We start from the raw sequence: 57,058 nt of genomic DNA on the forward strand, positions 1-57,058 counted from the left end.
GCGGTATGTCAGTCAGCTTATCTGTAGCTGACACATCGCAATCGGGAGCAAGCCCCCTCCCACATTTTTCTACCGCGCTTATCAGGTACGCATCCCGCGCCCGCTCACCAGCAGCTTCGCGCAACCGATATACAACACCACCGTCGCCACCAGCATGAAGGTGATCGCCACGCTGATCTTGATATCCGACACGCCCAGGATGCCGTAGCGGAAGGCGTTGACCATGTGCAGCACCGGGTTGGCCAGCGACACGGTCTGCCAGAACGGCGGCAGCAAGGTGATGGAGTAGAACACCCCGCCCAGGTAGGTCAGCGGCGTCAGTACGAAGGTCGGGATGATCGAAATATCATCGAAGTTGCGTGCGAACACGGCGTTGATAAACCCCAACAGCGAGAAGATCGTCGCCGTCAGCACCACCACCAGAATGGTGACCCCGAGGTGATGCACCTGCAGGTGGGTGAAGAACAGCGACAGCAGCGTCACGATCACGCCCACCATCAAGCCGCGCAATACGCCACCCAAGGTGTAGCCGATCAGGATGGTGTGCGGCGACACCGGCGAGACCATCAGCTCTTCGATGGAGCGCTGGAACTTGCTGCCGAAGAAACTGGAGACCACGTTGCCGTAGGAGTTGGTGATCACTGACATCATGATCAGGCCCGGCACGATGTACTCCATATAGGTGAAACCACCCATATCGCCGATCTGGCGGCCGATCAGGTTACCGAAGATCACGAAGTACAACACCATGGTGATCGCCGGCGGCAGCAGGGTCTGCGGCCAGATCCGGGTAAAGCGCTTCACTTCGCGGTAGACGATGGTCTGCAGCGCGACGAGGTTGGGTTGCAGCTCAGAACTCATACCGCCACCTTCGTCAGATTTTTCTCCACCAGGGACACGAACAACTCCTCAAGGCGATTGGTTTTATTACGCAGGCTCAGCACTTCGATGTTCTGGGTCGCCAACTGGGTGAACAACGCAGTGATGCCCATGGCTTTATCCACCTGGACCTCCAGAGTGTGGCTGTCCACCAGGCGGCTGGGGTAGCCAAGCAGTTGCGGCGCTGCCGACAGGTTGTTCTTCAGGTCAAGCAGGAAGGTCTCCACATGCAACTGGCCCAGCAGGTTACGCATGCTGGTGTTCTCGACGATGGTGCCGTGGTCGATGATGCCGATATTGCGGCACAACTGCTCAGCCTCTTCCAGGTAGTGGGTGGTGAGGATGATGGTGATGCCCTTCTCGTTCAGCTCGGTGAGGAAGGTCCACATCGAGCGACGCAGTTCGATGTCCACGCCAGCGGTGGGTTCATCGAGGATCAACAGGCGCGGCTCATGCACCAGTGCCCGGGCAATCATCAGGCGACGCTTCATGCCGCCGGACAGCGAGCGGGACGGTACGTCGCGCTTGTCCCACAGGCCCAGCTGAGTCAGGTACTGCTCGGCGCGCTCCTTGGCGATTTTCGCCGGGATGCCGTAGTAACCGGCCTGGGTCACGACGATGTCGAAAGTCTTTTCAAACTGGTTGAAGTTGAATTCCTGGGGCACCACACCGATGGAACGCTTGAGCGCCGCCGGGGATTTGTCCAGGTCGTGGCCGAAGATATTCACCGTGCCGCTGGTCTTATTGACCAAGGTGGAGAGGATACCGATGGTGGTGGATTTGCCAGCGCCGTTGGGGCCGAGCAAGGCGAAGAAGTCACCTTCGGCAACGTCCAGATCGATACCGCTCAGGGCCTGGAAACCGTTGCCGTAGGTTTTGGTTAGCTGCCGGATGGACAGAGCAGAACTCATATCGGAATACGCACCAAAGAAGGGAATAGAAAGAGTAGATGAGGGCGCAGCGCACGTAGTTCAACGGCGGCGCATGACGGGCATGGTGCTTGCCCGCGCCGCACAAGTACAGTCACCTGTATTAATAGTCAGTATTAAGTCAACGCGGTCATGACCGCTTTGCGGTAGGCCGGGCGTTGTTGCAGGCGCTGGTACCAGGCCTCCAGATGGGGCATCGAAGGGCGTTCGATAGGCATCTCGAACCAGGCGTAGATAAAGCAGCCCAGGGGAATATCACCGATGCCGAAGGTGTCGCCCGACAGGTAAGGCTGGTGGGCCAATGCGCTGTCCACGGTGCTCAGTGCATCGATACAGGCCTGACGCCCAGCGTTGATGCTGTCCCAGTTCCGCTTTTCCTCCGGGGTGCGCACAACGCCCCAGAACACAGCCTTGAACGGCTCGGCGAGGGTCGAGGTGGTCCAGTCCATCCATTTCTCGGCGCTGGCACGCACTTGCAGGTCGCTCGGGTAAAACGCCGACGCGTGCTTGGCGCAAAGGTAGCGCACGATGGTGTTGGACTCCCACAACACAAAGTCGCCGTCCTCGATCATCGGCACCCGGCCATTCGGGTTCAATGCCCGGTATTGCGGCGTATCGACCACACCAAAAGCCCCGCCCGCATCAATTGCCTCATAGTCCAGGCCGAGTTCCTCGGCGCACCACAGTGCTTTCCTGACGTTTGATGAATTTTTACGACCCCAGATTTTCAGCATGACCGCGCCTTTTTATTGATGAACATGGCTGGATGAACGCAGCAGCATACGCCGGTTCACGCGCGGCTTAAATCGCTCTGCAGGTCGCCCAACAGGGTCGGCATCTGTTCGGCAAACAGGTGGGGGTAACATTTCTCCAGGTGGGCGAAGAAGAAATCCTCGGGCACGTCGGGGAACTGCCCGTGGTCCACCACGTATTCCATCGAGCGCTGCCCCTGACGGTTGAACGCGTGGAATACGCTGTCGTTAATCCCATCGAAGTCCAGCGGCGGTACGTCGAACATTTCGCACAACTGCAGGTTGAACGCCGGAGTGGCTTTGACCCAGCGGCCCCGCAGGTACAACTCCGTGTATCCATGCATGGCGAACACATCACTCTTGAGCAACGCGACCAGGCGCGGCGTCGACAGGTGGTTGCGCACATCCGCCAGGCCGATGCGCGCCGGGATGCCGCAATGGCGGGCGCAGGCGGCGAGCAAGGTGGCCTTGGGCACGCAATAGCTTTCGCCGGCGGCCAGGGCAAAGCTGGCGCTCAGGGTGTCGGGGTCACGGCTGAAGGTGTAGGGGTTGTAGCGAATCGCCTCACGCACGGCGTAATAGAGACTGACCGCCTGGTCACATAAGTCCGCGCTGGGACCACGATGTTTTTCGGCGAACTCCACCACCGCAGGGTGGTCACTATCGATGAAGCGGCTGGGACTCAGGTACGTATCCATGAGCTTGATCTCCGAGGGAAGCCTGGAGTTTAACGACAGGTCTGCCATAGAGATAACGACGAATCGGCCAAATGTCGGCGCCTGATGTCAGGTGTCCCCAGTACAACTTGTAACACCCTGATCACCTCGCTTGTTCGGATGCCGACTAAGCTTCCTGGTGGTTTCGCCCCTGGTTTCACGGAGGATTGAATATGCTGTTGTTGTGGATACTGGTTCTGGTGGTCGGCATTGCCTACCTGGCACATCGCCGCGTCGCCCCCCTGCCCGCCCTGGGCGTGGTCGCCGTTTACCTGCTGGCGATGGGTGCCTGGAGCCACGCACCGGGTTGGCTGCTGCTGATTTTCTGGGTGTTGATCGCTGTCGTGGCCGCGCCCCTGCTGTTGCCGGACCTGCGCCGCCAATACTTCACCAAGCCGCTGTTCAGCTGGTTCCAGAAAGTCTTGCCGCCGATGTCCGAGACCGAGCGCGACGCGATCGACGCCGGCACCGTGTGGTGGGACGGCGAACTCTTCAGCGGTCGCCCCGACTGGGACAAGTTGCTGGCCTATCCCAAGGTCAAACTGACCGAAGAAGAACAGGCATTTATCGACGGCCCCACCGAAGAACTCTGCGCCATGGTCAGCGACTGGGAAATCGGCCAGGCCATGGACTTGCCGCCTGCCGCGTGGGAGCACATCAAGACCCACGGTTTCTTCGCCCTGATCATTCCCAAGGAATATGGCGGCAAAGGCTTCTCCGCTTATGCCCACTCCCAGGTCGCGATGAAACTCGCTACCCGCAGCGGCGACCTGGCCTCCACCGTGATGGTGCCTAACTCCCTCGGTCCGGCCGAGCTGCTGCTGCACTACGGCACCGACGAACAACGCAACCACTACCTGCCGCGCCTGGCGCGTGGCGATGACATTCCCTGCTTCGCCCTCACCGGCCCGCTGGCCGGCTCCGATGCCGGCGCCATGCCTGACACAGGCGTGATCTGCAAAGGCGAATGGGAAGGCAAGGAAACCCTCGGCCTGCGCCTGAACTGGGAAAAACGCTACATCACCCTTGGCCCGGTCGCGACCCTGCTGGGCCTGGCCTTCAAGGCCCACGACCCCGACCACCTGCTGGGTGAAGAAGAAGACCTGGGCATCAGCCTTGCGCTGATCCCTACCGACACCCCCGGCGTGGAAATCGGCCGTCGCCACCTGCCCCTCGGCGCCGCGTTCATGAACGGCCCGAACTCCGGCAAGGACGTGTTCATCCCCCTGGAGTACCTCATCGGCGGCCAGGAAATGCTCGGCAAAGGCTGGATGATGCTGATGAACTGCCTGTCGGTAGGCCGTTCGATCTCCCTGCCCGCCGTGGGCACCGGCGCGGCCAAGTTCACCAGCCTGGTGACCGGCCAATATGCCCAGGTACGCGAACAGTTCAACGTACCGCTGTCGGCTTTCGAAGGTATCCAGGAAGCCCTGGCCCGCATCGGCGGCAACGCCTGGCTGATGGACAGCGCGCGCATGCTCACCGCCAATGCCGTGGACCTCGGTGAAAAACCCTCGGTGCTGTCGGCGATCCTCAAGTACCACCTGACCGAACGCGGCCGCGAGTGCATCAGCCACGCCATGGACGTGCATGGCGGCAAGGGCATCATCATGGGCCCGAACAACTACCTGGGCCGCAGCTGGCAGGGCGCGCCGATCTTCATCACCGTGGAAGGCGCAAATATTCTCTCGCGCAACCTGATGATCTTCGGCCAGGGTGCCATCCGCTGCCATCCGTTCGTGCTCAAGGAAATGGCGCTGGCCGGTCGTGAAGACCACGATCAGGCACTGAAGGAGTTCGACGGGCTGCTGATGCAACACATTGGTTTTGCCGTGAGCAATGCCGCCAGCACCCTGGTGCTGAACCTCGGCGTGGGGCACTTCGAGAAAGCCCCGGGCAACCGTTTGAGCCAGGGTTATTTCCGCGCCTTGAACCGCCAGGCTGCCGCGTTCGCGCTGCTGGCGGACCTGAGCATGATGCTGCTGGGTGGCGAGTTGAAACGCCGCGAACGCCTGTCGGCACGCCTCGGTGACGTGCTGAGCCATATGTACCTGGCATCGGCGGCACTCAAGCGTTACCACGACCTGGATTCGCCGGATCACCTGGAACCGCTGTTCGCCTGGGCCATGGAAGAAAGCCTCGGCGAGTCCGAGCGTGCGCTGGATGAACTGCTGACCAACTTCCCGAATAAAGTGCTGGGCTGCCTGCTGCGGGTGATTGTGTTCCCGTTCGGGCGCCGCCATACCGGCCCGTCCGATGCACTGGATGCCGAAGTGGCCGCGGTGATTGGTCGCGCCAAAGGCGACCCGACCCTGGAAGAACTGCTTGCCGGCTGCTACCGCCCGCAAGCGGCAGAAGATCCGGTGGGCGCACTGCAACATGCCTACGACCTGCTGGGTGCCAGCCACCCGCTGCAGAAAAAACTGCACGCCGCGCTCAAAAGCGGCCAGGTCAAACCGACTGCCGGCGAACATGCCATCGACGCCGCGCTGCATGCCGGTGTGCTGCAACCTGCAGAAGCGCAAACCTTGCGTGACGCTGAAGCGGCACGGCGCAAGGTGATCGACGTGGATGATTTCAGCAAGGAAGAGCTGGTACACGCTGAAGGTAAAGTCCGCTGAGTCCGGAGGTCATATAAAAACGGGCGCGAGAGGCATATACTCTCGCGCCCGTTTTTGCTTTAGAGGACTTATCTCGTGTCCAACGTCGTTGCCGATCATCTCGTCTTGCTCGACCACCTGCGCAGCATCCTGGTTGCCGTCGGCGAAGCCGAACAGGTGCCCGAGGAAAGCCACACCCTGTTCCTGGAGCGCTTCGACGAACTGCGCGCCCTGCTGCCAATCGACCCGATCGAAAGCCAGTACCTGGGCCAGGACCTGATGAGCCAGGTCATCCTGCGCTACCCGCAGATCGCCCACCTCGTCCCGCGCGACCTGCTGTGGTTCTTCGGCGGCGATTGCCTGCACTTCATGCCTGATGAAGAACTGGACCTGTACCAGGCCCTGGAAGAGCGTCGCTTTGAAGCCGAACAGAACGAGGAACCGTTCGACTGGAACCAGGAAAAGCAACTGCTGGCCATGCCGCAAGACCAAAGCAAACACTGATTGCTCAAAACACTGCACAACTGTATGCGGGAGGGAGCAAGCCCTCCTCCCACATTTTCGACGGCGCGCCTATCGACGGCGCAATGTCGGCTCCCTCGCCATGCACTCCACCAGATAATCGATAAACACCCGCAGCTTCGGCGGCAAGTAGCGCGTGGGCGAATGCAACAACCACGCCTCGCCATGGTAGGACGCAATAAAATCCCACGCGGGCAACACCTGTACCAACCGCCCCTCCTCCAACGCATGCCGCGCGGTGAAATACGGCAAGCTGCCAATTCCCACGTGCTGTAACACCGCATCCAGCCGTACGCCGGTGTGATTCGCCGCATAACGTCCACGCACGCCGACCGTCACCGCCTTGCCGCCCTGGCGGAATTTCCAGCGCGAATCCCCCGGGGTTTCACCGAGATAGATGCAACTGTGCGCCAGCAAATCGTGGGGATGCTCCGGCGCACCATGCTCGGCTAGATACTGCGGCGTGGCACAGAGTAAATGCTCAATTGGCAATAACTGCCGCCCCACCAGGCCCGGCGGCGGGCTGTCGGTGATACGGATGCTGAGGTCGACATTGTCGTCGATCATGTCCACATGCCGGTCCTCAAGGATCAATTGCACATCCACCTTGGGATAACGCCGCAGAAACTCCGGCATATGCGGGTGCACCACAAACCGCCCCACCGCCTTCGGCACACTGACCCGCACCAGGCCTTCGGCCTCATGGGTGAACTGGCCGCTGATTTCCATCACTGAGCGCGCCGCGCTGACCATCTCCTGGCAGCGCTTGAAAACCTCCTCACCGGCTTCACTCAGGCGCAATTTGCGTGTGGTGCGTTGCATCAAACGGGTAGCCAGGGCCTTTTCCAGGCGCGAGATGCTACGGCTCACCGCCGACGGCGAAACGCTCAACTGCCGAGCCGCTCCGGAGAAGCTGCCGGTTTCTACTACCTTGACGAAAATCGCCATTTCACCCAGCAGCGACAAAGGAAGATTGATGCTCATGACGCACAGGTCCATTGATATTTGAGCGGATTATCACCTATCGACGCACTATTTATACTGCCCGCAGAACCCTGATGCGGATGTAGAAAATGACCGAGCGCCTGTTTTTCACCCACGACCACCTGACCGCCGAGCTTGAAGTGCTGAGCTGCACCCCCTGCGAGGGCCAGTTTGCAGTCGTTTTGCGGTCGACGATTTTCCATCCCCAAGGCGGTGGCCAGCCATTCGATACCGGCTGGCTGGGCGACAGCCAGGTGCTGCGAGTCACCCAGGAAACCGATCGCGTGGTGCACTATGTCAACCAACCTGTGGAACCGGGCCCCATCACCGCACGGGTCGACGAACCACGCCGCGCCCTGCACACCCGCCTGCATTCCGCCGGACATTTGATCGGCAACGCCGGCGAGACCCTGGGCTGGATGCCGATCAAGGCCCATCACTGGCCAGGCGAAGGCAAGATCACTTTTATCCGTGGCGAAACCGCACAAGCCATGGACGCCGAGATCATTCAACAGCGGATCAACCAATGGATCGCCGCCGACTACCCGCGCCGCATGGCCTTGGAGGACGGCACCCGCGAAGTGGGCTTCGGTGATTTGCCGCCCTACGCTTGCGGCGGTACCCATGTGCAAACGCTGGGCGAGCTGGGCCACGTGACGATCTTGGCGCTTTCGGAGAAAAAGGGCGCGTTGTCGGTGCGGTACAGCCTGGACTAGAGCGCGGAGTCGAGGGTGCTATCGAGTTTTTAGATAAGCCTCCCAGTGGCCTCCCAGGCACACCTTGGCAGTGGTAGTGTGTCGAAATATTTCTGACATATCGATCAGGAATCCCCTATTTCCCTTTGCAAAGGAATGCCTCTGACCATGCACTTTCGACTCAAGCAATTAGCGGCTGCCACCCTGTTCGCGGCCGGTCTTTCGGTGATGACCACGCCCGCCTTTGCCAACATCACCCCAGAGCAAAGCACGGCGATTCTGCAGAGTTTCAGCGAAACGTCGGTTACGGATTTCCGTGGTTTCCTCGGCAGCCTGGCCAAGGGCGACTTGGGCAAGGCTGACGACGTGGGTCCGGCGATCAGTGCCTTCCTCGATAACAAAACCCTGACCGCCGACCAGCAGAACGAGATCCATCGCCTGCTGGGGATTTACACCCGAGTGAAGTACGGCAAGGCCGCCCTCGATACCTTGCGCGAACTGGTGGAAATCCCGACCTTCAACGTGGACGGCATACCGCAGTACAAAAACCCGGAATTCATCCGGATTGCTGACAAGATCCAGGCCCTGGCCAAGACCTTCAACCTCAACTTCCGTAACGTCGACAACCGCGTGTACGAGATTTCCCTGGAAGGCAGCGGCGACGAAGTGGTGGGCATCCACGCCCACGCCGACGTGGTGCCGGTGACGCCGGAGAACTGGGTGTTGAAAGACGGCACCAGGCTCGACCCGTTCAAGGTCACGCTGATCGGCGACCGCATGTATGGCCGGGGCACCGAGGATGACAAAAACGGCATCGTGGTGGCGATGTACGCCATGAAGGTGATCAAGGAAGAGAAGCTGCCGCTGGCGCGCAATTTCAAGCTGCTGGTGGACACCACCGAAGAAACTTCCGGCGACGCGATACCCTATTACTTCGAACGCAACCCGACGCCGCAGTACAACTTGGCGCTGGATGGCGGCTACCCGGTGGTGATTGCCGAAAAAGGTTATGGCACTGTCATGGCCACCTTCCCGCGTCGCAAAGGCGAAGGCAAAGGTGCCGAAATCATCTCGATGACCGGCGGCATGGCCACCAACCAGATTCCCTCGGCCTCGGTTGCCACGTTTATCAGCGACAAGCCTGCCGAACTGGCCGCCAGCCTGCAAAAAGCCGGCGCGGAGTATGCCAAGCGCAACGGCGGTGACTTCGAGGTGGCAGCCAAGGTGGTCGGCAAAGAGGTCAAGCTGACGGTGACCGGGGTTTCCGCGCACTCCTCCGAACCGCAATCCGGTATCAACCCGGTGTCGCGCATGCTGGAGCTGATCCACACTGTCGACGGCAAGATCGCCCTCAAGCATAACCACATCACCGACGCCGCCCGTTATGCCTCGGATAACTGGGGCCTGGATTATCTGGGCGGCAAATTGGGCGTGGGTTTCTCCGATGATTTCATGGGGCCGCTGACCACCTCGCTGACCTTTGTCGGCCTGGATGACAAAGCCTTCAAGCTGGCGGTGAACCTGCGTGTACCAAAGGGCAAATCGCCGGAGAAACTGAAAGCCGAGATTTCCAACAAGTTGAGCGCCTGGGACAAGCAAACCAAGGTCAATGTGGACTTCACTTACTCGATCGCCGAACCGATGTACCGCAACCCGGAAGGTGAGTGGGTGAAGGCCTTGTTGGCAGTGGCCAGCGAAAACCTGGGCATGGAGCATAAGTTCGGCACTTCGGCCGGCGCGACCTCTGTGCATGAACTGCCCAATGGCGTGCAATTCGGCCTGGCGCGGCCGGAAGTGAAATACACCGGGCACACCGACAATGAGTTCAAGACGGCCGATCAGTTCTTGCTGGATCTGCAGATCGTCACCGAAATGATGGGGCGTATCGGGCAGTTGCCGAAACTCTGACAGCGATTGAAGTGTGCGCAAAAAAACGCCGATCAGTGATGATCGGCTTTTTTATTCAGGTTCTTCATGCGCCCAGGTATCGCTTGCGCTCCTGTTCCCGCTGCAACATGTCCAGAGGTGGGTAGTAGATATACAGGGAAGACTCGATGGCAAACCATGCCGACGCCAACATTACCCCGCCAGCTACCACGACCATACTGGCCAAAAACAGCCCCGTATCACCCAGTACATGCATTGCCGAGAAAATCAGCGAACCAGTGCCGAATCCAAAATATGGCACCGCCCAATCCACGACGGACAGCACCAAACAACCAAACACCAAGTGCGCGACTTTGTTCATCATCAACCGGTGCTGTTCTCGCAACTGCACATGCCGCTGATACCAGCTAAGCAGGAAATCACTGTTTTCCTTCAGTGCCAGATCCAGAAGGTCGTTGGCCCACACATAACCGATCCCCCTTGAAGGAGGTGTGTAGGCATCACCCAAGAGCTTTGGAAAGGCCATTCGCAACCTTGTGCCGATCCCACGAACGATTTCCGTCAACAGCGGCAGAACGAAAGACACCACCAGCGCAAAAGAGGCCGCGGCGACCGTCAGGAACCCCAAGTCAGCGAGCAATGCATCGCTGCTGGTCGTCCACTCCACCAAGGGCGTACCGGTACGGATTAGCAAAGCGATATCGAGAAACAGCACAACGCTGACAAAGCGCATTGCCCAATGGAAATCCCATGCTTTTTCCAAGGCGCTGATCCCCAATGGGGCGACCTTGGTTTCACCGGACGATTGAGAGGTTTCTGCCATCACGGGCGCTCCTTGAACTGAAACGCCCGACTATATCTCGAAGACGCCAGGATCTGAGCCAGGAAGATGGCAGTTTCAGACAGATAAACAAATAACGCACAAACAAAAACGCCGATCATCACTGATCGGCGTTTTTGTTGAATATGGAGCGGGAAACGAGACTCGAACTCGCGACCCCGACCTTGGCAAGGTCGTGCTCTACCAACTGAGCTATTCCCGCAAATGGCGTCCCCTAGGGGACTCGAACCCCTGTTACCGCCGTGAAAGGGCGGTGTCCTAGGCCACTAGACGAAGGGGACACGCTACTGAAACACATGGTGTGTATTTCAGTGCCCAGAGGCCTCATCCGAAGACTTGGTCCTGGTTTCACTCAGTGCCGCCCGAGAGCCACACTGCTTGTAAATTGGAGCGGGAAACGAGACTCGAACTCGCGACCCCGACCTTGGCAAGGTCGTGCTCTACCAACTGAGCTATTCCCGCATATGGCGTCCCCTAGGGGACTCGAACCCCTGTTACCGCCGTGAAAGGGCGGTGTCCTAGGCCACTAGACGAAGGGGACACACGTACAACATTCACTCCCTACCGCGTTTCGCTGTGTGCTTTACGCTGTAAGTGGCGCGCATTCTATGGATGGATTGAAAGGTCGTCAACCCCCAAGGATAAATTTATTTAAATCAATGACTTCGCCCGCGTTTACCGGCCTGCACGGGCATTCTGACCGCCCGGGCCTTGGCGCCTATATTCTGGCGCCCGACAAGGCGCTATAGTTTGCTCCAGCAAATGATGGCAATGTGCATCTATGCAGGAAGCGGCTACCTATATAGCTATATAGGAGAAACTACCTGGGTAACTGGTCGATCAGTCCTATCCGCCGACAAGCCCAGTCACTACACTCTACTGTAAACCCTATCAAAGAGGTCACACCGGTGACACCACTCATGATCACCCTGCTGGTAATAGCCGGGATCGTAATACTGATCGCCATTGGCTACATGAACCACGTGGTGGAAAACAACAAGCTGGAAAAGAAGCGCACCGAGATCGAGCTTAACGATCGCCTGCGCCGTTGCGGTGAGATCACCGAGACATTCCCTGGCCAACTGATGACCCCGGCGCTCAAGCTGTTACTGACCCGCCTGGAGCTCAACGTCAACCAGCGCCTGTTGAACCTCAACAAGACCAGTGCACCGATCAAGGCACGTATCGCTGAGCTGAACACGCTGGTGGCCCAGGGCGAATCCCTTCCGGTGAACAACCCGCCGGCGCCGATCCAGACCGAAGCCAAGGCCAAGGACGTGCGCTTCCTGCTGGAAGCCCTGCACGGCCAAGTCACCCGCGCCGCCCAGGACGGTTTCCTGCCGACCAACGAAGCCAAGCACTGGATCAAGGAAATCCGTCATATCCTGGTGCTGTTGCACATCGAATTCTTCAACAACCTCGGCCAGCACGCCTTGCAGCAGGGTCAGCCTGGCCAGGCGCGCCTGGCCTTCGAGCGTGGCGTGCAGTACCTGCGCAAGCAGCCTGAACCGGTGCTCTACAGTGCACAGCTGCAATTGCTGGAAGGCCAACTGGCCCGCGCCAACTCTACCGTGCTGGCTAACAGCAAACAGGCGGCAGAGGAAGTCAACGAATTGACCCAAGGCATGAAAGAAGTCGACGCCGACGCCGAGTGGAAAAAGAAAGTCATCTACGACTGATCTGCCCACTCCCCTGTGGTGAGCGGGCTGCCCGCTCACCACAACATGCCATCACTTTGCATCTATCGCCACGCCCCCGACTAGCGTAAAAAAGTGCCCCTCACTCCGTGAAGTCAGAGGCCCGTTATGCCTATCGCCGTCATTGATGGACAACCGCTGCATTACGTCGACCAGGGCATCGGTCCTGTCGTCCTGCTCGGCTCAAGCTACCTGTGGGACCGCAACATGTGGGCTCCGCAGATCGAAGCCCTGTCACAACAGTACCGGGTGATCGTGCCCGAACTATGGGGCCACGGCGAATCGGGCCAACTCCCCGCACCCACCCACTCCCTCGACGACCTCGCGCGCCAGGCCCTGGCCCTGCTTGACCACCTGGAGATCGCACAGATCAACCTGGTAGGCCTGTCGGTGGGTGGCATGTGGGGCGCACGCCTGGCGTTGCAGGCCCCCGAGCGGATCAACAGCCTGGTGCTGATGGACACCTACCTCGGTGCCGAGCCAGAGGCCACGCGCCAGTATTACTTCTCGTTGTTCAAGATGATTGAAGACGCCGGCGCCATTCCTGAGCCGTTGCTCGATGTGATCGCGCCGATCTTCTTTCGCCCGGACATCGACCGCGAATCAGCGCTCTATCAGGATTTTCGCAAGTCACTGCTGGACTTTCCCCGGGAACGCCTGCTGAACAGCATCGTGCCCCTGGGTCGATTGATCTTCAGCCGCGAAGATGTGCTGGAACAACTACCGCACCTGGACGCCGACACCACCTTGGTGATGTGTGGCGAACAGGACCAACCTCGCCCACCCGCCGAATCCGAGGAAATGGCCGAACTGATTGGCTGTGCCCTGATCCTGATTCCAGACGCCGGGCATATCTCCAGCCGGGAGAACCCGGATTTCGTCAACGAAGCGCTGCTGACCTTCCTCGCCAACCACGCCTGATCGCCCTCCCTTTTGATCGCCGCCTCCGGGCGGCGATCAAAGACGGAAGTGCCCTACCATCCCTTTGAGTTCCGCCCCCAACTGCGCCAGTTGGATGCTCGACGCCGCATTGCCCTGCATGCTCAACGCCGATTGATCGGCACTCGCACGAATACTGGTGACGCTACGGTTGATCTCTTCGGCCACCGAGCTCTGCTCCTCAGCCGCAGCGGCAATCTGCTGGTTCATCTGCTGGATCAACGACACCGCTACCGCAATGCTGCCCAGGGCACTCTCGGTTTCCAGCGCATCGCTGACCGCCAGCTTGACCAGCTCGCCACTTTGCTGGATCTGCTGCACCGATGATTGCGCAGCGCTGCGCAGGGTACTGACCAGCCGCTCGATTTCTTCGGTCGATTGCTGGGTGCGCTTGGCCAGTGCCCGTACTTCATCGGCCACCACCGCAAAACCCCGGCCCTGTTCGCCTGCGCGCGCGGCCTCGATGGCCGCATTCAGGGCCAGCAGGTTGGTCTGTTCGGCAACGCTTTTGATCACACTCAGCACGGCGCCGATATTCTGGATTTCGGCACTGAGGCTCTCGATGCTGGTGCTCGCACGGGTACTGGACGTGGCCAGCAACTCAATGCGCTGCAAACTCTGGCGCACCACCAACTGGCCGCTATCGACCTTCTCATCCGCCGTCTGCGCGGCTTGCGCGGCCTGTTCGGCGTTGCGCGCCACATCGTGCACGGTGGCGGTCATCTGATTCATCGCGGTAGCAACCTGCTCGGTTTCTTCCTTCTGGCTGCTGACCTCGACGTTGGTCTGCTCGGTCACGCTGGACAACGAATGCGCCGAGCTGGCCAATTGTTCGATACCGGCCTGCAGGCCGCTGACCATCTGGCTGAGGCCGCTGCCCATCTGTTGCATCGCCTGCATCAACTGGCCGATTTCATCACGACGGCTGACCTCCATGCGTCCGCTCAAATCACCGGCGGCAATCTGTTGGGCCACCGCGATCACACTGCGCAGCGGTGCAACGATCAAGCGGGTAATCACCCAGGCTGCAATCAGGCCCACCAGCAAGGCCAGGGCCGACGAGCCGACGATCAGCATCGCGCTTTTCTTCAGTTGCGCCTGCATCGACAGGTCTTCAGCGTCATAGGCCTGGTTGACCCGGCTGACGACCTGGTCAGCACGATCATGCAGTTGTTTGTAGACGACTTTTTCCTGGGCCAGCAGGCCGGTGTATTCCCCCAGTTTCTCGCTGAACGCGGCGATATGCCCGGAAACTTCGTTGAGCACCGTCTGATAACCAGGGTCCTTGACTGAAGTTTTCAGTTGCTCGACCTGGGCCAGGGCCTGGTCGGCCTGCTCGATCTTGCCTTGCTCGGCGTCGTCTGCATCCACCCTGCGGCTCTGGTCCAGGCGCACATGAGCTTCGTTCATGGCCTGCAACATCAAACGTGAAACCTGACTGATCTGGCCTGCCTGCTCGATAAACTCGGCCCCCTCCTTACCTTGGCTTTCCTTGAGACCATAGGCCCCGTCGTCCGACAGCCCGGACTGCAATACATCCAGGTTATTCGCCACGCTGGACACCGACCAACTGGCCATCTCCAGCGCCAGATCCTTGGTCTGTGTCAGCTCGACAAATTCATCGAACGCCTTACGGTAAGCGGCAAGGGCCTGCTCGACCTCGGCCATCACCGAAACATTCGCCGCAGACCGGGCCTTGAGACTGGCCACCTGGACCGCCAGGGCATCGAGATTTTCATGCAGGGCGTCGACAGCCTTGGGGTCGGCGTGCAGCGCGTAGTCCTGTTCGATCAGGCGCACCTTGAGCAAGCCGCTGTTGAGCGACGACATGGCCTTGAGGCCTTCAAAACGATGGCCAACGGTTTGCAGGGACCACACGCCGATAGCTGCGACCAACGCCGTCAGCAGCAGCACCAGGGTAAAGCCCAAACCCAGTTTTTTCGCCATACCGAGGTTGGCGAAACGTTGTTGCACGCCTGAAATCATTGCACTTGAATCCTCTTGCAATGGCGAACGCCATCAAGTCCGATGGACAAGCGACGAGATTCGCAACCAAAAGGCACCGAGCACAAGGCACTGGCGCCACAATAATGGCAAAAAGCTACACGCTCGTCGTTTTCAGAATGGTCGAGGTCGATCTGGCGGGCCCCATCGCACGGAACAACGCCAAGGCACGTTGATCAGTAGCATAGGCGACATTGAGGCGTAGCCACTCACTGTGACTGCCGGTTGGACTGAACAACGCCCCAGGCGACAACAACACCCCCAACTTCCGGGCGCACGCCTGCAACCGCGAAGGCTGCGCCGTCCCCGGGCGTGCCCACAGGAACATACCGCCGGTGGGTACGGCGAACACCTCCCACTCTTCGTCCTCCAGCACTTGCAGGGTCACGGCCATTTCACTACTCAACCGCTTGCGCAGGCGCTGCACCCACTTACGATACGTACCATTGGCCAGCAACGTGGCGACCACCGCTTCAGCAAACCGGGAGGTGCCGAAACCGGTCAAGGTCTTGAGGCTGGCCAGTTGCGTGATGATTGCGCTACTGGCGCAGAGGTAGCCCACACGCAAGGCGCTGCTCAGGGTCTTGGAAAAACTCGCGACGTAGATCACCCGATCATCATGGGGCAATGCCGAAAGCCGCGTGCAACCGGCATGTTGCAGGTCGCCGTAGACGTCTTCCTCAATGATCAGGAAGTTTTCGCGGTGCGCCAGTTCCAGCAAACGCTCGGCCACCACCCGGCACAGGCTGGTGCCGGTGGGATTGTGATAAAGGCTGTGGATGAACAGGCACTTGGGATGATGGCGCTGTAGCAGCGCTTCAAGCGCCGGGAGGTCGGGGCCGCCTCGGGTACGCGGTACTTCCAGCAGTTGCACGCCCTGGAACGCCAGTTGCCGATAGAGGTTGGCATACCCGGGGGTTTCGACCACCACGCTGTCGCCGGCCTTGAGTAGTGTACGTATCAGCAGGTCCAGGGCATGGCTGGCACCTGCGGTGGTAAGAATACGGTCCAGGCTGGTGGCGATGTGAATCTGAGTCAGGCGCTTGAGCAGTTGCTCGCGCAGCGCGGGCAACCCCAGAGAGGTGCTGTAGTTGAACAGGCCGGCGATGTCGGTGCGGGTGACTTCACGAATCGCGTAACTGATGTCATCGCTTTCGCGCCAGGCATCGGGCAACCAGCCGCAGCCCAGTTTCAACTCTCCCAACGGATTGTCGGCAAAGGCGCCCCACTCGCGCTCCGCCCCCTCATACCAATTACCTTCGTGGCAGACCGCCGGCTGGGCCACCACAAATCCCGAGCCCTGCCGGGGCGCCAGCACCCCTTGGGCGACCATCCTTTCGAATGCTTCGATCACGCTGGATTGGCTGAGCAGATTATCCAGGGCCAACTGGCGGACGGACGGCAAGCGCGTTCCGGGGCTCACCCCGTCCTTGCGAATCCATTGCGCCACTGCACTGACGATTTGCTGCACGACCGGTACAAGGGCTTGTCGATCGATCCCTAAATCCATGAGCCACTCACTTCAACTGTCTGTTATCAACCCGGAGAGTTAAGCACAGAAGCAGCGAATTACCGGCTGCATAATTTTATTAAAGTATTGATTTTATTGACTTATTTACCTAATGACACATATTCGGTCACGGCGTTTTGCCAGCTTTGGAAAAGCCCCACGCCCCCCCCAGACGTTTTCGAACAAGGGGGCGGCCAAAGGTCCTAGATAGCCGTCGCGCCACCGTCCACGGCCAAGGCGTGGCCGGTGGTGAACGCCGCTGCATCGCTGCACAGGTACAGCACTGCGCTGGCGATTTCCTCCACCTTGCCGATACGCCCGACCGGGTGCATGGCGGCGGCGAATTCCGCCTTGCGGGGGTCGGCTTCATAGGCGCGCCGGAACATATCGGTATCGATCACCGCCGGGCAGACGGCATTGACGCGGATTTTCTTCTTCGCGTACTCGATGGCTGCGGACTTGGTCAGGCCGATCACCGCGTGCTTGGAGGCCGCATAGATACTCATCTTCGGCGCCGCGCCCAACCCCGCCACCGACGCGGTGTTGACGATGGCCCCACCGCCCTGGGCCAGCAGCAGCAGCAACTGGTACTTCATGCACAACCACACCCCCTTGACGTTGACGCCCATGATCGCGTCGAACTCATCCAGGCTGCCGTCCGCCAGCTTGCCCTTCTCGATCTCGATGCCAGCGTTATTGAAGGCATAGTCCAGGCGACCATAGGCACTGATGGTCTTTGCCATCAACTGCTGCACCTCCGCCTCCTGGGTGACGTTACAGCGCACGAACAGCGCCTCGCCACCGGCCTGGTGGATCAGCCCGACCGTACCCTCACCGCCTGCGACGTCGAGATCGGCGACCACGACCTTCAAACCTTCGGCGGCGAACGCCAGCGCAGTGGCGCGACCAATACCGGCGGCTGCGCCGGTCACCAGGGCGACCTGACCGGAAAACGTCATGCTCATGGAAGATGTCCTATTGGGATTAATGGCTGTGGCGCGAGTCTAGCCACCGCCGAGACGGACACGTCAGCACTATCAGAAGGCCGGTTAGCGCCGTATGAGTCATAGTGATAAGGCAACCGGGTTCGCTATCAATGGCACCTATCGATGAGCATTCGCGCCCTCGGCTAACCTTGCCCCGGGGCCGTTCAAGGTCTATCAATCATGCTTCACTTCTAAAGAGTCCTTGCCATGACCGCCCAGACCAACCGCCAATTCCTGCTCGCCAAACGCCCGGTCGGCGCGGCCACGCGGGAAACCTTCACTTACCAGGTAGTGCCGGTGGGCACGCCCGAGGACGGGCAGGTGCTGGTGCACAACGAATACCTGTCCCTCGACCCGGCCATGCGTGGCTGGATGAATGAAGGCAAATCCTACATTCCGCCAGTAGGCCTCGGCGAGGTAATGCGCGCACTGGGTGTGGGCAAGGTGATTGCCTCGAACAACCCGAAATTCGCAGTCGGGGACTACGTGAATGGCGCCCTGGGCGTGCAGGATTACTTCCTGGGCGAACCGCGCGGCTTCTACAAGGTCGACCCCAAGCTGGCACCCCTGCCCCGCTACCTTTCTGCACTGGGCATGACCGGCATGACCGCCTACTTCGCGCTGCTGGACACCGGCGCGCCCAAGGCCGGTGAAACCGTGGTGATCTCCGGCGCGGCCGGTGCCGTGGGCAGCATTGCCGGGCAGATCGCCAAGCTCAAAGGCTGCCGCGTGGTCGGCATTGCCGGCGGTGCCGACAAGTGCAAGTTCCTGGTGGATGAACTGGGCTTCGACGCCGCCATCGACTACAAGAACGAAGACGTGCCCGCCGCCCTCAAGCGCGAGTGCCCTAAAGGCGTGGATGTGTATTTCGATAACGTCGGCGGCGACATTCTTGACGCGGTGCTCAGCCGGCTGGCGTTGAAAGCCCGCGTGGTGATTTGCGGGGCCATCAGCCAGTACAACAACAAGGAAGCGGTGAAAGGTCCGGCCAACTACCTGTCACTGCTGGTCAACCGCGCAAGGATGGAAGGCTTTGTGGTGATGGATCACGCGGCGAACTTTGCCGCCGCCGGGCAGGAAATGGCCGGCTGGATGGCCCAGGGCAAGCTCAAGAGCAAGGAGGATATTGTCGAGGGGCTGGAGACGTTCCCGGAGACACTGATGAAGCTGTTCAACGGCGAGAACTTTGGGAAATTGGTGCTCAAGGTCAGCTGATACACGGCAGATCCGCTCGTTCCCACACGCGTGGGAACGAGCATCGATCAGGCGATCTCGGCGACTACCGCTGCCAACGCCTTGGCCGGATCCGCCGCCTGGCTGATCGGACGGCCGATCACCAGGTAGTCGGAGCCCGCGTCCAGTGCCTGGCGCGGGGTCAGGATGCGGCGCTGGTCGTCCTGGGCGCTGCCCGCCGGGCGAATCCCCGGAGTGACCAATTGCAACGACGGATGGGCGGTCTTCAAGGCCTGTGCTTCCAGCGCCGAGCACACCAGGCCATCAAGGCCGGCTTTCTGCGCCAGGGCTGCCAGGCGCAGCACCTGTTCCTGAGGCTCGATGTCCAGGCCCACGCCCGCCAGGTCTTCGCGCTCCATGCTGGTCAGCACGGTCACGCCGATCAGCAAGGGCTTGGGGCCGCTGCGCTGTTCCAGCACTTCGCGGCAGGCGGTCATCATGCGCAGGCCGCCGGAGCAGTGCACGTTGACCATCCACACGCCCATCTCGGCCGCAGCCTTGACCGCCATGGCGGTGGTGTTGGGGATGTCGTGGAATTTCAGGTCGAGGAACACCTCGAAGCCTTTGTCACGCAGGGTGCCGACAATTTCAGCGGCACAGCTGGTGAACAGTTCCTTGCCGACCTTGACCCGGCAAAGCTTGGGGTCCAACTGGTCAGCCAGCTTCAGTGCGGCGTCACGGGTGGGGTAATCCAGGGCGACGATGATAGGAGTCTGGCAGACGGACATTGGAATGGGCTCTCAGGCAAGTCGAAATCGGCGCGGATTGTAGCGCAAGCAGCGCCGTTGCGGGATCCGATGATCGGTAAATACTGACCGACCGCCATCAGGCGGGCATTTCGGGTAATTATTTCAAGGCTGATACATTCACGACATGCCCACAACACGCCCCGTCGCTAGTCTCGCCCGCACGACTCAACGACCAGCACTACCAGCCATGGGGCTGGGCGCCTATGCTGACCGCAATAACCAGGCAGATGATCGCACTATGCATACCCCTTCCGTCCCTGTGAACGAAGAGCAAAAAGGCGCAGTGATCGCCGATGACAAGCGCTGGAATACCCGCGCACTGATCGTCGACGACGATGTGCCGATCCGCGAGTTGCTGATCGACTACCTGGCACGCTTCAATATTCTCGCCACCGGTGTGACCGACGGCGCCGCAATGCGCCTGGCCATGCAAGCCGAAACCTATGATGTGGTGGTACTCGACCTGATGCTGCCGGGCGAAGACGGCCTGACGCTGTGCCGCTGGCTGCGCGCCGAATCGGACATCCCGATCCTGATGCTCACCGCCCGCTGCGAGCCCACCGACCGCATCATCGGCCTGGAACTGGGGGCCGACGACTACATGTCCAAGCCCTTCGAACCGCGTGAACTGGTAGCCCGCATCCAGACCATCCTGCGCCGGGTACGCGATGACCGCACCGAACAGCGCGCGAATATCCGCTTCGACAACTGGCGCCTCAACAGCGTGTTGCGTCAATTGGTGGCCGACGATGGCTTGGTGGTGCCGCTGTCCAACGCTGAATTCCGCCTGTTGTGGGTGTTTATCGAACGCCCGCGCCGAGTGCTGAGCCGTGAGCAGCTGCTCGATGCCGCCCGTGGCCGCTCCATTGAAGCCTTTGATCGCAGTATCGACTTGCTGGTGTCACGCCTGCGGCAAAAACTCGGGGATGACCCCAAGGCACCGCAGTTGATCAAGACCGTGCGCGGCGAAGGCTACCTGTTCGACGCCCGGGATATTGGCTGATGCGCGCCCCCTTCAATACGCTGTTCGGTCGGCTGTTCGGCGTGTTGCTGGTGGCGATTGTGCTGGCCCATGCGCTGGCGTTCTTCTGGTTTCACCACTACGGCCAACCGCCCCCGCCCCCTCCTGAGCGATTTATCGAGCAGCCGGACGGGACCATGGCGCCGATGCGCGATAAGCACCCACGCCCCTGGTTTGGCGGCCCGGTGGTGCCCCTGACCTTTCAATTCGTCTCGTTGATTATCGCGGCCTGGTACGGTGCCAAACTGCTGAGCCGGCCAATACAGCGCCTGAGTGAAGCGGCGGAACGCTTGAGTCTGGACCTCGACAGCCCCCCCCTCGATGAATCCGGCCCGTGGGAAGCGCGGCAGGCCGCCTCGACCTTCAACCTGATGCAAAGGCGCATTCGCGAGCAGGTCAGCCAACGCGCGCGCATGCTCGGCGCCGTCTCCCATGACCTGCGCACCCCGCTGTCACGCCTCAAGCTGCGTCTGGAACAAGTTGAAGACATCCGGTTGCAGGGCCAGATGCGCCAGGACCTGAACGACATGATCGGCATGCTCGACGCCACCCTGAGCTACCTCCACGAACAGCGCACCAGTGAAACCCGGCATTGGCTGGATGTACAGGCGCTGGTGGAGTCAATGAGTGAAAACGCCCAGGACCAGGGTTCCGATGTGCAATGTTCGGGCACCTGCGTGCCCTTGCTGGTGCAACCGATGGCCTTGCGTTCATGCCTCAACAACCTGATCGACAATGCCTTGCGTTATGCCGGCACAGCCCGCGTGGAGTTGAGGGACAGCCGTGAGGCGCTGATCATCCGCGTGATAGACCACGGGCCGGGGATTGCGGCAGATATGCGCGAGGCGGTATTCGAGCCGTTCTATCGTCTGGAAGGTTCCCGTAACCGCAATTCCGGCGGCGTCGGCCTGGGCATGACCATTTCCAAGGAAGCCGCGGAGCGCCTGGGCGGCCGCCTGAGCCTGGAAGAGACGCCAGGCGGCGGCTTGACCGCAGTGATGTGGTTACCCAGGGCTTAAAGAGGCTTGTCTTCGCGCCGAACCTGGGCCTGGGTTGCGCTCCAATCCATCAGCAGGCTGTAGGCCACGGCCAGCAGGGTCGGACCGATAAACAGGCCGATAAAGCCAAAGGCGATCAACCCGCCAAATACCCCAAGCAACACGATCACCAGCGGCAAATTGCCGCCACGGCTGATCAGGTAGGGCTTGAGCACGTTGTCCACGCCGCTGATGATGAACGTACCCCACACGCCAAGGAACACCGCGTAGGTGTAATCGCCTTTCCACGCCAGCCAGGCCGTGGCCGGGATCCACACCAGCGGCGGGCCCATCGGGATCAGGCTGAGCAGGAACGTCACGATCCCCAGCACCAGCGCGCCCGGTACGCCGGCGATCAGGAAGCCAATCAGTGCCAGCAGGGCCTGGGCGGCAGCAGTGCCGATCACGCCGTTGACCACCCGTTGCACGGTGCCCGCCACCAGTTCGATGTAGTAACCGGCGCGATCACCGATCAGACGCTCCAGCAGGCGATGGACGAACATCGCCAAACGTGGGCCATCACGATAGAAGAAAAACACGAACACCAGGCTCAGGGTCAGCTCGAGGATGCCGCCACCGATCTGCGCGCTGCGCGCCAGCAACCAGTTACCGACCTGCCCAAGGTAGGGCTTGATGCTGACCATCAACGCCGCGCCTTGCTGATCGATAGTGTCCCAGGTCGCCACCAGCCGCTCGCCGATAAATGGGATCGAGCCCAGCCAGGTGGGCGCCTCGGGCAAGCCATCAACCTGAATATCCTTGATCAGCGCGACGGCATCGCGCACATGGTCCGCCAGGTTGAACCCCAGCCACACCAGGGGCACTGCCACCAGCAATATCCAGCCCAAGGTCAGGATGCCGGCGGCCAGGGATTCACGGCCGCCCAGCCAGCGGGTCAACAGCACCATCAACGGCCAACTGGCGAACGCCAGCACTGCGCCCCAGAACAGCGCCGACCAGAACGGCGCCATCACCCAGAAGCTGGCACCAAACAGCACCAGCAGCAGGATTTGCACCAGCAGGCGATCGTTATTGAGCATGGAGTATCTCTAGAAGAAGGCTGTAGGAGAGAGCTTAGGCAAACGGCACGGGTCCGTTCGCCCTGTTACGGTCAGCGTATCAGATGCAGATGCAGGCCTTTGGTTTCAGTGGTGCCGGTTTCCAGGCGTGCGGCACGCACGCCCTTGTCGACCAAGGCCTGGCGCCAGGCTTCGGCTTTCGGGCCGGTCAAACTGACGCGCAAGGTGGCATCGAGGTTCAATCCGCGGGAAATCAGGGTCAGCCAGGTGTCGTCAGGGTCGCCGCCCAGCGCGGGGAAGTCCAGCTCGCCGGTGCTTTTCAGCTCGCGCAACAAGGTGGCCGAGGTGGGCAACAAGTCGCCCAACGGTGCGCTCGAATCCAGCTGCTCCACATGCAGATAGGCGCGGCGGTTGCCCCGGGTGATGCCGTACATGGCCACCAGGGCGTTTTCCTGCGGGGCGGCCAGACGCAGCAGCAGGTATTCCTGCTGGCCATCGGCACCGACCAGCTTGGCATTACCGAAGACTTCGTTGGCCCACAGGCTGCTTTCCCCGCAGTCGCGGGCCTGGCACCAGAACAACAACTGCGCGCCGTTGGCCTGCAACGCTTCGCGCGTCGACGTAAATGCAGCACTGGAGGTGTGTTCGGCAGGCAGTTCATAGGTAATCGCTGTGGTTTGCCCACGGGCGGTGGCCTGGCTTTCGTAACGCAACTGGCCACTGATCTTGCGGATCGCCCCCATGGGGTAGATGCGTTCCTTTTCTTCAGCGGGGCGGTAATCGACGATCTGCGCGTCGACCTGACGGGCCACGGCAGGCAGGTCCTGGCTTCCCGGCACATCGGCGGCGAACACCAAAGGGCTGAAACAGCACAGTCCGAGGGCACGTATACATCCTTTACGCAGGCTCATCGGATCGGTGAGCCCTGGCCATCGGAGGTCGCAGCGGTGTTGAGTTGGTTCATGGTTGACTCCCTTTCAATCCGCCCAGCCTCGGCAGTTGACCGCCCCAAGTCAAGGCGCGGAGAAGAACCGATTGAAACAGTCTGCAACAAGGACTGCACCGGGCTCATCATTCAGGTGTAAATGATGGCCACCTGGCAACGTGGTTACCGTAAAGGGTAGCTGGGAAAGCAATTCGGGATGTTTCGCCAACATGCCATCGGCGGCGACCACCAACTGCGTAGGGCAACCCACGCGGCGCACGAAAGCCATCGCCTGCTCATCGGTCAGACGGATCGGCGAAGCCAGGGTCAGGCGACTGTCCGAGCGCCAGGTATAGCCGCCCGGCACCGGCATCAAACCACGTTGGGCCAGCAGTTCTGCGGCTTCACGGCTCACGGCAACCAAACCTTTCATACGCGCCTCAACCGCCCGGTCCAAGGTGGTGTAGACCGGTTTGCGCTTATCCTGCAGGTTCAATTGGGCCTGCAAGGCCATGCCCAAGCGCTCGGCTGCGTTCTCACCGCTGGCAGTGGGCGGGATCACGCCGTCAATTAAACCCAGGTGCGTCACCCGTTCCGGCAAAGCGCCGGCCAGCACCAGGGAAACGATGGCGCCGAGGGAGTGGCCAAGTAATGCAAAACGTTTCCAGCCCAGTTGCTCGGCGACTTGCAGAACGTCGTGGACGTAATCCCACAAGGCATAACCGGCACCTGCAGGACGATGCGCCGAATGCCCGTGGCCGGCCATGTCCAGCGCCACGATACGTAAACCCGCAAGCTTCGGCGCCAGGCGCGCAAAGCTGTTGGCATTGTCCAGCCAGCCATGCAGGGCGATCACCGGCAAACCGTCCTCGGGGCCAAACAGATGGGCCGCCAACTCGATGTGCGGCAGGCTCAGACGCACTTCTTCGACCGGCGTACTCATGCGCAACTGCGCTCGCGGGCTTGCCAGCGGGCGAACAGGGTCTTGATCAAGGTCGCGGTGTCCTGAGGGCGTTCGAGGGGAAACATATGACCGCCGGGCATAGTGAGCATTTCGCCCATGGGCAGACGGTCGACGCCGCTGGCGTGGTGACGCATCACCACACGACTCTGTCGACCGCGCACCACCGCCAGCGGCACTTTCAGTTGGCGCACCTGGCCGGGGCTGGTGTGAGGCACGCCCCGGTAGATGCTGATTTCGGTCGCCGGGTCGAAGCGCAGGCGCAGGCGATCACCCGCCTGGTACAGGCCGTGTTGCAGGTAGGCGTCGAAGCATTCCGGGTCGAAGCCTCGGAACAGGGTCTTGCCGGCGAAGTAGCTGCGCGCGGCGTCCAGGTCGCTGAACTCTTCGCGACGGCCCAGGGTGCGTCCGGCCGGCGTGAGTCGGTCGATAAAACCGAAGCGCTTGGCGGCACGGATCACCCAGCGGTCGGCGCGGGTCAATACCGGCGAATCGAGCATCACCACCCCACGATACAGCTGCGGGCAGCGCATGGCCGCGTGCAAATGCAGCACGCCACCCAGGGAGTGGCCCACACCCCACACAGGCTCCGGTTGCTGTTCCAGATGATGGATCAACTCGTCCACCAGGTTCTGCCAGTTATCGTCCACTGGAAACCTGGGGTCGTGACCGTGCTGCGGCAAGTGAACTACCGCATACTCCGGGGCCAGGGCGGCAAACAGCTTGCCGTAGGTGGCCGAGGGGAAGCCATTGGCGTGGGCAAAAAACACGTGCTGCGACATAGCGGATCCATCTGCAAAAACCGAGATTGATTGTCACCAGCCTCAAGCCCCACAGCAATGACTGTAACCGCCAGGAATGATGACACTCACGCCACACCTATCGCGCCGGAGGGGTTTCGCCCAAAGGCACCACGGCCATGGTCAGCCGTGAAACACAGTTGCACTTGCCGTCATCGGTGGTCAGGCGGATGTCCCAGACCTGGGTGGTGCGGCCGATATGGATCGCCTTGGCCACCGCCGTCACCCGCCCGCTGCGCACACCGCGCAGGTGGTTGGCGTTGACCTCCAGGCCCACGCAATAGAACTTGCTCGGGTCGATGCACAAGTAAGCCGCCACGGAGCCGACGCTCTCGGCCAGTACCACTGACGCGCCGCCATGCAGCAGGCCGTAGGGCTGGTGAGTGCGGTGGTCGACCACCATGCTGGCGGTGAGGGATTCGTCGTCGAAGCTTTCAAAACGGATGTCCAGCAGTTCACCGATGGTGTTCTTCTGGCCGGCATTGAGTTGCTCGATATTCGGTTGGGTGCGCCACAAGCTCATGGAATTGTCCTTATTGGTTTTATTACGGCCCTAATCCTGCCACACAACTGCCTCGCTGCGCTCGCTCCACGCCTGAAACTGAGCACCGTTGTGCGGTGCAGCGGGCGTGGTGAGGGTCTGCACCTCAGCTGCGCCGACGGGCTGCACCAGAAAGGTTTGGCGCGGGTGCCGCGCTTCACGTTCGAAGAACACCTGTAACGGCAAACGAAAAGCGACGGGCATGGGACGCGCGCCTTTGTGGCCCGACGATAGCCTACGGATTCTTCACGCTGACCAGGCTCATCAGTCCCGCCAGCGGGAAGTCGCCCTCCAGTTCCGCCAGGCTGGCGGTGTACATCGGCTGCGGCTGGCGCTGATGGCCATGCTGCAGAAAACTGATCAAGCTGCCGACCAGGGGTTGATGGCTGACCAGCAGCACATTGTCATCGCTGTCGAGCTTGTTCAGAACCTCCAGCGGATTGCCCTCCGGCGTGAGCCAAGGCACCGTGCGGATGTCCGGCTCAAAACCCAGCGAGTCCCGCACCAACTGTGCAGTTTGCTGCGCCCGTACGTACGGGCTGGCAATGATCGCGCTGAGCGGCTGGCCGATCAGGTGCGCAGCACTGCGCAACACCTCGGCGCGGCCATGCTCGGTGAGGTTGCGCTCGGCATCCGTGCGGGCATGCCCCTCGGCCTCACCGTGACGCAAGACCCACACCTTCATAGCTTCGGTTCCTCATCACGCGCTGGATGCGGCGCCGGCGGCACGCTGTGGGCGGCTTCGCCCTCGGGAGCGCGCGGGGTTGGCCAGTCGGCGAACGGCCAGGGCTTCTGTTCAGTGTGGAAGCTGCCAAAGCGGCCGATCTGGGCAAGAAACTGGCTGAGGCTGTCGCCGAAGTTCATCAGGCCCAGATTCGGCGCGCTGTAGACCAGACGGTAGATCAACTGCACCACCACCAATGCGCCTAGCAGGAACTGCGCCACCTGCCACACCAGGGCAAACACCAGCATCCACAGGATGCGCAGGAGGATGGACTCGTACTTGGGGGCTGCTTTCGGATCGTTCATGGCGCGTTCCTCAGTTGAAACCACTGGTGGAAATAAAGTCGACGTCGGTTTTGGGTTCGGCCCGCATCAGCAACTCGATGACCTGATTCAAGGTGCGCCCTTCAAACAGGATGGCGTGCAGCCCGGCGACCAGCGGCATATACACGCCGACTTCCTGGGCCTTGGCCTTGAGCACCTTGAGGGTGTTGACCCCTTCGGCCACTTCGCCCAGGCGCGTCACCGCGTCTTCCAGGCTCAGGCCCTGGCCCAGGGCGAACCCCACTTGGTAGTTGCGGCTTTTCGGCGACGAACAGGTGACGATCAAGTCGCCCACGCCGGCCAGGCCCAGGAAGGTCATGGGATTGGCGCCCTGGTTTACCGCGAAGCGGGTCATTTCCGCCAGGGCGCGGGTAATCAACATGCTCTTGGTGTTTTCGCCCATGCCCAGGGCCACCGCCATGCCGGCGATGATCGCGTAGACGTTTTTCAGCGCCCCGCCCAGTTCCACGCCAAAACGGTCGCCACTGGCGTATACGCGGAAGGTCCGGCCATGCAGCACCGCCTGGACACGCTCGCACAGTTCCTCATCCTCGCTGGCGATCACCGTGGCGGTCAGCGCGTGCTCGGCGACTTCCCGCGCCAAGTTCGGCCCGGACAGCACGCCAATGCGCGCCTGGGGGGCGATTTCTGCGAGGATTTCGCTCATCAGCTTGAAGGTCTGCGCCTCAATGCCCTTGGTCAGGCTGACCAACAGCTTGCCCGCCAGGCGCTCGGCATGGGGCGCCAGCACCGAGCGCAAGGCGCTGGAAGGCAGCGCAACGAAGCACAGGTCGCAGTCCGTCAGGGTGGCCAGCAAGTCGGTGACCGGCTCGACCGCCGGATGAATCTTGATGCCTTTAAGGTAACGCGGGTTTTCGCGGTGTACACGAATGGCCTCGGCCTGCTCGGGATCGCGCATCCACTGGCGCACCGCATGACCGTTCTCGGCCAGCAGGTTAGCCACGGCGGTACCAAAACTTCCGCCTCCCAGGACCGCAATAGGGCGCTGTTCAGTCATATGCAATCCGTTAATCCATACCAGTGGCGATGGCGGCATTATACGGGGCGACCCGCTTGCGGCCAGCCCCCGTATCAAATCGTGCGGCTATCGGGAAATGCCATGCCCGTGCGACGGAATTGCAAGGGCGACGACTGGCAAATAGCCTCACCTCAGTTAACATGGGCGGCTATCCGTCACTATCAAGGCCATGTCGTGTATTTGGGCCCTCCTTCCCGTTCATCTCTACTGCTTATGCTGTTGTGCAGTGCACCTGTGCTGGCTGACGACCTCTTCCTCGACAGCCAGCCGCTCCCGCAGGTATTGACCGCCACGCGCCTCAAGCAATCGGCCGCCGCCGTGCCGGGCAGCATGACCGTGATCGACAGCGAGTTGATCAAGGCCAGCGGCGCAAGGGACATCAGCGAGCTGCTGCGCCTGGTGCCGGGGATGATGGTCGGTTACACCACCGGCAACCAGGCGGCGGTGAACTACCACGGCACCAGCGCCAGCGACGCGCGACGCATGCAGGTGTTGATCGACGGGCGTTCGGTGTACCGCGCCGGCCTGGCCACGGTGGACTGGAGCGACATTCCGGTGGCGATGGAAGACATCGAACGCATCGAGGTCTTCCGCGGCCCCAACACCGTCAGCTACGGGGCGAATGCCTTGATGGCGGTGGTCAATATCCTCACGCGCTCACCGGCCAACAGCCATGGCTCACGGGTGAAGGTGATTCGCGGTGAGCGCGGTATCAATGACTTTTATGCCAGCCAGGGCGTGGGCTGGGAAACCGGCGATCTGCGCCTGTCGCTGTCAGGGCAACAGGACGATGGCTTTGACAGCGATGCCGTTGGCGCCGACCGCCGAGACAGCCGTCGCCTCAACCGCTTCAGCCTGGCAGTGAGCCAGACCTTGAACGCGCAACAGAGTATCGACTGGCAACTGAATGCCAAGGAAGGCACCAACCAGCGCCCTTACACCTACGCCCCGGTATTCGCCGGGATTACCGAAGGCGGCGACAGTTCCGACGTCACGGCCAAGGACTACGCCGGTTCCCTGCGCTGGAACTTTGATTTCAACCCAGAGCACAGCCTGTATATCCAAGGCTCGGCCCAGCAATGGGACCGCCGGCAAATCTGGAAAGCCTGTGACGCCAAGGTCTCGTTCAGCCCCGAGCTGACCCAGTTGTGGCAGCTCAACCCCAACTACGCCGAACGGCTGGCCCGGCATATGGACACCTACAGCCAGGGCTCCGCGCCACCGGGCAGTGCTGCCGAACAAGCCTTGGCCAACCAGGTACTGGACCAGTGGCGCAACGGCGCCAACCAGAGCGTATGCGGCGACATCGACCAGAGCACTCGCGAAAGCCGCTACGACGTGGAAATTCAAGACACCCTCAGCCTGTCCGACAGCCTGCGCCTGGTCAGCGGCATGAACTACCGCTACGACCGCGCCGACTCCGACACCTACTTCAACGGCACCTTGGACGACACCACCTGGCGCCTGTTCGGCCAGTTGGAATGGCGCGCCAGTGAGCATTGGCTGCTGCAAGGCGGCGCCATGTTCGAAGACACGCACCTGAGCGGCCCTTCGCTGACGCCAAGGGTGGCAGTCAACTATTTGATCAACCCGCGCCACGGCTTGCGCGCGGTGTACTCGGAAGCCATCCGTTCGCCGGACATGTTCGAGAACAATGTCAACTGGAGCTACCGCGTTACCAACCTCAGCTCACCGGCCTATGGGCAGAGTTCCGGACAGTACTTCGTGAAGACGCGGGGCCCGGGCAACCTCGACAAAGAACTGATGCGCTCGCGGGAACTGGGCTACAACGGCTTCTTTGCCGACATCGGGCTGAACATGGACGTGAAGCTGTTCTACGACGAAATCACCGATATGATCAGCTCGCCGCTGCGCAATAACCAGTACATTGCCAGCAACGCCAACAGCTCACGGTTCACCGGCGCCGAGTCCCAGTTCGACTGGCGCGTGAGCAACGCCGACCGCCTGCGGCTGACTTACGCTTATGTCGACGCCACCACCAGCAACCCACTGGACAAAGCACAGACCGCGCGTAACAGTGGCTCGGCCGGCTGGTTGCGCGAATGGGGCCAAGGTTGGTCCAGCGCGCTGTTCTACTATGGCGACGACGCACTCAACCAATATCGTTTCGAACGGGTCGACCTGCGGGTGGCCAAGCGTATTGCCCTGGGCAAAGCCAACGTGGAGCTGGCCGGCATGTTGCAACAACGCCTCGATAACCAGCCCACTACCTGGGCCGACAACACTTACGACCATCGTCACGTACTCTACTTCAGCGCGGAGTTAGAGTTCTGACATGAGCGACTCGTCACGGATGACCTTCTTCCTTATCTATAAGCTGCGGCGACTTGCCGTGCTGCTGGCCGGCCTGTTGCTGTGCGCACCGGCGTGGAGCGCCGAGATCCTGCTGACCGCCGCCGAAGACGGTGCTGGGGTGCAGGCCTTTACCCAGGCGCTGGCCCAGCAACGCCCCGAAGACCGCGTCACCTTCACGTCCCTCGCCGACTTGCCAGCACCAAGCCACCTGCCCGCCGGCACGCGTCTGATCCTGCTCGACCTGCCCGGCCTCGACTGGCGCCTGCGGGATACCCAAGGGCCGCCGACGCTGGTACTGCGCATCAGCCGGCTACAAGCCCATCAGCGCCCGGAGGCCTCACGGCACGCGCGGGTCAGCCTGTTGTGGAGCGACCCACCGCTGGAGCGGCAGTTGCGCCTGATCACCAGCGTCATGCCCCAGGCACGGCGCATCGGCGTGCTCTACGGTGTCGACAGTGAATTCCTGCTGCCCGAACTGCGCCAGCATGCAGCGGCCCTGGAATTGGAGATCGTGCCGCAGCGCTGGGACAACACTAACGACAGTCGTCCGCTGCAAACCCTGTTCAGGAACAGCGACGTGCTGCTCGGCCTCGATGACCCGCAGCTGTACAACCCGAAGACCGCGAAGAACCTGCTGCTGAGCAGCTATGCCCAGCAATTGCCGCTGTTCGGGCCCAATGCAGGGTTTGTGCGCGCCGGCAGCCTCGCCAGCACCTACAGCGACCAGGACGATTGGCTGGCGGTACTCGATCGTTTGCTGGACCAGTCGCCGGCCGGTTGGCCACGCGCGCTGTACCCCGAACACTTCAAAGTCGTGGGCAACGCGCAGGTCGCACGCTCACTGGGCATCGAACAGGTGGACGAAACCAACGTCGCCGCCCGAATGGCCGAAGGAGAAAAACGCCCATGACCTTGCGTCGTCGTTGGGACATCAATACCCGCACCCAGCTCATCACTCTGGGCCCGGCGCTGTTGCTGACGTTGCTGTTGATCAGCTTCTTCACTTTCGTGCGTATCCAGGACCTGCGCCAGGAACTGGACCACACCGGCCAATTGATCGCCAACCAACTGGCACCGGCCACCGAATATGGGGTGATCTCGGGCAACAACGATGTGCTCGACAGCCTGCTGCGCGCCACGCTGGCCACGCCCCATGTGCGCTTCCTGGAGATTCAGGACAGCAGCGAAAATATCCTGGTGTACGTCGAGCAACCCTCGGAGAAGCACGACCGCGCGCTGTCGGTAAAAGTGTTCCAGGCGCCGATCCGCCTGCAGCATATCCAGCTGGGCAACGACTTTTTCCAGGACAACCTCAACGAACCCAAGGCCCCCCGCGCGGACTACCTGGGCCGGGTGATCGTCGGCATGTCCAATGACGCCTTCAGCCAGCGCCAGCAGGAGATCCTGTTCAAGGCCGGTATTCTCGCGCTGTTCGCCCTGCTGTTTACTTTCCTGCTCGCCCGGCGCCTGGCGGCGAGCCTGTCGCAACCGATCAGCGCCATGGGCAATGCGGTCAAGGCCATCCAACAGGGCGACTACAAGACGCAGTTGCCGATTGTGGATGACTCGGAGCTGGGCGACCTGTCGCGGCATATCAACAACCTCGCCGAAGGCCTCAACCAGGCCAGCCGCGAACAACAGCAGGCCATGGCCCAGTTGATCCAGACCCGCGAAGAGGCCGAACGGGCCAACAACGCCAAGTCAGACTTCCTGGCCATGATGAGCCACGAACTGCGTACGCCGATGAACGGCGTACTGGGCATGCTGCAACTGCTGGAAACCACCGAAATGACCGAGGAACAGACCGAATACGCGGCGCTGGCCTCCGAATCCACCGAGCATTTGCTCAAGGTGATCAACGATATTCTCGACTTCTCGCGCATTGAACGCGCGGCCCTGGAGCTGGAACATATCCCCTTCAACCTGGCCGACCTGATCAACAGTTGCGCCCAGGCCTTCCAGCACAGCGCCCAGCAGCGCGGGCTGGCGCTCAAGCTGCCGATCCCGCCCGGCATGGACGCACTGCGGGTACAGGGCGATCCGACACGGATCCGCCAGATCCTGGTAAACCTGATCGGCAATGCCTTGAAGTTTACCGAACACGGCACCGTCAGCGTCGAGCCCCACTGGCAGGTGCTCGACCATGAGTTGGTGTGGTTCACCTGCACCGTGCGTGACAGCGGCATCGGGATTTCCGCCGAGCGCCTGGAATTGATGTTCGATGCGTTCCAGCAGGCCGACAGTTCCATTTCAAGACGTTACGGCGGTACCGGTCTCGGGTTGCCCATCGCCCGCACCCTCGCCGAACGCATGGGTGGCACCCTGCGCGCGCAGAGCGAGGAAGGCCGTGGCTCGGTGTTTACCCTGGAGATCCCCCTGGCCATCGACCAGCACAGCCAGCCGTCGATCGCCCTGGATGCCGAGGGCAAGCACAGCGCAGGCGAAGGTCGCCATGTGTTGCTGGTGGAGGACAACCCGGTCAATCGCACCGTGGTCGAAGCCATGCTGCGCAGCCTGGGCTTTGAAGTCAGCCTGGCCACCGATGGCGCCGAAGCGATCCGCAGTGCCGAGAGCCTGATTTTCACCGCGATCCTGATGGATTGTCGCTTGCCCTTGATCGACGGTTATGAAGCCACCCGGCAGATTCGCCAACTACCCGGCTGCGCCGATCTGCCGATCATCGCCCTGACGGCCAACGCCTTGCAGGGCGACCGGGAAGCGTGCCTTGCGGCCGGAATGAACGATTACCTGGCCAAGCCGTTCAAACGCACGGATTTGCAGCAAATCCTGCAGCGCTGGGTGCAATAGCGACGCGCCATCAGCCAACTGCGACTGGCGTGAAAGACGAAAGTGCGGCAGTCTTAGGCACCCGAACGGGCCCCTAAACAGGCTCGGTTTAAAATTTCAGTGAACAAGTGTACATTCAGTGCCTTGCCGCTGTGACTTTCACTACAACGCAATAGTCTATGTGTAGGCTGCCGACATGAGGCATGAACGCTTCATTCGGTTCGGGAAGATTTGCCCTACCCTGCCGCATGGGATTATTGAGGAGCTCGCATGACCAAACAAAACGCCTTTACTCGGGAAGACCTGCTGCGCTGCAGTCGCGGTGAGCTGTTCGGCCCAGGTAACGCGCAACTGCCCGCCCCGAACATGCTGATGGTGGATCGCATCACCCATATCAGCGAAGAGGGTGGCAAGTACGGCAAAGGTGAATTGGTCGCCGAGCTGGATATCACCCCGGACCTGTGGTTCTTCGCCTGTCACTTCGAAGGTGACCCTGTGATGCCGGGCTGCCTGGGCCTCGACGCCATGTGGCAACTGGTCGGCTTCTACCTGGGCTGGCAAGGCCTGCCAGGCCGTGGCCGCGCCCTGGGTTCGGGCGAAGTGAAGTTCTTTGGCCAGGTCCTGCCGACCGCCAAGAAAGTCACCTACAACATTCAAATCAAGCGCGTCCTCAAGGGCAAGCTGAACCTGGCAATCGCCGACGGTTCGGTGACTGTCGACGGTCGCGAGATCTATACTGCCGAAGGCCTTCGGGTCGGCGTATTTACTTCCACTGACAACTTTTAAGGGTTATCCGCATGCGCCGCGTCGTTATCACTGGTCTGGGCATCGTTTCTTGCCTGGGCAATGACAAAGAGACCGTCACCGCTAACCTGCGTGCAAGTCGCCCTGGCATCCGCTTCAACCCGGAATATGCCGAAATGGGTCTGCGTAGCCAGGTTTCCGGCTCCATCGACCTGCCCCTCGAAGAACTGATCGATCGCAAGATCTATCGCTTCGTGGGCCACGCTGCCGCCTACGCCTACCTGGCCATGAAAGACGCCATCGCCGACTCCGGCCTGAGCGAAGACCAGGTATCGAACGTACGCACCGGCCTGATCGCCGGCTCCGGCGGCGCATCGACCCTCAACCAGATGGAAGCGCTGGACATCCTGCGCGAAAAAGGCGTGAAGCGCGTTGGCCCGTACCGTGTCACGCGGACCATGGGCAGCACCGTTTCGGCCTGCCTGGCCACGCCGTTCCAGATCAAGGGCGTGAACTACTCGATCTCCTCCGCATGCGCCACCAGTGCACACTGCATCGGCACCGCCGTTGAACAGATCCAACTGGGCAAGCAGGACATCGTGTTCGCCGGCGGCGGTGAAGAAGAACATTGGAGCCAGTCGTTCCTGTTCGACGCCATGGGTGCCCTGTCCACCCAGTACAACGAAACCCCGGAAAAGGCCTCCCGCGCCTACGACGCCAAGCGTGACGGTTTCGTCATCGCCGGCGGTGGCGGCATGGTGGTGGTCGAGGAGCTGGAACACGCCCTGGCCCGTGGTGCCAAGATCTACGCGGAAATCGTCGGCTACGGCGCTACTTCCGATGGCTACGACATGGTTGCGCCAAGCGGTGAAGGCGCCATCCGCTGCATGCAGATGGCCATGTCCACCGTGGATACCCCGATCGACTACCTGAACACCCACGGCACTTCGACTCCGGTCGGCGACGCCAAGGAAATGGAAGGCGTGCGTGCGGTATTCGGCGACAAGGCTCCGAAAATCAGCTCCACCAAGAGCCTCTCCGGTCACTCCCTGGGCGCCGCCGGCGTTCACGAAGCGATCTACTGCCTGCTGATGATGGAAGGCAACTTCATGGCCGGCTCGGCCAACATCGACGAGATCGACCCGGTCGTCGCCGATATGCCGATCCTGACCAAGACGGTTGAAAACGTAAAAGTCGACACCGTGATGAGCAACAGCTTCGGCTTCGGTGGCACTAACGCCACCCTGGTGCTGAAACGCTGGCAGGGTAAGTAAGCCCCGCAGGTTGAGTAGATGAAAAAGCCCCGACTGGTTCGGGGCTTTTTTATGGGCGACTGGATGCCCCCGCCCTGCAGCCGGTCTCCTGGAAGTTATCAGCGCTCCGCCGCATTGGCGTAAGACGAAAACGAAATATCAACGCGCACCCTCATCGCGACGAGGTTTAGGCAGGATGGCCAGGAAGTTATCCCTCGCCACTCTGTGGGCAACGTCTTCAGGCAATGCATCAAGGAACACATCAAAGCGGTGCATTTCCTTACCCAGCTTGTTGAAACGCCCGACGACGTCCGAACCCAGCATAAAGCGCTCCGGGAAGCGTTCCACCAGCGCTACCCACTCCGGCCGAGGCTTGCCCGCATCATCCAGTAAGTACGGCGTGAGCATGCTCCACGACAGGTCGATATACAGGTTGGGGTAAGCCTCGAGCATGCGGCTCAAGGTGGGCAGCAAAAAGTCCATCTGCACCTGGTGGCGATGAATTTCCTTGCTGGTGCCAGCGTGGGCCCAGATAAAGCGGGTGTGCGGATGGTTGCGCAGCGGCTCTTCGATTTCGGCCAAATACAGCGGGTTACGCTCGCGCTTGGAGGTGATGTTGGAGTGCAGCATCACCGGCAAGTCGTTTTCCGCCGCCAGATGATAGATGCGTGTCATGGCTTCGTTATTGGCGCGCGGGGTATCCCCCGATGTGAGGGCGGTAAGGTCGTCGTGACGGGTAAACACTTCACCGATGCCCTGCCACAGCCCCGGGTTGAGGTCGAGCATGCGCTGGATATGGGCATCCGAGTTCTTGTCGTTGGGGTTGAAGCCGGACAGAAACGGATGAAAGTGCTGGCGTTGTTCAGGTGTCAGTCTATTTACCGCTGCGGCAACAATCACGTCAGTGGCGCTGTACCAATAGGCATCCGCGTCATCACCGGCGTAGTAGCGTGGGCGCTTGGGTTCGTCTTCGTGCCATTTCTTTGCGACGGGAATGCCGGAAATCATGACATGCTCGATGCGATTTTCTGCCATCGCCTTGAGCAACTTGTCCATCCCCGCCGTTTCCTGGAAGAAATCCACGTAATGCAGGTGCGCATCGCTGTAGGCATAGTCGCGAGCCTGTGCGACAAGGCTGCTGGCGGCGAGCAACAGGGCGAAACTCAGGCGGGTCCAGGGCACGGTACAACCTCGATAAGGGCGAATACCGGTAGACCTTGCGCGCCATACCGGGGTTCAGCCAGCAAAAAATGTGGAACACCCCAGTGCCTGCATGCTCTATAACTGCATGACCTTCATTCTGCCACCCCGTGAGGTTTGCCATGCCTGTTACCGTCAATACGCTGAACGCAGACAACTTCCGCCACAGCGTCAATATCAATAACCACGAGCTGTTTACCGACCTGCCCAAGAGCCTGGGTGGTGACGACTCGGCGCCCTCTCCCCATGATTATTTCGACGCCGCGCTGGCATCATGCAAGGCGCTGACCGTCAAGCTCTATGCCCAGAAAAAAGACATCCCGCTGACCGGTGTCACCGTGGAAGTCACCCACGACGCCACCGAAGAGCAAAAGGGCAAATACAAGCTCAACGTCAAGCTGACGCTCAAGGGCGTACTCACCGACGAACAGCGCGACGAGTTGCACCGTGTGGCCGATCGCTGCCCGGTACACAAGCTGATGACCACCGCCGAGGTCACCATTGAAACTCGCCTCTCTGAAGGCGCGTTCAGCCAATAGCGGCAACATCTCGTCGGGCGGGTTATGCTCAGCGCCATCTAACCCGCTCAGACTGGGACGCACCATGAACACCCTCACCGTGATCCGCCCACGCCCTGAAGATGTCGAAGGCCAACCCATCCTGCGCCCGCTGCCTTCGCGCGAATGCCGCAGCGTCGGGCCGTTCGTGTTCTTCGATCATATGCTGCCCACCCGTTATGCACCGGGGAGCGGCATGAATATCCGCCAGCACCCGCATATTGGCCTGTCCACCCTCACCTACTTGTTTGAAGGCGTACTGCAGCACAAGGACAGCCTGGGCTCCGACCAAGTGGTAGAGGCCGGGGACGTCAGTTGGATGACCGCCGGCAGCGCGATTGCCCATGTCGAGCGCACACCCGAGGCACTGAAGGCCAATGGTTTCACCCTGCATGGCCTGCAAGTGTGGCTGGCATCGCCCAAGGACCACGAAGAGGGGCCGGGGCATTACAGCCATCACCCTGCGGCGAGCCTGCCGGTGAGTGACAACCTGGGCGTGCGGATTCGCCTGATCGCCGGCAGTGGCTTCTGCCTCAAATCACCGGTGCCGGTGCTGTCGCCTACGTTGTATGCAGATGTGCACATGCAAACGGCCACGACCCTGCTGATTCCTGACGAGCACGAGGAACGCGCGGTGTATGTGCTGGAGGGTGAAGTACAGCTGGAGGGTGAGCGGCTTGAGGTGCACAGCCTGGTGGTATTGCCGGCCGGGCAGGAAATGACCCTATTCGCCGAAAGCGATTGCCACGTGGTGGTGTTTGGCGGGGCACCACTGGATGGACCGCGGCGGATCAACTGGAATTTTGTCGCTAGCGATCCGCTGAAGATCGAGCAGGCCAGGCAGCGCTGGGCCGATGGGGATTGGCCGACGGTGCCGGGTGAAACTGAAAGAATTGAGTTGCCTGTGAGATAGCTATCGGGGGCAAGCCCCCTCCCACACTTGATTGGATTCACACGGTCAAAATGTGGGAGGGGGCTTGCCCCGATGAAACCGGAACAGGCGCTGAAGATTTAGCCCTTGAACACTTCGTCCAGCAAGTTATGCATCGACTGGAAGGCCCGCGCAGCGGTCTTCGCGTCGTACATCATCTTGCCCGGCACATTGGCATCCGGGTCAGTGAAGGAATGCACCGCACCGCCGTAGCTCAGCAATTGCCAATCCACGCCCGCCGTGTTCATTTCAGCTTCGAACGCTGGCAGTTGCTCTTTCGGCACCAGCGGGTCGGAAGCCCCGTGCAGCACCAGCACTGAACCCTTGATGTTTTTCGCATCTGCCGGGTTCGGCGTGTCGAGGGTGCCGTGGAACGATACGGCTGCCTTCAATGGCGCACCGGTACGCGCCAGCTCCAGGGAGCAGCAACCGCCGAAGCAGAAACCAAAGGTGGCCAGCTTCGAGGTGTCCACTGCCGCTTCGGTCTGGCCCAGCAGCTGCTCAAGGGCAGCCTGCATGCGCTTGTTCAGCAACGGGCGATCATTCTTCAACGGCATCATTGCGGCACCGGCTTCATCGCCATTCGACGGGCGCACGGTTTGCCCGTAGAGGTCGGCGATCAGCACCACGTAGCCCTTGGCGGCAACGCTCTTGGCGATTTCTTCGGCACCCGCACTCACACCCATCCAGTTCGGCGCCATCAGCAGGCCGGGCAGCGGGTTCTTTTCGCTGGCATCGAACGCCAGGCGGCTTTCATAAGACTGGCCATCAATCTGATAGACCACGGAACGCACAGTAACTTGGCTCATCATTTACTCCAGTTGAAGATCACTAGAACGGAAATGGGCTGTAGGAGCGAGCTTGCTCGCTCCTACAAACGAAAAAACCCGCCGAAGCGGGTTTTTCTACAACGGTGTCAGATCGACAGTTCAACCAACAGCTTGTTCAGTCGGCGCACGTAGGCGGCCGGGTCTTTGAGGCTGTCGCCAGCGGCCAGGGCCGCCTGGTCGAAGAGGATGTGCGACAGGTCGCCAAACCGCTCTTCGCTCTGCTCGCCGTCGAGTTTCTCGATCAGCGGGTGAGCCGGATTGAATTCGAAGATCGGCTTGGAGTCCGGGACCTTCTGGCCGCTGGCTTCGAGGATCTGGCGCATCTGCATGCCCAGGTCCTGCTCGCCAATGGCCAGGATCGCCGGGGAGTCGGTCAGACGGTGGGAAACCCGCACTTCGCTGACGGCATCGCCCAGGGACGCCTTGATCCGCTCAACCAGGCCTTCTTTGGCCTTCGCGACTTCTTCGGCTTCTTTCTTCTCTTCTTCGGAGTCCAGGTTACCCAGGTCCAGGTCGCCACGGGCTACGTCGACAAAGGATTTGCCGTCGAACTCGTTGAGGTAGCTCATCAGCCACTCATCGATACGGTCGGTCAGCAGCAGCACTTCGATGCCTTTCTTGCGGAAGACTTCCAGGTGCGGGCTGTTCTTGACCTGTGCGTAGGTTTCGCCGGTCAGGTAGTAGATCTTGTCCTGACCTTCCTTGGCACGAGCCAGGTACTCGGCCAGGGAAACGACCTGCTCGCCCTCTTCACCCTGGGTGGAAGCAAAGCGCAGCAGACCGGCGATTTTCTCCTTGTTGGCGAAATCTTCTGCCGGGCCTTCTTTCATGACCTGACCGAAGTTTTTCCAGAAGCCCTTGTATTGCTCAGGCTCGTTCTTCGCCAGTTTTTCCAGCATGTCGAGTACGCGCTTGGTCAGCGCCGACTTCATGGAGTCGATGATCGGGTCTTTTTGCAGGATTTCCCGCGACACGTTCAACGACAGGTCATTGGAGTCGACCACGCCCTTGATAAAGCGCAGGTACAGCGGCAGGAACGACTCTGCCTGGTCCATCACGAACACGCGCTGCACGTAAAGCTTCAGGCCTTTCGGCGCTTCACGCTGGTACAGGTCGAACGGCGCACGGGCCGGCACGTAAAGCAGCGAACTGTATTCCAGCTTGCCCTCGACCTTGTTATGGCTCCAGCTCAGCGGGTTTTCGTAGTCGTGACCGATGTGTTTGTAGAACTCCTGGTATTCCTCGTCCTTGATCTCGGTACGCGGACGGGTCCACAGGGCACTGGCGCGATTGACGGTTTCCCATTCCTCGGCAGGCTTCTCTTCACCTTCGGCAGCGGCTTGTTCTTTCGGCAGCTCGATCGGCAAGGCGATATGGTCGGAGTACTTCTTGATGATATTGCGCAGGCGCCAGCCATCGGCGAACTCGTCTTCACCGGATTTGAGGTGCAGGACGATGCGGGTACCACGGTCAGCCTTGTCGATGGTGGCGATTTCAAATTCGCCCTCACCTTTGGAAGCCCAATGCACGCCTTCGCTGGCGTCAAGGCCGGCACGACGGCTGAACACTTCAACCTTGTCGGCAACGATGAAGGCCGAGTAGAAGCCCACGCCGAACTGGCCGATCAGGTGCGAATCTTTCTTCTGGTCGCCCGACAGGTTTTTCATGAAGTCGGCGGTGCCGGATTTGGCGATGGTCCCCAGGTGGGTGATCGCATCGTCGCGGCTCATGCCGATACCGTTATCTTCGAGGGTGACGGTATTGGCGTCTTTGTCGAAGCTCACACGGATTTTCAGTTCCGCGCCACCTTCCAGCAGTTCAGGCTTGGACAGGGCTTCGAAACGTAATTTGTCGACAGCGTCAGAGGCGTTCGAGATCAATTCGCGAAGGAAGATTTCCTTGTTGGAATACAGCGAATGGATCATGAGGTGCAGCAGTTGCTTCACCTCGGTCTGGAAGCCCAGGGTTTCCTTTTGAGTTTCCACACTCATGGTCATCAAACTCCAATTGGATGGCAGTGGCCGCGCCCTTGAGGGTTGGCGGCGGGTTGTCATCAAAGTTGGGGGCTAAGACCAGGATTTCAAGGGCGGCTTCCTTCCTCGATCTTGAAATGCGCACGAGCGGTGGCAATCGGTTCGGCAGCGGTGCTTTGCCAGGCGGTGATCGCGACATTCGCCACCCGTCGGCCCTGGCGCCACACCTGGCATTTGGCGTAAGTGTCGCGAAACTGGCCGGCGCGCAGGTAATCGAGCGAGAAATCGATGATTTTCGGGATACCCGGCGCTCCGGTAAACACCAGCAGGTGCAACGCCGCTGCCAGCTCCATAAAGCCGGCGATCACCCCGCCGTGAAGCGCAGGCAATATGGGGTTACCAATATTGTCCTTGTGGGCCGGTAGGCGAAACAGCAATTCATCCCCCAGCCGGGTGCATTCGATACCGATCAGTTTGGCGTAGGGGATCAGGTCCAGCAGGGCCTCGTAGTTGCCTCGCTGATGGGCCTGTTCCAGGCGGGTCTTGAATCGATGTGTCATGCCTGCTCTCCCTTGATGGCACTGCCCAATCCGTGGGTGCCCTTGAGACGCTTGCCCATGCGCATGAAGGTGCCCACCACATGGGCGATGGGTTGTTGCGGGTCGTCCTGGTAGGCAAAGCCACGGGTAAAGATCACGTCGGTGGTCACCCGGTAGCATTGGGCGAAACCATATACCGGCTTATGTGGCTCGGCGGGATGCATATAGTCGACACGCAGGTCCAGGGTCGGGCACACCTCGAACTCCGGCAGGACACACAGGGTGGCCATGCCGCAGGCAGTGTCCATTAAAGAGGTCAGCGCGCCACCATGGATCACGCCGGTCAGGGGATCTCCCACCAGTTGTGCGGCGTAGGGCATGACCAACGTGATGCCCTCCTCGCTGGCATGATGAGTGGTGATACCCAGCACCTGGCAATGGCGCAAGGCCGAGACAAAGCGCTTCGCGCGCTCTAACAAGGGATTTTCGGTCATTCGTTGCAGACTCTTATTAGTGTTGATGTGCGAAATAGACGGTACGCGCGAAAGTTCCTCTGAGACCGTTGTTTATATATCTGTGGAATAAAAGGAACTAATGCTGAACGCCCATGCTCGAAAGGCCAGTAGATATCTTCACTAAGGAGAAACACCCCATGCGTAAGACTTTAGCTATTTCCATGATGTTGGCCGCTGCCCTCGGTCTCGCTGCTTGCGACAAGAAATCCGAAGACAAAGCCCAAGATGCCGCAGCGCATTCTGAGCAAGCTCAAAAAGACATGGCGAAAGCTCAGGATAAAGTGAACGACGCTGCGAAAGAAAACGCCGATGCTGCCAAAGCTCAGGCTGAATCGAACGACGCCGCCGCAAAAGAAGCAGCACCTGCTACTCCTGCCACCGGTTCCTGATACCGCAGCATGAAATAGCTTCGCTGCAAAAAGAAAGCCCGCTTATATAGCGGGCTTTACTTTGTCTGCTGTTTTTAACCCGCCGCGTCACGCATTAAGTCTCCTCTTTGGCGGCCTCAGGCATCGGTGTATCCGTCTGCGTATACACCATCACTTGCAGTACGTCGGAATGAAACTCCCGACGATACAACACGAACACCACCCCGGCACTCATCAACATGAACAACCAAGGGCTGACGAACCACGCCAGCATGGTCATGCCGAAGTAATAAGAACGCAGGCCAAAGTTGAACTGGTTGGCGGCCATGGAGATCACTCGCGCCGCACGCAGGGCAAACGCCTTGCGCTCCTGCTCCGACACATGCCGCTCACCGATCATCGGCGCCGACCCTACCAGCACCGCGGCAAAGTTGTACTGGCGCATGCACCAACTGAAGGTGAAGAAGGCATAGACAAAGACCAGCGCCAGGCAGAGCAGCTTGATCTCCGACATGCCCTGGGAGGCCTGCTGCACCATGGGTATGTCGGCCAGCAATGACACCGCCCGCTCGGAGGCCCCCAGCACCGTGAGAATGCCGGCGAGGATGATCAAGGTGCTGGAGGCGAAGAATGAGGCATTACGCTCCAGGTTGCCGATCACGCTGGCGTCGGCAATCCGGTTGTCGCGCAGCAGCATGCGGCGCATCCAGTCCTCGCGATACAAATGCAGCACACTGGCCAGGCAAGCAGTGTCTCGGGCTTTCCAGGTGGCATAACGGGTGTAGCCGCCCCAACACAGGACGAACCAGAGGGCAGCAAGCAGGTGAATCTGATTGGCTTCGACGAACGACATGCGGGTCCTTGCAGAAAGGAGATTGAAAAACTTTTGGCGTCTGTTCGACGTTAGCGCAAAGAAAAAGACACGGCCCGCCGCTCAAAAAAAATGCCCCGTATCGATTGATACGAGGCATTTCCGTACTGCATGAAACCCGCTTGTTATGCGATGGCTTCGCTGCGCTTACCCAGCATACGATCAATGACGACCGCCACACCCAGCGTCATCACCGACGGCACCAGCCACGCCAGGCCTTGCTCGCTCAGCGGCAGGTTCGCCAGCTGCGAAGGCATCCAGCCTGCCAGGCCTGCGCCCTTGAGCGCGTCGATGCAGCCAAAGATGAACGACACCAGCATCACCGGCCCGACGATACGGCCCTGCTCATGCCAGAAGTCTTTGCAGAAGCTCAGGGCCACCAGCACGATGCACGGCGGGTAGATCGCGGTGAGTACCGGGATCGAGAACGCAATCAGCTTGGTCAGGCCCAGGTTCGACACGAACAGCGAGAACAGCGCCAGGATCACTACCAGAGTCTTGTAGGACAGCGGCAGGATTTTGCTGAAGTACTCGGCGCAAGCACACGTCAGGCCGACCGCGGTGACCAGGCACGCGAGCGAAATCAACACCGCCAGGAAACCACTGCCCAGGGAGCCGAAGGTGTGTTGCACATAAGCGTGCAATACAGCCGCGCCATTGGCAGCGCCGGCAGCGACTTCATGACTGCCCGCCCCGAGGCGGAACAGACTGATGTACACCAGCGCCAAACCTACGCCGGCAATCAACCCGGCAATGATCGCGTAGCGGGTGATCAGCTTGGGCGATTCGACACCACGGGAACGGATCGCGTTGACGATCACAATGCCAAACACCAGCGCACCCAGGGTGTCCATGGTCAGGTAACCATTGATAAAGCCCTGGGAGAACGGTGCAGCAACGTATTCCGGGGTGGCGACACCCACCTCACCGGCCGGCAGGGCAAACGCGGCAATGCCGAGGATGGCCAGCGCGATGATCTTCAGCGGCGCCAGGAAGCGACCCACGGTGTCCAGCAGTCGGCCTGGGTACAGGGAGACAAAGAACACCACCAGGAAATACACCGAGCTGTAGAGGAACAGCGCCAGCGGGCTTTCGCCGGTCAGCGGCGCCAGGCCCACTTCAAACGACACGGTCGCGGTACGCGGGGTGGCGAACAGCGGCCCTACCGCCAGATACGCAGCCGCCGCGAGCAGGCCACCGGCGATCTTGCCGATCGGGCTGCTCAACGCGTCCATGCCGCCGCCGACCTTGGCCAGGGCGATCACAGTGACCACCGGCAGGCCAACGGCAGTGATCAGGAAGCCCAGCGCCGCCATCCAGACATGAGGCCCGGACTGCAAACCAACGATAGGCGGGAAGATGATGTTGCCGGCGCCCACGAACAGGGCGAAGGTCATGAAGCCCAACGCCAGGATGTCCTGGCTTTTCAACACTTTCATTTGAGGAAATACCACACTACTGAATCGGAATTTAGAGAGGGATTCCCTATGGATGAGGGAAATGCTGCCGGCCCTTATGGGCACCGACCGGTCTAGCGCGCGGCTTCCTTTTGGGAGGCGGACGCATAAAGAGGCGGCTAGCCTAACGAATTTGCGGGTCAAACGCACTGTTGGGGGGCGAACTGTCCGATAAGCGACATTTTTATGTCGCGTTTTTATATCTAAATTTTGAAATGCGATCGGATGTGGGAGCGGGCTTGCTCGCGAAAGCGGCGTGTCAGTCAGCTCACGAGTGGCTGATACACCGCTTTCGCGAGCAAGCCCCCTCCCACATTTTGATCTTCGCCAACTTCAGAATGCACAAAGGCCACCCGAAGGTGGCCTTTGCTGGTAAAGCGTCAGCTAAGCGCGAGGCTTACTTGACAGCCCAACCGGTCAGCTCAGCCAAGGCCTTGCCGATGTCTGCCAGCGAACGCACGGTTTTAACGCCTGCGTCTTGCAGTGCAGCGAATTTCTCGTCTGCAGTGCCTTTGCCGCCAGAGATGATTGCGCCAGCATGACCCATGCGCTTGCCCGCAGGGGCAGTCACACCAGCGATGTAGGAAACAACCGGCTTGGTCACGTGTGCCTTGATGTAGGCAGCCGCCTCTTCTTCAGCCGAACCGCCGATCTCACCGATCATCACGATCGCTTCGGTCTTCGGGTCTTCCTGGAACAGCTTCAGGATGTCGATGAAGTTGGAGCCTGGGATCGGGTCACCGCCGATGCCGACGCAAGTCGACTGACCGAAACCGGCGTCAGTGGTCTGCTTCACAGCTTCGTAGGTCAGGGTGCCGGAACGGGAAACGATACCGACTTTACCTGGCAAGTGAATGTGACCTGGCATGATGCCGATCTTGCATTCGCCTGGAGTGATCACGCCTGGGCAGTTAGGGCCGATCAGGACTACGCCCAGCTCGTCGCACTTAACTTTAGCGTCCAGCATGTCCAGGGTAGGAATGCCTTCGGTGATGCAAACGATCAGCTTGATGCCGCCGAATGCCGCTTCCAGGATCGAGTCCTTGCAGAAAGGAGCTGGAACGTAGATCACGCTGGCGGTGGCGCCAGTGGCAGCTACAGCGTCTTTCACGGTGTTGAACACTGGCAGGCCCAGGTGCTCGGTGCCGCCTTTGCCCGGCGTTACGCCGCCAACCATCTTGGTGCCGTATTCGATGGCTTGCTGGGTGTGGAAACTACCTTGCGAACCGGTAATACCCTGGCAGATAACTTTGGTGTCTTTATTGATCAGGACGCTCATTATTTGCCCTCCGCAGCTTTGACAACTTGTTGAGCAGCGTCGGTCAGGCTGGTAGCCGCGATGATGTTCAAACCGCTTTCTGCCAGTACTTTAGCGCCCAGTTCAGCGTTGTTGCCTTCAAGGCGAACAACAACCGGGATTTTAACGCCGACTTCTTTCACTGCACCGATGATGCCTTCGGCAATCATGTCGCAACGAACGATGCCGCCGAAGATGTTGACCAGTACTGCAGCGACGTTGGAGTCGGACAGGATGATCTTGAAGGCTTCGGTTACGCGTTCTTTGGTAGCACCACCGCCCACGTCGAGGAAGTTGGCTGGTTTGCCGCCATGCAGGTTGACGATGTCCATGGTACCCATGGCCAGGCCAGCACCGTTGACCATGCAACCGATGTTACCTTCCAGGGCTACGTAGTTCAGTTCGAACTTGGCAGCGTGCGCTTCGCGCGGATCGTCTTGCGACGGATCGTGGAAAGTCTTCAGCTTAGGCTGACGGTACATGGCGTTGGCGTCGATGTTGATCTTGGCGTCGAGGCAGTGCAGATCGCCGTCAGCCTTGATCACCAGCGGGTTCACTTCCAGCAGGGCCAGATCGTGATCCTGGAACAGTTTGGCCAGACCTACGAAGATCTTGGCGAACTGGGCAACTTGCTTGCCTTCCAGACCCAACTGGAAAGCCAGCTCGCGACCCTGGAATGGCTGGGCGCCAACCAGTGGATCGATAGTGGCTTTCAGAATTTTTTCTGGGGTTTCGTGAGCGATCTTCTCGATGTCCACGCCACCTTCGGTGGAAGCCATGAACACGATGCGACGGCTCGAACGGTCAACGACAGCGCCCAGGTACAGCTCTTTAGCGATATCAGTGCACGATTCAACCAGGATCTTGGTGACTGGCTGGCCATTGGCATCAGTCTGGTAGGTCACCAGACGCTTGCCCAGCCACTGCTGTGCGAAGGCCTTGGCGTCTTCTTTGCTGCGAACCAGCTTAACGCCGCCCGCTTTACCGCGACCACCAGCGTGGACCTGGGCTTTGACAACCCACTCGGTGCCGCCGATCTTGTCGCAAGCTTCTGCTGCTGCTTCCGGGGTGTCTACTGCGTAGCCCTTGGAAACTGGCAGGCCGTATTCAGCGAACAGCTGCTTACCCTGATACTCGTGAAGATTCATGCTTTTTACCGTCTTCGTTAGGTACTGCGCATTCGGCGCTGCGCTCATTATGAGTGCCGCGCCACCTGTGACTGCTGCTTGCGCAACTTGCGGGGCTCAAGGCCCGTAAAGCTGCGCAAGACTGCGTCCAGCGGATATTCCGCGGTGAGTCTTGCGCGCAAGGCTCACGACGGGCAACTCCGCCGTGGTTTCTTATTATCTCGCTTAGCGCTTCTTCTTGTTGGCGATGTGGATGGCATGGCCATTCACTGCCAACGCGGCTTCGTGCAGCGCTTCGGACAGGGTCGGATGGGAGAAGACCATCATGCCGATGTCCTCGGCACTGGTGCCGAATTCCATACCGATCGCGCCCTGCTGAACCAGTTCTGCTGCGCCTGGGCCAATCACGTGGACGCCCAATACGCGGTCAGTCTTGGCATCAGCGATGACTTTGACAAAACCACCGGTGTCGTTGGCTGCCATGGCACGGCCAGAAGCGGCAAACGGGAAGGTGCCGACGTTAACTTCAACGCCTTCAGCTTTCAACTGCTGTTCGTTCTTGCCGACCCATGCAATTTCCGGGTGGGTGTAGATAACCGACGGGATCAGGTCGTAGTTCATCTGGGTTTTGTGACCCTTGATGCGCTCGACAACCATAATGCCTTCTTCGGAAGCTTTGTGCGCGAGCATCATGCCGCGAACCACGTCGCCGATGGCGTAGACGCCAGGAACGGTGGTAGCGCAGTGATCGTCAACGTGGATGAAGCCACGCTCGTCGATGTTCACGCCGCTGTCGGAAGCCAGCAGGTCGGTGGTCACTGGACGGCGACCTACGGCTACGATCAGCTTGTCGAAAGTGATGGTCTGTTCGCCATCCTTGTCGGTGTAGGTCACAACGACTTCTTCGCCGTTAACCTTAGAGCCGGTCACGCGAGCGCCCAGCTTGATGTCCAGACCTTGTTTGGTCAGGGTTTTCAGCGCTTCCTTGGACACTGCGGTGTCGGCAGCCAGCAGGAACGTGTCCAGGGCTTCCAGCACGGTCACTTCGGAACCCAGGCGGGACCAGACCGAACCCAGTTCCAGGCCGATCACGCCAGCGCCGATCACGCCCAGGCGCTTAGGCACAGCCTGGAATTCCAGGGCGCCGGTCGAATCAACGATCACGTTCTGGTCGACAGGAGCCGGTGGAATGTCGATTGGACGCGAGCCTGGAGCCAGGATCACGTTCTCGGCTTCGATGATTTCTACCGAACCGTCCGGCTTGGTGATTTCAACTTTCTTGCCGGCCAGCAGTTTGCCGTGGCCTTGCAGGGAAGTTACGCCGTTGGCCTTGAACAAGGTCGCAACGCCGGAAGTCAGGCCTTTAACGATGTTGGCTTTACGGCCGACCATTGCTGGCACGTCCATGGTCACGCCAGCATGGTTGATGCCGTGGATCGCGAAGCCGTCTTGGGCTTCGTGGAATTTCCAGGAGCTGTCCAGCAGCGCCTTGGAAGGAATGCAACCAACGTTCAGGCAAGTACCGCCCAGTGCCAGTTTGCCTTCCTTGTCGGTGTATTTTTCGATGCAAGCAGTCGAGAGGCCCAGTTGTGCGGCCTTGATGGCGGCAACGTAGCCGCCAGGACCCGCACCAATCACTACAACGTCAAATTTCTGCGACATGAAAATAGTTCCTCTATTTAGCAGCAAGCTTTCAAGCCGCAAGCCCCAAGCCCAACTGCCTTATCCGGCAATCTGTCACTTGAGGCCTGCAGCTGCTTCTATCAGATATCCAGCAGCAGACGAGCCGGGTCTTCCAGCAGGTTCTTGATGGTCACCAGGAAAGTCACGGCTTCTTTACCATCGATCAGACGGTGATCGTAAGACAGCGCCAGGTACATCATTGGGCGGATCACGACTTGGCCGTTGATGGCCATCGGACGCTGGATGATGTTGTGCATGCCCAGGATTGCAGCTTGTGGCGGGTTAACGATCGGCGTCGACATCATCGAACCGAAGGTACCACCGTTGGTGATGGTGAAGGTACCACCGGTCATCTCGTCGATGGTCAGCTTGCCGTCACGGGCTTTCTTGCCGAAGCCGGCGATGCCGCCTTCGATTTCGGCCAGGCTCATCAGCTCGGCGTTACGCAGGACCGGAACCACCAGGCCACGGTCGCTGGACACGGCAACGCCGACGTCTGCATAGCCGTGGTAAACGATGTCGCCGCCGTCGATGGAAGCGTTGACTGCCGGGAAGCGTTTCAGCGCTTCGGTTGCCGCTTTCACGAAGAACGACATGAAGCCCAGGCGCACGCCGTTGTGGGACTTCTCGAACAGATCCTTGTACTTCGAACGCAGGGCCATGACTTCGGTCATGTCGACTTCGTTGAACGTGGTCAGCATCGCCATGTTCGACTGTGCTTCAACCAGACGCTTGGCCACGGTGGCGCGAACGCGGGTCATCGGTACACGCTTCTCGGTGCGGTCGCCGGCAGCGAACACAGGTGCGGCGGCAGCCGGTGCAGCAGCCTTGGCAGGCGCGGCAGCCGGAGCGTTTTTCTTCGCTTCAACCGCGGCAACCACGTCTTCCTTGGTCACACGGCCGTCTTTGCCAGTGCCTTTGATGGAAGCCAGGTTGATGCCGTTTTCTTCAGCCAGCTGACGCGCAGCCGGTGCAGCGATTGGATCTTCGCCACCCGCAGCCGGAGCGGCAGCAGGCGCCGAAGCAGCGGCCGGTGCAGCAGCGGCAGCAGGAGCAGCGGCAGCGCTGCCCTCTTCGATCGAGCCCAGCACCTGGTTCGACAGAACGGTAGCGCCTTCTTCGGCAACGATTGCGCCCAGCACGCCGTCAGCTTCGGCCAACACTTCCAGCACGACTTTGTCGGTCTCGATGTCGACGATCAGGTCGTCACGCTTGACGGCCTCACCTGGTTTCTTGTGCCAGGTGGCAACGGTGCCATCGGCAACCGATTCCGGGAATGACGGGGCTTTGATTTCGATAGCCATTATCTGTGGGTCCTTAAAATTCGGTTTCAGTCAGCGCGAAGGCGTTAAACAGTGAAAGCATCTTGCAGCAGTTTTTCCTGCTGCTCGGCGTGCATCGACGCATAACCACACGCAGGTGCAGCGGAAGCATCACGGCCGGCGTACTCCAGGCCCAGGGCCTTGTTGTGGTTACCGATGCTGCGACGCAGGTGATGCTGGCTGCTGTACCAAGCGCCCTGGTTCATCGGTTCTTCCTGACACCACACCACATTCGTGAGGTTGGTGTAAGGCGCGATGATCTCCATGAGGTCATCTTCCGGGAACGGGTAAAGCTGCTCGATACGCACGATGGCGATGTCTTCGCGGCCTTCGGCACGGCGTTTTTCCAGCAGGTCGTAGTAGACCTTGCCGCTGCACAGGATCAGGCGAGTGACCTTGGCCGCGTCCAGCGTATCGATTTCTGGAATCACGGTCTGGAACGAACCGTCCGCCAGATCTTCCAGGGTCGAGATGGCCAATTTGTGACGCAGCAGCGATTTCGGGGTCAGCACTACCAGCGGCTTGCGCAGCGGGCGGATCACCTGGCGACGCAGCAAGTGGTAGATCTGGGCCGGGGTGGTCGGCACGCACACCTGGATGTTGTGCTCGGCGCACAGCTGCAGGTAACGCTCCAGACGGGCCGAGGAGTGCTCCGGACCCTGACCTTCATAACCGTGTGGCAGCAACATGGTCAGACCGCACAGACGGCCCCACTTGTGCTCGCCGCTGGTGATGAACTGGTCGATCACCACCTGGGCACCGTTGGCGAAGTCGCCGAACTGGGCTTCCCAGATCACCAGCGCCTGCGGCGTGGTGGTCGAGTAACCGTATTCGAACGCCAGTACGGCTTCTTCGGACAGGAACGAATCGTACAGGTCGAAACGCGGCTGGCCTTCGTACAGGTTCTGCAACGGGATGTAGGTGCCCGCGTCTTTCTGGTTGTGCAATACCGCGTGACGGTGCGAGAACGTACCACGGCCGATGTCCTGGCCGGTCATGCGGATCGGGTGACCTTCGAACGCCAGGGTCGCGTACGCCATGGTTTCGGCATAACCCCAGTTGATCGGCAGGCCGCCGGCTTGCATCTTCTGACGGTCTTCGTAGATCTTCGCAACCTGGCGCTGCACCACGAAGCCTTCCGGAATTTCCAGCAGCTTGGCGGACAGTTCCTGCAGGGTCTTGAGGTCGAACGAGGTGTCGTGACGCGCGGTCCAGGTGTGACCCAGGTACGGACGCCAATCCACGAACAGCTCTTTGTTCGGCTCTTTGACCAGGCTTTTTACGACATGCAGGCCATTGTCCAGCGCGTTGCGGTATTCATCGATTTTCGCCTGAACACGCGCGTCATCCAATATACCGGCCTTGGTCAGGCTTTCGGCATACAGCTCACGGGTGGTGCGCTGCTTGGTGATCTGCTGATACATCAACGGCTGGGTGCCGCTTGGTTCGTCGGCTTCGTTGTGACCGCGACGGCGGTAGCAAACCAGGTCGATCACCACGTCACGCTTGAACTGCATGCGGTAGTCGACAGCCAGTTGGGTCACGAACAGTACGGCTTCCGGATCATCACCATTCACATGGAGGATCGGCGCCTGGATCATCTTGGCAACGTCGGTGGCGTACTCGGTGGAACGCGCGTCCAACGGGTTGCTGATGGTGAAACCCACCTGGTTGTTGATGACGATGTGAACGGTACCGCCGGTCTTGAAGCCGCGAGTCTGCGACATCTGGAACGTTTCCAGGACCACGCCTTGACCGGCGAATGCCGCGTCACCGTGGATGGAAATCGGCAGGACCTTTTCACCGGTGGTGTCGTTACGACGATCCTGGCGAGCACGGACCGAACCCTCGACCACTGGAGAAACGATTTCCAGGTGGGATGGGTTGAAGGCCATGGCCAGGTGAACTTCACCGCCGGTGGTCATCACGTTGGACGAGAAGCCCTGGTGGTATTTAACGTCACCGGAACCCAGCTCGACCTTCTTCTTGCCTTCGAACTCGTCGAACAACTCACGCGGGTTCTTGCCGAAGGTGTTGACCAACACGTTCAGGCGACCACGGTGGGCCATGCCGATCACGATTTCCTTGGTGCCGTAGGAACCGGAACGCTGGATCAGCTCGTCGAGCATCGGAATCAGGCTCTCGCCGCCTTCCAGGCCGAAACGCTTGGTGCCCGGGTATTTGGTACCCAGGTATTTTTCCAGGCCCTCTGCTGCGGTCACGCGCTCAAGCAGGTGGCTGCGCACGTCGTCGGACAATACCGGGCGGCCGCGTACGCCTTCCAGGCGATGCTGGAACCAGTGGCGTTGCTCGGAATCGGTGATGTGCGTGAACTCAGCGCCGATGGTGCGGCAATATGTCTGCTGCAACGCTTCGTGAATTTCGCGTAGGCTCGCTTCCTCTTTGCCGATGAACAGGTCGCCGGCACGGAAGGTCGTATCAAGATCGGCATTGGTCAAGCCGTAATGATTGATCGACAGGTCTGCAGGTGCAGGACGCTGCCAGAGCCCCAGCGGGTCAAGCTGGGCCGCCTGGTGGCCACGCATCCGGTAGGCCTGGATCAGTCGCAGTACTTCAACTTGCTTCTTCTCGTGCTCACTGCTCACGCTTCCGGCGGAAACCGGCTGGGCGCGGCGCTGGTTCTTTGCCAGCAGCACGAACTGATCGCGAATTGTTGCGTGCGATACATCGGTGGCAGCGTTGCCGTCTGAAGACAACGTCTGAAATTTGGTGCGCCATTCTTCTGGCACAGCGTTAGGGTCGTGCAGGTAGAGCTCATAAAGCTCTTCCACATAGGCAGCGTTACCACCTGAAAGATAGCCGCTGTTCCACATGCGCTGCATCACGCTTTCTTGCATGCTTGGTCACCCTCGATTTGGGGACACCACCGGCGAAAACACCGAGTTTGCTTGCAAAAGGCCAAGTGCAGCGACCAAAACAAGCCACTTAGGATCACGCTGATAGTTCGGGTACCAACCCGAATGCCCCTGCTTGTCTCATTTCTTCAAAATAAGAGCCGCGGCTTTGTAAGTCGCTGCTCAAGTTAAAACTACGGCGCCGGTTGAAGCCTGCGCCGCAGCATTTACGGGCACAACGGTCCTGCCTTGTTACAACGTCAGTTACACGCCACTCTGCAGCAGCATGTTACGGATGTGACCAATGGCCTTAGTCGGGTTCAGGCCTTTGGGACATACGTTGACGCAGTTCATGATCCCGCGGCAGCGGAATACGCTGAACGGGTCATCCAGCGAAGCCAGGCGCTCGGACGTCTTGGTATCACGGCTGTCTGCCAGGAAGCGGTACGCTTGCAGCAGGGCAGCTGGACCCAGGAACTTGTCCGGGTTCCACCAGAAGGACGGGCAAGAGGTCGAGCAGCAGGCGCACAGGATGCACTCGTACAGACCGTCGAGCTTTTCACGCTCTTCAGGGGACTGCAGACGCTCGATGGCCGGAGCCGGCGTATCGTTCTGCAGGAACGGCTTAACTTTCTCGTATTGCTTGTAGAAGATGCTCATATCGACGACCAGGTCACGGATAACCGGCAAACCTGGCAGAGGACGAACGATCAGCTTGTTGCCTTTAACAACAGCAGACAGCGGCGTGATGCACGCCAGGCCGTTTTTGCCGTTGATGTTCATGCCGTCGGAACCGCAAACACCTTCACGGCAAGAGCGACGATAGGAGAAACCCTCGTCCTGCTCTTTGATCAGTGCCAATACATCCAGCACCATCAGGTCTTTACCACCGGTATCGACCTGGAACTCCTGCATGAACGGCGCAGCGTCCTGATCAGGGTTGTAGCGATAAACACTGACTTTCAACATGGCAGCCACCCTTAGTAAGTCCGAATTTTCGGTTCAAACGTCGGAACCGTCTTCGGCGAGAAGTTCACAGCACGCTTGGTTACGCGCTTGTCACCCGGGAAGTACAGGGTGTGGCACAACCAGTTTTCGTCATCGCGATCTTCAAAGTCTTCACGAGCGTGGGCACCACGGGATTCTTTACGAACCTCGGCTGCGATCGCAGTCGCTTCAGCCACTTCCAGCAGGTTTTGCAGCTCAAGGGCTTCGATACGAGCGGTGTTGAACGCCTGGCTCTTATCGTTGATCTTGACGTTGGCGATGCGCTTGCGCAGATCGGCCAGCTGGGCAATACCCTTCTGCATGTATTCGCCGGTACGAAATACACCGAAGTAGTTCTGCATGCAGTTCTGCAGTTCGCGACGCAGGGTTGCCACGTCTTCGCCATCAGTCCGCTCGTTCAGAGCGTTCAGACGCGCCAGGGCGGCCTCGATGTTGGCGTCGGTGGCGTCATCGTATTCGATGCCGTCGGTCAGGGCTTTTTCCAGGTGCAGGCCAGCTGCGCGGCCGAATACCACCAGGTCGAGCAGCGAGTTGCCGCCGAGACGGTTGGCACCGTGCACCGATACGCAAGCCACTTCACCTACTGCGAACAGACCGTGGATGATCTCGTCCACGCCGTCGGCGTTCTGGGTGATCGCCTGGCCATGAATGTTGGTCGGAACACCGCCCATCATGTAGTGGCAGGTTGGAACAACCGGAACCGGAGCAACCACTGGGTCAACGTGGGCAAAGGTCTTGGACAGTTCACAGATACCCGGCAGGCGGCTGTGCAGCACTTCTTCACCCAGGTGATCGAGCTTCAGCAGCACGTGGTCACCATTCGGGCCACAGCCGTTACCGGCGATGATTTCCTTAACCATCGAACGAGCAACAACGTCACGACCCGCCAGGTCTTTCGCGTTCGGAGCATAACGCTCCATGAAACGCTCGCCGTGCTTGTTGATCAGGTAACCACCTTCACCACGGCAACCCTCGGTCACCAGTACACCGGCGCCGGCGATGCCGGTCGGGTGGAACTGCCACATTTCGATGTCTTGCACCGGCACGCCGGCACGCAGTGCCATGCCGACGCCGTCACCGGTGTTGATCAGGGCATTGGTGGTCGACGCGTAGATACGACCTGCACCGCCAGTCGCCAGAACAGTAGCCTTGGCGCGGATGTAGGTGGTTTCACCGGTTTCGATGCAGATGGCGATCACACCGACGAACTCGCCTTGTGCGTTCTTGACCAGGTCAACCGCGTAGTACTCGTTCAGGAACGTGGTACCGGCTTTCAGGTTGCCCTGATAAAGCGTGTGCAGCAGCGCGTGACCGGTACGGTCGGACGCGGCACAGGTACGGGCAGCCTGGCCGCCTTTACCGTAATCCTTCGACTGGCCGCCGAATGGACGCTGGTAGATACGACCTTGTTCGGTACGGGAGAACGGCAGACCCATGTGGTCCAGCTCGAACACCGCGGCCGGGCCTTCCTGACACATGTATTCGATAGCGTCCTGGTCACCGATATAGTCGGAACCCTTGACGGTATCGTACATGTGCCAGCGCCAGTCGTCGTTCGGGTCGGCGGACGCGATGGCGCAGGTGATGCCACCCTGGGCCGATACGGTGTGGGAGCGCGTCGGGAACACCTTGGTGATCACGGCAGTCTTGTGACCGCCCTGGGCCAGCTGCAACGCCGCGCGCATGCCGGCACCGCCGCCACCAATAATGATGGCGTCGAATGAAATAGTTGGAATGTTAGCCATGAATCAGATACCCCAAAGAATCTGCACACCCCAGACGAAGTAAGCGAACATCGCGACGCCGCATACTGCCTGGAAGAGGAAACGGACTGCGGTCGCGGACTTGCCCAGCGCCATCGGCGTCAGGTAGTCAGTCGCGATGGTCCACATGCCGACCCAGGCGTGAGCGCCCAGGGCTACAAGGGCCAGCAGGCTGAAGATTCGCATCGCATTGTGGGAAAACAGCCCGTGCCATTGCTCGTAGCCAATGCCCGGGTTTGCGACGAGGTATCCGATCAGGAAAATGAAATAAGCCGCGAGAACGACCGCAGACACACGCTGCGCCATCCAGTCATAGAGGCCCGAACGCGATAGGTTCGTAACGCTGGTTACCATATCCAAACTCCTGCCAGAACGATCAGCACCACGGAAATGGCGATGATGATTTTCGAGCCCAGGCGGCCGCCTTCCAGCGTCTCACCGATGCCCATATCCATGATCAAGTGGCGCACACCGGCTACCAGATGATAAAGCAGAGCGGACAGGAGGCCCCATGCTACGAACTTGGCCAGCGGGCTGGTCAAGCATGCCTTCACCTCGGCGTATCCTTCCTCGGAACCCAGGGATTTGCTCAATGCATAAAGCATGATGCCCAAGCCCAGGAACAGGATAATGCCGGAAACACGGTGCAGGAACGACGTAACGCCGGTGATGGGGAGTTTGATGGTCCTTAGGTCTAGGTTTACAGGTCGTTGGCTATTCACGGCTTTTTTTCACACTGAAGAGCCCCTAACAATCAGGGCAAAGTTGTTGGGGAGTGCACTGGTCAGGTAAGCACCACCCAGGGAGTGCGACCCCCAATGAAAGCAAGCCCAAAAGCCCTTGGCGGTCGGTGGCCGAGTATAGACAGTTAGGTTACTAATGACAACGCGCGCTCCTCACCCTAATAGCGGATTGCGCTGGCGAGATAAAAGGCGTAAATGGCAGGCAATTTCGAGGAAAAAGTACGCTTAAAGCCTTCTGGGGCAAGACTTTAGGCAAATTGACATCTGAATTTATCTCACTATAGTGGTGCGGGCCCTGCGTGGGGGGTCTGTCTGATGATTTGAAGCATAAATAGGAGGCCACATGGCTGACAAAAAAGCGCAGTTGATCATCGAGGGCGCAGCCCCCGTCGAGCTGCCCATTTTAACCGGCACCGTTGGTCCCGATGTTATCGACGTACGGGGCCTGACGGCCACGGGCCGTTTCACTTTCGACCCAGGCTTCATGTCGACCGCCTCTTGCGAGTCGAAGATCACCTATATCGACGGCGACAATGGCATCCTGCTGCACCGGGGCTACCCGATTGAGCAACTGGCTGAAAAATCGGACTACCTGGAAACCTGCTA

At 60.1% G+C, this 57,058-nt stretch carries 53 protein-coding genes, 4 tRNA genes and 1 pseudogene (1 of these 58 cut by a window edge); 18 read left to right on the forward strand and 40 right to left on the reverse strand.

The window, feature by feature from the left end; genetic code table 11:
* Positions 1–81 precede the first annotated feature (81 nt).
* From HCF10_RS18895 to HCF10_RS18910, 4 genes are all read right to left on the reverse strand, one after another.
* Positions 82–861 carry an ABC transporter permease gene (locus HCF10_RS18895; RefSeq protein WP_012723134.1) on the reverse strand — a complete coding sequence of 260 codons (780 nt, stop codon included), beginning with the start codon at positions 859–861 and terminating at the stop codon, positions 82–84.
* Positions 858–1,790, reverse strand: coding sequence for an ABC transporter ATP-binding protein (locus HCF10_RS18900; protein ID WP_131699162.1), 933 nt, complete (start codon positions 1,788–1,790; stop codon positions 858–860). Before HCF10_RS18900 ends, HCF10_RS18895 begins: the two co-directional genes overlap by 4 nt.
* Positions 1,791–1,924: 134 nt before the next feature.
* Positions 1,925–2,542, reverse strand: a complete 618-nt coding sequence (locus HCF10_RS18905; protein WP_167656170.1) for a glutathione S-transferase family protein — start codon at positions 2,540–2,542, stop codon at positions 1,925–1,927.
* A 56-nt stretch (positions 2,543–2,598) separates the two neighbouring features.
* Entirely contained in the window at positions 2,599–3,258 is a 660-nt protein-coding gene (locus tag HCF10_RS18910) for a transglutaminase-like domain-containing protein (RefSeq protein WP_167656171.1), read from the reverse strand.
* A gap of 191 nt (positions 3,259–3,449) precedes the next feature.
* On the opposite strand from HCF10_RS18910, the gene HCF10_RS18915 reads away from it, so the two are divergent.
* Both HCF10_RS18915 and HCF10_RS18920 read left to right on the forward strand, forming a co-directional pair.
* Positions 3,450–5,897, forward strand: coding sequence for an acyl-CoA dehydrogenase (locus HCF10_RS18915; RefSeq protein ID WP_131699159.1), 2,448 nt, complete (start codon positions 3,450–3,452; stop codon positions 5,895–5,897).
* Positions 5,898–5,972: 75 nt separating this feature from the next.
* Positions 5,973–6,380 (forward strand): PA2817 family protein, encoded by a 408-nt coding sequence (locus tag HCF10_RS18920; protein WP_053128652.1) that lies wholly within the window; start codon positions 5,973–5,975, stop codon positions 6,378–6,380.
* A gap of 69 nt (positions 6,381–6,449) precedes the next feature.
* Here HCF10_RS18920 and HCF10_RS18925 read toward each other — a convergent pair whose 3' ends face one another.
* On the reverse strand, positions 6,450–7,382 hold the full coding sequence (locus tag HCF10_RS18925) for a LysR family transcriptional regulator (RefSeq protein ID WP_145337986.1): 933 nt from the start codon (positions 7,380–7,382) through the stop codon (positions 6,450–6,452).
* Between the two features lie 89 nt (positions 7,383–7,471).
* Here HCF10_RS18925 and HCF10_RS18930 point away from each other — a divergent pair, with 89 nt between their 5' ends.
* Together HCF10_RS18930 and HCF10_RS18935 are read left to right on the forward strand one after the other, a co-directional pair.
* Positions 7,472–8,098 (forward strand): alanyl-tRNA editing protein, encoded by a 627-nt coding sequence (locus tag HCF10_RS18930; RefSeq protein WP_167656172.1) that lies wholly within the window; start codon positions 7,472–7,474, stop codon positions 8,096–8,098.
* Between the two features lie 147 nt (positions 8,099–8,245).
* Entirely contained in the window at positions 8,246–9,985 is a 1,740-nt protein-coding gene (locus tag HCF10_RS18935; protein ID WP_167656173.1) for a dipeptidase, read from the forward strand.
* Positions 9,986–10,049: 64 nt separating this feature from the next.
* Here the strand turns inward: HCF10_RS18935 and HCF10_RS18940 are convergent, their stop codons facing one another.
* The 5 genes from HCF10_RS18940 to HCF10_RS18960 all read right to left on the reverse strand — a co-directional run bounded on the left by HCF10_RS18940 (position 10,050) and on the right by HCF10_RS18960 (position 11,346).
* Entirely contained in the window at positions 10,050–10,787 is a 738-nt protein-coding gene (locus HCF10_RS18940; RefSeq protein WP_131699155.1) for a hypothetical protein, read from the reverse strand.
* 144 nt (positions 10,788–10,931) lie between these two features.
* Positions 10,932–11,007, reverse strand: a tRNA-Gly gene (locus HCF10_RS18945).
* A gap of 3 nt (positions 11,008–11,010) precedes the next feature.
* Positions 11,011–11,086 (reverse strand) — tRNA-Glu (locus HCF10_RS18950).
* A 105-nt stretch (positions 11,087–11,191) separates the two neighbouring features.
* A tRNA-Gly gene (locus HCF10_RS18955) sits at positions 11,192–11,267 on the reverse strand.
* A 3-nt stretch (positions 11,268–11,270) separates the two neighbouring features.
* Positions 11,271–11,346 (reverse strand) — tRNA-Glu (locus HCF10_RS18960).
* A gap of 367 nt (positions 11,347–11,713) precedes the next feature.
* Between HCF10_RS18960 and HCF10_RS18965 the strand changes: the two genes are divergently transcribed.
* A complete protein-coding gene (locus HCF10_RS18965) occupies positions 11,714–12,484 on the forward strand; it encodes a hypothetical protein (RefSeq protein WP_167656174.1) in 771 nt (256 codons plus the stop codon).
* Between the two features lie 126 nt (positions 12,485–12,610).
* On the forward strand, positions 12,611–13,423 hold the full coding sequence (locus HCF10_RS18970) for an alpha/beta fold hydrolase (RefSeq protein WP_145337990.1): 813 nt from the start codon (positions 12,611–12,613) through the stop codon (positions 13,421–13,423).
* Positions 13,424–13,459: 36 nt separating this feature from the next.
* Here HCF10_RS18970 and HCF10_RS32070 read toward each other — a convergent pair whose 3' ends face one another.
* The 4 genes and pseudogenes from HCF10_RS32070 to HCF10_RS18985 form a co-directional block, all read right to left on the reverse strand.
* Positions 13,460–14,341 (reverse strand): methyl-accepting chemotaxis protein, encoded by an 882-nt coding sequence (locus HCF10_RS32070; protein WP_409438498.1) that lies wholly within the window; start codon positions 14,339–14,341, stop codon positions 13,460–13,462.
* Positions 14,321–15,427, reverse strand: a pseudogene (locus tag HCF10_RS32075) (HAMP domain-containing protein); the annotation flags it as partial. The gene HCF10_RS32070 and the pseudogene HCF10_RS32075, both read right to left, overlap by 21 nt.
* Before the next feature lie 115 nt (positions 15,428–15,542).
* Positions 15,543–16,955, reverse strand: coding sequence for an aminotransferase-like domain-containing protein (locus HCF10_RS18980; protein ID WP_167656176.1), 1,413 nt, complete (start codon positions 16,953–16,955; stop codon positions 15,543–15,545).
* Between the two features lie 203 nt (positions 16,956–17,158).
* Complete coding sequence (locus tag HCF10_RS18985; protein ID WP_167656177.1) at positions 17,159–17,920, reverse strand: SDR family oxidoreductase; 762 nt, start codon at positions 17,918–17,920, stop codon at positions 17,159–17,161.
* A gap of 228 nt (positions 17,921–18,148) precedes the next feature.
* Between HCF10_RS18985 and HCF10_RS18990 the strand changes: the two genes are divergently transcribed.
* The gene (locus HCF10_RS18990; RefSeq protein WP_131699442.1) at positions 18,149–19,156 is read left to right on the forward strand and encodes an NADP-dependent oxidoreductase; all 1,008 of its coding nucleotides are present in this window, start codon (positions 18,149–18,151) and stop codon (positions 19,154–19,156) included.
* 47 nt (positions 19,157–19,203) lie between these two features.
* Here HCF10_RS18990 and pyrF read toward each other — a convergent pair whose 3' ends face one another.
* Positions 19,204–19,902, reverse strand: coding sequence for an orotidine-5'-phosphate decarboxylase (gene pyrF / locus HCF10_RS18995; protein ID WP_131699443.1), 699 nt, complete (start codon positions 19,900–19,902; stop codon positions 19,204–19,206).
* A gap of 259 nt (positions 19,903–20,161) precedes the next feature.
* On the opposite strand from pyrF, the gene HCF10_RS19000 reads away from it, so the two are divergent.
* Together HCF10_RS19000 and HCF10_RS19005 are read left to right on the forward strand one after the other, a co-directional pair.
* Positions 20,162–20,926 carry a response regulator gene (locus HCF10_RS19000; RefSeq protein ID WP_237683151.1) on the forward strand — a complete coding sequence of 255 codons (765 nt, stop codon included), beginning with the start codon at positions 20,162–20,164 and terminating at the stop codon, positions 20,924–20,926.
* The gene (locus tag HCF10_RS19005; RefSeq protein ID WP_167656178.1) at positions 20,926–21,963 is read left to right on the forward strand and encodes a sensor histidine kinase; all 1,038 of its coding nucleotides are present in this window, start codon (positions 20,926–20,928) and stop codon (positions 21,961–21,963) included. The genes HCF10_RS19000 and HCF10_RS19005 overlap by 1 nt, the downstream gene beginning before the upstream one ends.
* Here HCF10_RS19005 and HCF10_RS19010 read toward each other — a convergent pair.
* The 9 genes from HCF10_RS19010 to HCF10_RS19050 form a co-directional block, all read right to left on the reverse strand.
* Complete coding sequence (locus tag HCF10_RS19010) at positions 21,960–23,021, reverse strand: AI-2E family transporter (protein ID WP_167656179.1); 1,062 nt, start codon at positions 23,019–23,021, stop codon at positions 21,960–21,962. The two genes, HCF10_RS19005 and HCF10_RS19010, sit on opposite strands and share 4 nt — an antisense overlap.
* A 71-nt stretch (positions 23,022–23,092) precedes the next feature.
* Complete coding sequence (locus tag HCF10_RS19015; protein WP_131699447.1) at positions 23,093–23,911, reverse strand: DUF4892 domain-containing protein; 819 nt, start codon at positions 23,909–23,911, stop codon at positions 23,093–23,095.
* Between the two features lie 102 nt (positions 23,912–24,013).
* Positions 24,014–24,868: an alpha/beta hydrolase gene (locus tag HCF10_RS19020; RefSeq protein ID WP_167656180.1), complete on the reverse strand. Its 855-nt coding sequence runs from the start codon at positions 24,866–24,868 to the stop codon at positions 24,014–24,016.
* Positions 24,865–25,668, reverse strand: a complete 804-nt coding sequence (locus tag HCF10_RS19025) for an alpha/beta fold hydrolase (RefSeq protein WP_167656181.1) — start codon at positions 25,666–25,668, stop codon at positions 24,865–24,867. The genes HCF10_RS19020 and HCF10_RS19025 overlap by 4 nt, the downstream gene beginning before the upstream one ends.
* Positions 25,669–25,765: 97 nt before the next feature.
* Complete coding sequence (locus HCF10_RS19030; RefSeq protein ID WP_027607077.1) at positions 25,766–26,209, reverse strand: hotdog fold thioesterase; 444 nt, start codon at positions 26,207–26,209, stop codon at positions 25,766–25,768.
* A gap of 30 nt (positions 26,210–26,239) precedes the next feature.
* Complete coding sequence (locus tag HCF10_RS19035; protein ID WP_167656169.1) at positions 26,240–26,431, reverse strand: hypothetical protein; 192 nt, start codon at positions 26,429–26,431, stop codon at positions 26,240–26,242.
* 31 nt (positions 26,432–26,462) lie between these two features.
* A complete protein-coding gene (gene sixA, locus HCF10_RS19040; protein WP_131699451.1) occupies positions 26,463–26,912 on the reverse strand; it encodes a phosphohistidine phosphatase SixA in 450 nt (149 codons plus the stop codon).
* Positions 26,909–27,256 carry a DUF4389 domain-containing protein gene (locus tag HCF10_RS19045; protein ID WP_131699452.1) on the reverse strand — a complete coding sequence of 116 codons (348 nt, stop codon included), beginning with the start codon at positions 27,254–27,256 and terminating at the stop codon, positions 26,909–26,911. The genes sixA and HCF10_RS19045 overlap by 4 nt, the downstream gene beginning before the upstream one ends.
* 10 nt (positions 27,257–27,266) lie before the next feature.
* Positions 27,267–28,292, reverse strand: coding sequence for an NAD(P)H-dependent glycerol-3-phosphate dehydrogenase (locus HCF10_RS19050; RefSeq protein ID WP_131699453.1), 1,026 nt, complete (start codon positions 28,290–28,292; stop codon positions 27,267–27,269).
* 195 nt (positions 28,293–28,487) lie between these two features.
* Between HCF10_RS19050 and HCF10_RS19055 the strand changes: the two genes are divergently transcribed.
* From HCF10_RS19055 to fabB, 5 genes are all read left to right on the forward strand, one after another.
* A complete protein-coding gene (locus HCF10_RS19055; protein WP_337782131.1) occupies positions 28,488–30,608 on the forward strand; it encodes a TonB-dependent receptor plug domain-containing protein in 2,121 nt (706 codons plus the stop codon).
* Between the two features lies 1 nt (position 30,609).
* The gene (locus tag HCF10_RS19060) at positions 30,610–31,539 is read left to right on the forward strand and encodes an ABC transporter substrate-binding protein (protein WP_131699455.1); all 930 of its coding nucleotides are present in this window, start codon (positions 30,610–30,612) and stop codon (positions 31,537–31,539) included.
* Positions 31,536–33,437: an ATP-binding protein gene (locus HCF10_RS19065; RefSeq protein ID WP_131699456.1), complete on the forward strand. Its 1,902-nt coding sequence runs from the start codon at positions 31,536–31,538 to the stop codon at positions 33,435–33,437. Before HCF10_RS19060 ends, HCF10_RS19065 begins: the two co-directional genes overlap by 4 nt.
* Before the next feature lie 249 nt (positions 33,438–33,686).
* Entirely contained in the window at positions 33,687–34,202 is a 516-nt protein-coding gene (fabA, locus tag HCF10_RS19070) for a 3-hydroxyacyl-[acyl-carrier-protein] dehydratase FabA (protein ID WP_003210552.1), read from the forward strand.
* A gap of 11 nt (positions 34,203–34,213) precedes the next feature.
* Entirely contained in the window at positions 34,214–35,434 is a 1,221-nt protein-coding gene (gene fabB / locus HCF10_RS19075) for a beta-ketoacyl-ACP synthase I (RefSeq protein ID WP_074844724.1), read from the forward strand.
* A gap of 138 nt (positions 35,435–35,572) precedes the next feature.
* Here fabB and HCF10_RS19080 read toward each other — a convergent pair whose 3' ends face one another.
* A complete protein-coding gene (locus HCF10_RS19080) occupies positions 35,573–36,595 on the reverse strand; it encodes an amidohydrolase family protein (RefSeq protein WP_167656182.1) in 1,023 nt (340 codons plus the stop codon).
* Between the two features lie 140 nt (positions 36,596–36,735).
* On the opposite strand from HCF10_RS19080, the gene HCF10_RS19085 reads away from it, so the two are divergent.
* Both HCF10_RS19085 and HCF10_RS19090 read left to right on the forward strand, forming a co-directional pair.
* Complete coding sequence (locus HCF10_RS19085) at positions 36,736–37,152, forward strand: OsmC family protein (RefSeq protein ID WP_092490338.1); 417 nt, start codon at positions 36,736–36,738, stop codon at positions 37,150–37,152.
* 64 nt (positions 37,153–37,216) lie between these two features.
* Positions 37,217–38,083: a pirin family protein gene (locus HCF10_RS19090; protein WP_131699458.1), complete on the forward strand. Its 867-nt coding sequence runs from the start codon at positions 37,217–37,219 to the stop codon at positions 38,081–38,083.
* Between the two features lie 98 nt (positions 38,084–38,181).
* Here the strand turns inward: HCF10_RS19090 and HCF10_RS19095 are convergent, their stop codons facing one another.
* The 4 genes from HCF10_RS19095 to HCF10_RS19110 all read right to left on the reverse strand — a co-directional run bounded on the left by HCF10_RS19095 (position 38,182) and on the right by HCF10_RS19110 (position 41,937).
* Positions 38,182–38,910, reverse strand: coding sequence for a dienelactone hydrolase family protein (locus tag HCF10_RS19095; RefSeq protein WP_167656183.1), 729 nt, complete (start codon positions 38,908–38,910; stop codon positions 38,182–38,184).
* Positions 38,911–39,017: 107 nt separating this feature from the next.
* Positions 39,018–40,922 carry a molecular chaperone HtpG gene (gene htpG, locus HCF10_RS19100; RefSeq protein WP_145338013.1) on the reverse strand — a complete coding sequence of 635 codons (1,905 nt, stop codon included), beginning with the start codon at positions 40,920–40,922 and terminating at the stop codon, positions 39,018–39,020.
* Positions 40,923–41,011: 89 nt separating this feature from the next.
* Positions 41,012–41,464 (reverse strand): PaaI family thioesterase, encoded by a 453-nt coding sequence (locus HCF10_RS19105; RefSeq protein WP_090407082.1) that lies wholly within the window; start codon positions 41,462–41,464, stop codon positions 41,012–41,014.
* Complete coding sequence (locus tag HCF10_RS19110) at positions 41,461–41,937, reverse strand: PaaI family thioesterase (RefSeq protein ID WP_131699461.1); 477 nt, start codon at positions 41,935–41,937, stop codon at positions 41,461–41,463. Before HCF10_RS19110 ends, HCF10_RS19105 begins: the two co-directional genes overlap by 4 nt.
* A gap of 158 nt (positions 41,938–42,095) precedes the next feature.
* On the opposite strand from HCF10_RS19110, the gene HCF10_RS19115 reads away from it, so the two are divergent.
* The gene (locus HCF10_RS19115) at positions 42,096–42,347 is read left to right on the forward strand and encodes a hypothetical protein (RefSeq protein WP_090407089.1); all 252 of its coding nucleotides are present in this window, start codon (positions 42,096–42,098) and stop codon (positions 42,345–42,347) included.
* A 94-nt stretch (positions 42,348–42,441) separates the two neighbouring features.
* On the opposite strand, the gene HCF10_RS19120 is transcribed toward HCF10_RS19115, so the two are convergent.
* From HCF10_RS19120 to sdhC, 11 genes are all read right to left on the reverse strand, one after another.
* Positions 42,442–43,179, reverse strand: coding sequence for a DUF599 domain-containing protein (locus HCF10_RS19120; protein WP_131699462.1), 738 nt, complete (start codon positions 43,177–43,179; stop codon positions 42,442–42,444).
* Positions 43,180–43,322: 143 nt separating this feature from the next.
* Positions 43,323–44,636, reverse strand: coding sequence for a branched-chain amino acid transport system II carrier protein (gene brnQ / locus HCF10_RS19125; RefSeq protein WP_131699463.1), 1,314 nt, complete (start codon positions 44,634–44,636; stop codon positions 43,323–43,325).
* 415 nt (positions 44,637–45,051) lie between these two features.
* Entirely contained in the window at positions 45,052–45,933 is an 882-nt protein-coding gene (sucD, locus tag HCF10_RS19130) for a succinate--CoA ligase subunit alpha (RefSeq protein ID WP_003172813.1), read from the reverse strand.
* A complete protein-coding gene (sucC, locus tag HCF10_RS19135) occupies positions 45,933–47,099 on the reverse strand; it encodes an ADP-forming succinate--CoA ligase subunit beta (RefSeq protein ID WP_003233235.1) in 1,167 nt (388 codons plus the stop codon). The genes sucD and sucC overlap by 1 nt, the downstream gene beginning before the upstream one ends.
* 204 nt (positions 47,100–47,303) lie before the next feature.
* Positions 47,304–48,740, reverse strand: a complete 1,437-nt coding sequence (gene lpdA, locus HCF10_RS19140; protein WP_065924490.1) for a dihydrolipoyl dehydrogenase — start codon at positions 48,738–48,740, stop codon at positions 47,304–47,306.
* A gap of 101 nt (positions 48,741–48,841) precedes the next feature.
* Entirely contained in the window at positions 48,842–50,065 is a 1,224-nt protein-coding gene (odhB, locus tag HCF10_RS19145) for a 2-oxoglutarate dehydrogenase complex dihydrolipoyllysine-residue succinyltransferase (protein ID WP_065924489.1), read from the reverse strand.
* 44 nt (positions 50,066–50,109) lie between these two features.
* Positions 50,110–52,941, reverse strand: a complete 2,832-nt coding sequence (locus HCF10_RS19150) for a 2-oxoglutarate dehydrogenase E1 component (protein ID WP_131699465.1) — start codon at positions 52,939–52,941, stop codon at positions 50,110–50,112.
* 261 nt (positions 52,942–53,202) lie between these two features.
* Positions 53,203–53,907: a succinate dehydrogenase iron-sulfur subunit gene (locus HCF10_RS19155; protein ID WP_003172807.1), complete on the reverse strand. Its 705-nt coding sequence runs from the start codon at positions 53,905–53,907 to the stop codon at positions 53,203–53,205.
* 11 nt (positions 53,908–53,918) lie between these two features.
* Positions 53,919–55,691 (reverse strand): succinate dehydrogenase flavoprotein subunit, encoded by a 1,773-nt coding sequence (sdhA, locus tag HCF10_RS19160; RefSeq protein ID WP_053130512.1) that lies wholly within the window; start codon positions 55,689–55,691, stop codon positions 53,919–53,921.
* A gap of 3 nt (positions 55,692–55,694) precedes the next feature.
* Positions 55,695–56,063 (reverse strand): succinate dehydrogenase, hydrophobic membrane anchor protein, encoded by a 369-nt coding sequence (sdhD, locus tag HCF10_RS19165; protein WP_003172805.1) that lies wholly within the window; start codon positions 56,061–56,063, stop codon positions 55,695–55,697.
* Positions 56,057–56,431, reverse strand: a complete 375-nt coding sequence (gene sdhC / locus HCF10_RS19170; RefSeq protein WP_003172804.1) for a succinate dehydrogenase, cytochrome b556 subunit — start codon at positions 56,429–56,431, stop codon at positions 56,057–56,059. The genes sdhD and sdhC overlap by 7 nt, the downstream gene beginning before the upstream one ends.
* 364 nt (positions 56,432–56,795) lie before the next feature.
* Here sdhC and gltA point away from each other — a divergent pair, with 364 nt between their 5' ends.
* Positions 56,796–57,058, forward strand: the 5' portion of a protein-coding gene (gene gltA / locus HCF10_RS19175) for a citrate synthase (RefSeq protein ID WP_003172803.1). The gene runs 1,027 nt beyond the window's last position; the window shows 263 of its 1,290 coding nt (coding positions 1–263); its start codon is at positions 56,796–56,798; its stop codon lies off the right edge, out of view.

Source organism: Pseudomonas sp. B14(2022), from assembly GCF_012030485.1.
Classification (GTDB): Bacteria; Pseudomonadota; Gammaproteobacteria; order Pseudomonadales; family Pseudomonadaceae; genus Aquipseudomonas.

Coding starts and splice junctions, on each gene's coding strand:
- HCF10_RS18895 (WP_012723134.1), bottom strand. CDS start 861: ATGAGTTCTGAGCTGCAACCCAACCTCGTCGCGCTGCAGACCATCGTC.
- HCF10_RS18900 (WP_131699162.1), bottom strand. CDS start 1,790: ATGAGTTCTGCTCTGTCCATCCGGCAGCTAACCAAAACCTACGGCAAC.
- HCF10_RS18905 (WP_167656170.1), bottom strand. CDS start 2,542: ATGCTGAAAATCTGGGGTCGTAAAAATTCATCAAACGTCAGGAAAGCA.
- HCF10_RS18910 (WP_167656171.1), bottom strand. CDS start 3,258: ATGGATACGTACCTGAGTCCCAGCCGCTTCATCGATAGTGACCACCCT.
- HCF10_RS18915 (WP_131699159.1), top strand. CDS start 3,450: ATGCTGTTGTTGTGGATACTGGTTCTGGTGGTCGGCATTGCCTACCTG.
- HCF10_RS18925 (WP_145337986.1), bottom strand. CDS start 7,382: ATGAGCATCAATCTTCCTTTGTCGCTGCTGGGTGAAATGGCGATTTTC.
- HCF10_RS18930 (WP_167656172.1), top strand. CDS start 7,472: ATGACCGAGCGCCTGTTTTTCACCCACGACCACCTGACCGCCGAGCTT.
- HCF10_RS18935 (WP_167656173.1), top strand. CDS start 8,246: ATGCACTTTCGACTCAAGCAATTAGCGGCTGCCACCCTGTTCGCGGCC.
- HCF10_RS18940 (WP_131699155.1), bottom strand. CDS start 10,787: ATGGCAGAAACCTCTCAATCGTCCGGTGAAACCAAGGTCGCCCCATTG.
- HCF10_RS18970 (WP_145337990.1), top strand. CDS start 12,611: ATGCCTATCGCCGTCATTGATGGACAACCGCTGCATTACGTCGACCAG.
- HCF10_RS32070 (WP_409438498.1), bottom strand. CDS start 14,341: ATGCAGGCGATGCAACAGATGGGCAGCGGCCTCAGCCAGATGGTCAGC.
- HCF10_RS18980 (WP_167656176.1), bottom strand. CDS start 16,955: ATGGATTTAGGGATCGATCGACAAGCCCTTGTACCGGTCGTGCAGCAA.
- HCF10_RS18985 (WP_167656177.1), bottom strand. CDS start 17,920: ATGAGCATGACGTTTTCCGGTCAGGTCGCCCTGGTGACCGGCGCAGCC.
- HCF10_RS18990 (WP_131699442.1), top strand. CDS start 18,149: ATGACCGCCCAGACCAACCGCCAATTCCTGCTCGCCAAACGCCCGGTC.
- pyrF (WP_131699443.1), bottom strand. CDS start 19,902: ATGTCCGTCTGCCAGACTCCTATCATCGTCGCCCTGGATTACCCCACC.
- HCF10_RS19000 (WP_237683151.1), top strand. CDS start 20,162: ATGCATACCCCTTCCGTCCCTGTGAACGAAGAGCAAAAAGGCGCAGTG.
- HCF10_RS19005 (WP_167656178.1), top strand. CDS start 20,926: ATGCGCGCCCCCTTCAATACGCTGTTCGGTCGGCTGTTCGGCGTGTTG.
- HCF10_RS19010 (WP_167656179.1), bottom strand. CDS start 23,021: ATGCTCAATAACGATCGCCTGCTGGTGCAAATCCTGCTGCTGGTGCTG.
- HCF10_RS19015 (WP_131699447.1), bottom strand. CDS start 23,911: ATGAGCCTGCGTAAAGGATGTATACGTGCCCTCGGACTGTGCTGTTTC.
- HCF10_RS19020 (WP_167656180.1), bottom strand. CDS start 24,868: ATGAGTACGCCGGTCGAAGAAGTGCGTCTGAGCCTGCCGCACATCGAG.
- HCF10_RS19025 (WP_167656181.1), bottom strand. CDS start 25,668: ATGTCGCAGCACGTGTTTTTTGCCCACGCCAATGGCTTCCCCTCGGCC.
- HCF10_RS19030 (WP_027607077.1), bottom strand. CDS start 26,209: ATGAGCTTGTGGCGCACCCAACCGAATATCGAGCAACTCAATGCCGGC.
- HCF10_RS19035 (WP_167656169.1), bottom strand. CDS start 26,431: ATGCCCGTCGCTTTTCGTTTGCCGTTACAGGTGTTCTTCGAACGTGAA.
- sixA (WP_131699451.1), bottom strand. CDS start 26,912: ATGAAGGTGTGGGTCTTGCGTCACGGTGAGGCCGAGGGGCATGCCCGC.
- HCF10_RS19045 (WP_131699452.1), bottom strand. CDS start 27,256: ATGAACGATCCGAAAGCAGCCCCCAAGTACGAGTCCATCCTCCTGCGC.
- HCF10_RS19050 (WP_131699453.1), bottom strand. CDS start 28,292: ATGACTGAACAGCGCCCTATTGCGGTCCTGGGAGGCGGAAGTTTTGGT.
- HCF10_RS19060 (WP_131699455.1), top strand. CDS start 30,610: ATGAGCGACTCGTCACGGATGACCTTCTTCCTTATCTATAAGCTGCGG.
- HCF10_RS19065 (WP_131699456.1), top strand. CDS start 31,536: ATGACCTTGCGTCGTCGTTGGGACATCAATACCCGCACCCAGCTCATC.
- fabA (WP_003210552.1), top strand. CDS start 33,687: ATGACCAAACAAAACGCCTTTACTCGGGAAGACCTGCTGCGCTGCAGT.
- fabB (WP_074844724.1), top strand. CDS start 34,214: ATGCGCCGCGTCGTTATCACTGGTCTGGGCATCGTTTCTTGCCTGGGC.
- HCF10_RS19085 (WP_092490338.1), top strand. CDS start 36,736: ATGCCTGTTACCGTCAATACGCTGAACGCAGACAACTTCCGCCACAGC.
- HCF10_RS19090 (WP_131699458.1), top strand. CDS start 37,217: ATGAACACCCTCACCGTGATCCGCCCACGCCCTGAAGATGTCGAAGGC.
- HCF10_RS19095 (WP_167656183.1), bottom strand. CDS start 38,910: ATGAGCCAAGTTACTGTGCGTTCCGTGGTCTATCAGATTGATGGCCAG.
- htpG (WP_145338013.1), bottom strand. CDS start 40,922: ATGAGTGTGGAAACTCAAAAGGAAACCCTGGGCTTCCAGACCGAGGTG.
- HCF10_RS19105 (WP_090407082.1), bottom strand. CDS start 41,464: ATGACACATCGATTCAAGACCCGCCTGGAACAGGCCCATCAGCGAGGC.
- HCF10_RS19110 (WP_131699461.1), bottom strand. CDS start 41,937: ATGACCGAAAATCCCTTGTTAGAGCGCGCGAAGCGCTTTGTCTCGGCC.
- HCF10_RS19115 (WP_090407089.1), top strand. CDS start 42,096: ATGCGTAAGACTTTAGCTATTTCCATGATGTTGGCCGCTGCCCTCGGT.
- HCF10_RS19120 (WP_131699462.1), bottom strand. CDS start 43,179: ATGTCGTTCGTCGAAGCCAATCAGATTCACCTGCTTGCTGCCCTCTGG.
- brnQ (WP_131699463.1), bottom strand. CDS start 44,636: ATGAAAGTGTTGAAAAGCCAGGACATCCTGGCGTTGGGCTTCATGACC.
- sucD (WP_003172813.1), bottom strand. CDS start 45,933: ATGAGCGTCCTGATCAATAAAGACACCAAAGTTATCTGCCAGGGTATT.
- sucC (WP_003233235.1), bottom strand. CDS start 47,099: ATGAATCTTCACGAGTATCAGGGTAAGCAGCTGTTCGCTGAATACGGC.
- lpdA (WP_065924490.1), bottom strand. CDS start 48,740: ATGTCGCAGAAATTTGACGTTGTAGTGATTGGTGCGGGTCCTGGCGGC.
- odhB (WP_065924489.1), bottom strand. CDS start 50,065: ATGGCTATCGAAATCAAAGCCCCGTCATTCCCGGAATCGGTTGCCGAT.
- HCF10_RS19150 (WP_131699465.1), bottom strand. CDS start 52,941: ATGCAAGAAAGCGTGATGCAGCGCATGTGGAACAGCGGCTATCTTTCA.
- HCF10_RS19155 (WP_003172807.1), bottom strand. CDS start 53,907: ATGTTGAAAGTCAGTGTTTATCGCTACAACCCTGATCAGGACGCTGCG.
- sdhA (WP_053130512.1), bottom strand. CDS start 55,691: ATGGCTAACATTCCAACTATTTCATTCGACGCCATCATTATTGGTGGC.
- sdhD (WP_003172805.1), bottom strand. CDS start 56,063: ATGGTAACCAGCGTTACGAACCTATCGCGTTCGGGCCTCTATGACTGG.